We start from the raw sequence: 56965 nt of genomic DNA, 5'->3' as shown, positions 1-56965 counted from the left end.
TCTGTCATGGGGCAATCGGGTGCGATGTATTTTGGCATTAATCCGGTCCATGCGCTGGGATGGGCGGTAGGTGACACCAAAAGCCCTTATTCGCCTAGTCACCGCGGGTTTCTGAATATCGATCACATTGCAACAGGCACCCGGCTTGCATCTGTTTCGGACCGGGCGTTGATCGATTACCCGGCTTTTCGCATAAAACACCGCCTCGCATTGGACGCGGAGTTTCAGCGATTTCAGCAAAGCGCTGCAGCGACGGAGCACAAAGAATTTCAGGCTTTTTGCCGCGCCGAAGGTCTGGAACTGGCCCGGTTCGCCACGTTTGAAAGCATCAGCGAAATGCATGGCGGCAACTTTCGCAATTGGCCTATCCATTTAAGCCAACCTGAAAGAACAAAACCGACGCCCCGGAACGAATTCCATGCGTGGCTGCAATGGAGGGCCTATACTCAGCTCGAGGTCGCGCAAGCGACCGCAATTCGGTCCGGGATGGCTTTAGGTCTTTTCTTGGACCTTGCGGTTGGAGCGCGTCCCGACGGTGCCGAAGTTTGGATGCACCAGGATCTGATTGCACGCGGCGTCTCAATCGGGGCACCGCCAGATCAGCTCAGTCCTGCTGGGCAATCCTGGACATTAGCGGCCTACGCACCAAATAAGTTGTCGAAAAACCGCTACGAACCCGTGCGGACACTGCTGAGAAAACTGATGTCCCAGGCTGGGATTGTCCGGATTGACCATGTTCTTGGCCTGATGCGCAGCTTCTGGGTACCTGAGGATGGAAGCCCGGGTGGGTATATCTCGCAACCGTTCGACGTGTTGCTTGCGGTGGTGGCCATAGAGGCCTGGTGCAATCACTGCTGCGTTGTGGGCGAGGATCTGGGATTGGTGCCCGCCGGGTTCCGCGAGCGCCTGAATGAGTCCGGCCTCTACAGTTACGCGGTTTGGCAATTTGAAGGGACACGAGATGGCGCATTGAGGTCGGCGCAGGATTTGCGCCCTTTCAGTATGGCTTGTTTCAGTACACATGATACGCCGACGATCCAAGGCTTCTGGCGCGGGCGCGATATCGAATGGTGGCGCACCATCGGTTGGCTGTCCCGGGACAGGGCGATGGCATTGCACGCCGCGCGGGCCGTCCAGCGGAATTCACTGCGCCGTCATTGCGCCATCCCGCCGGAAGCAAGTTTGGAAGATATCCGCGGCGCGGTGCATTCAGAGCTGGGAAAGAGCCCGGCGGAACTGGTGACGGTGCAACTGGACGACTTGTTGGGCAGCGAGCAGGCCCAGAACCTACCCGGAACAATTGACGAGCACCCCAATTGGAGGCGTCCGGCACGCGTGTCTGTAGAGGAACTAGCTGCCGTTCAAAGTCTGAAAGACGTACGTAATTCGATGGAACCGGCGCGGGTAGTCCCCGCCACCGTTCAACAGAAGGAAACTGATCCATGCCTTTCGTAGTGTTTCCCTGCACCCCCTTTGCGGGTCAGAAACCCGGCACCTCGGGACTGCGCAAAAAGACGCGGGTATTTATGGAACCCGGATATCTGGAGAGCTATGTGCAGTCGATTTTCAATGCCATTGGCGGCGCGCAAGGCAAGACTTTTGTCATCGGTGGCGACGGCAGGTTTTTTAACGCCGAGACCATCCAGATCATCTTGCGCATGGCCGCAGCCAATGGCGCTGTTCGTGCGATTGTCGGACAGAATGGCCTGTTGTCAACGCCTGCCGCGTCCAATCTGATCCGCAAGCACGGGGCCGATGGCGGCTTTATTCTGTCCGCCAGTCACAACCCCGGCGGCATCGACGCCGATTTCGGGCTGAAATTCAACGGTGCCAATGGCGGCCCGGCCTCCGAGAGCCTGACGGAAGAGTTCTTTGCCCAGTCACGGAGCATGACCGAGTATCGCTCGCTTGAGTCCGGGGACATCGATCTGGGAGGGGTCGGCGTTTCAAGGCTCGAAGATATGGGCGTGGAGATCGTCGATCCGGTGGCCGATTACACAGAACTGATGCGTGATATTTTCGATTTCGGCCGGATCAGAGATTTGTTGTCCGGCGGGTTCACCCTTCGTTTTGACGCAATGCATGCGGTCACGGGACCCTATGCGACCGCCATACTTGAAGATGAACTGGGTGCCCCAAAGGGATCAGTCCTGAACGCTGTGCCATCGGTCGATTTTGGCAAAGGGCATCCCGACCCAAACCCGATCTGGGCCAAACCGCTTGTCGATCTGGTCCTATCTCCTGGTGGTCCGGACTTTGCTGCCGCGTCAGATGGGGATGGGGATCGCAACATGATCTTAGGGAAAGGGATCTATGTCACCCCGTCCGACAGTCTCGCCGTGCTGGCCGCCAACGCCCACCTCGTCCCGGGCTACGGCAAGGGGCTCGCCGGGATCGCTAGATCGATGCCCACCAGCGCAGCGGTCGATCGTGTTGCCGAAAAGTTGGGACTAGATTGTTATGAAACGCCAACAGGATGGAAGTTTTTCGGCAACTTGCTCGACGCGGGCTGCATCACGCTGTGCGGAGAGGAAAGTGCCGGTACTGGCTCGGATCACGTGCGCGAGAAGGACGGATTGTGGGCCGTTCTACTGTGGCTGAACATTCTTGCCGAACGTCGGGTCTCGGTCCGCGAAATCATGGAAGATCACTGGCGGACTTATGGCCGCAACTATTATTCGCGGCATGACTACGAGGCCGTTGACAACGCCAAAGCCGAGAAAATGATCGCCGATTTGACTGATCGGTTACCTGAACTTCCTGGCAGCAGCACCGGCAATCTTGTTGTCGCGACTGCGGACAATTTTTCCTACGAAGACCCGGTCGATGGTTCGATAAGCAAGAACCAAGGAGTGCGCATTACTTTCGAGAATGGCTGTCGAGGCGTGATCCGCCTTTCGGGTACAGGAACGGACGGTGCCACAGTTCGTATCTATTTGGAGCAGTTCACACCCGTTGGAGGAGATATGCATATGGATACCCAGTCAGCATTGCAAGAAATCACAGAAGCAATGGCTCGAATAACTAAAATCCCCGAAATCTGCGACCGCCAGACGCCAGACGTCATAACATAACAGCTACAAGGGTGCTGCCAGACTAAGTCCAACCAGTCTTAGTTTGACGCCAAATCCGCAAATTTACGTGGAACAATGCTGACGCCACTCAGCCAGAGCGGCGGAACAGGTCTGCTTGAAGATTACTCGGCTGCTAAATGATCTTTCCTGATTGAAGTAGTTGTAGACGGAAGAAAGGATGGAGGCGAATTTCTGTAAACTTCGCATAAGCTTGAATCGCTGCATGGCGCGTTCGCGTCGTCGGAAAGGAAGGTGTGAATTCTCGACGCGGTTGTTAAGCCACCTGCCCGTCATCTGCTTTTCCGTCGCATCGATATCTCTGGGCGCGGCTCGGCATGACGCGAAACGATCCGTTATAATTTCATCCACTACACCGTGTCTCTTCATCAATTTCTTGAGGAATCTCAGTGCTGCAACTTTGTTTCGGCGTTTGGTAACAACGGCTTCCAACACCTCGCCTTTGTGATCCACGGTACTCCAAAGGTAATGCCGCCTTCCATTGATTTTCACAAAGACCTCATCTGAATGCCATATAAATTTCGAGAATGCTCGCAATTACTGAACACGCTTTCTTCGGATCACTGACGCGAAAATTGGACCAAAACGGTTCCACCAATATCGGACAGTCTCGTGACTCACGTTGATCCCGCGTTCGTGCAGAAGGTCTTCAACATTCCGAAGCGAAAGCGGAAAACGGATTTAAAGCATCACCATAAAGCGGATGATCTCGGAGCTGGTTTTGAAGTACTTGAAGAAGGCAGGTTTGGCCATGGCCAAAAGCTACGCAACCGTCCCGCCCCGCTCAAGCAAAGCTCTTCTGACAAGACTCTTCTCATCTGTGAACGATGGTAGCTCAAAGCCAGCCTACATAACTGAGCTTTACAGATCCCGAGTTGTGCAACAATACAGCCCTTAGCGAAGGCTATACCAGATTTCCATTCGGGCTGGCGACATAAGCTGTTTAAGCGAATAATTTGCTGTGACCAAGGCCTTAAACGGGCGTTTGTTTCAATTTTGGAAAGCGGTCTAAATGGCCTCGAACTTAGTATCAGGGCCAAGAGCTGGCGAAGCACTTAATTCAGAATATCGGCGGTTGCTCCTATTAAGTTCAGCACTTCGTACGTCTCACGATTTACTTCGTATACGTAATCTCCGGCTCTCACGTAATAACCTTTGCGCCTTAGTCCCCAGCGGCCGGGATCATCGATGCGAACGTACCCATTATAGATGTAATCGCCACGTCGATATTTCTTAGCCTGCCCAGGCGGCACACAAGGGATCGCCTTTTTCGCCAAGCCAGGTGGACAATGTCCGGCTTTGGATTTCACTAGGATTGGCGCAGTTGCACCAGCTCGGCTAACCTGCCCAACGCTATGGCTCCACAAGCTGTGATTTGCGTTCGTAGATGATGCGCCCTGCGCCAACAGGGCCACCGCCAATACTCCAACGGCTATGTTCATTCCCTGCATCCTTCTTAGCTGTGCGGTCTACATATGCCCTTGAACGGGCATTGGCGAGTTCATCAGCAATGAGTGGCTTTCCACTACGAAGGTAGACCAGCGCTTCCACAGTAGCTGAGTAAAAAGCTTCTCATTTGAGCACGCACTTACGGCACCCCATCCGGCAGCTCTTAACCCGTCAATCAACCCATTCATTCCTTTGTCTTTATTTCGCGAACAACATTAACCGAACGTGAACAATGTATTCTCAGAGTGTTCAACCAAGCTAATGCATACTGATCGGGTTGGATCGAACGAAAGGTGTATCGTTTGATCGCTGACAAGGGGAAACGCATGATCAAGTCTGCCTTTGTGACTGAAAAGTCCAGCACAACAGCTGCGATGCAAACCTCCGGCAAAATCGCCGAAGAACGTTTGTCAACCACGACCAAATCGAGCAGTGGTCGCTTCCCTCCTATCGAAAGTGCATTAACACAGATCGTCAAAAACAAGCGGCTTTCCGAGGCACATAACAACGTCTGAAGGCAGTTCAGCAGACCCCCACACAATTCCCGATATCTGTCCAAAATATTGGAATTGAAAACTAAACCCCGCTCCATCTTGGAGCGGGGTTTCTTTTTCTGCGTGGTCGATGTTAAGGATGCGATGCTTGTAGCCTTCGTTGTTATGGCTCGGCCTCATATTATGCGGGCCAGCCATTTCTCGCCTTTGCGAAGCGTATGACTGGCCCGGCATTCAGTACTTCCGTGAGTGGTAAGTACTGCGTGTATAGTGAGGCGAATAAGCTGTTGCCTGTTCTTACAGACCCAGGAGCGACTTTACCTCCTGCTCAACGGCATCTGTGACGGGTTTGTTGGCTGCAGCTTCCAAGGCTTCCCGCTCGGTCAATTCCTGTTCTTCAACCAGATCAGCCAGTTCCCGCACTTCCTCAGTCGCTTCTTCGTATTCGACAGCGGCCTGTCTTTCATCGTTCAGGTCCTGTGCTTCTTCGACGGAACTCTCTAAATCTGCGCGCGCTTGATCAAGTTGTTCCTCAATCTCAGGATCAGCTCCACCTGCATCCTCCAGCGCCTGTTCAAGTTCTTCGACCCTCTCTTGGTTCTCCTGCACATCATCCAACGCAGTTCGCAGGTCTTCCTCGATTTCGGGTATAGTCCGCTCCGGCGGCTCCAGTCCGGCAAGATCTTCCAATTGCTCCGCAAGTTCCTCACGCAACGGTTCGCCAGCCAAAACGGTATCGCGATAGTAGGCAATTCGACCGACGCGAGAGTTGGGCGCTGCGTTCGCCAGTGCAGTTGCGCTGGCGTTAGCCGCGTTCAGGGCCCCCAACTCGGACGGATGGGCACCAAGAAGTGCTGCCATCCTGTTGCCTTTGGTCCGGACGGCCGGACGTATGGATTCTTCAACGATCACGGTTTTTGAAGGCTTCTTGTACGTCCGGGGCTTTTGCTTGCCGCCACCGGTCATTGACCCTTTCCTGGGGGTGGTAACCGTTCTCGATTTACTTTTTCGGCTGAAGATGTCCTTCAACGAGATACGATCGCCATTGCCGAATACAGATCGCGAAGCTTTGGACTTCGAGTTGCCGTTGTTGGATTTTCCTGCAGTCCGGCCAGCCCGACCTTTGTCAGCGCCCTTCTTTCCACCTTTGTTCCCGGCAGAGCTATGGTCGCCGCGGTCTCCTTTTTCAGAGTTGCCCTTACCGCCGCTGTTACCCTTTCCGCCGCCGTTTCCGTTGTCACCGCCCTTGCCGTTTCCTCCACCGTTGCCTTTTCCTTCTTTTGCAAAGGCAACATCCGGCACGGCGACGGTGGCTATGATGGCGGTTGAACCCAGCAACGCAATTGCCAGGGTCGATGCTTTAAGCAGTCCCAAACTGGTGGTTTTCATATCGACCTCCTCGGTGGAAATCAGCGGGTAGCAGTTTTCTGAAACAACTCGCTGTGTTCTATCGTCTCGATTCGCGCCCGAATCTCATATGCTTGTTCCCATTTAACTTGAGAGCGCTTGAACGCAGGGCTAACTACTTGTTCATCATCGGTTCATGTCGAAAGGCGTAGTCTATAGCCGCAAAATACGAGGACATTCATGCGTGCGAAGGTGATCTTGATGGTTGCGAGCTTGCTTGTTGCTTTGCCCGTTGGGCAGGCGACTGCGCAGACACGCGAGCTCAGGCAAGGTGAACTTCGCAAGGCCACTCTGAATGGTGACACCATTCGGTTGAAACGCGTTATCAAAGGTGTCGAGAAAGCCTATGGGGGCACTCCAGTTGATGCGCGGGCGTTTCAAGCTGATCAGATATACTTTCGCATCCTTGTCAAAAAGCCTGATGGAAAGATTGTCAGTGTCATTGTAGATGCGCAGACCGGAACGGTCGTTTCCAATCGATCCAGCGTGGGCCGCCAAATATCGAAAGCTGCCCGTTCTACCCCTGCCAAAGCAAACAACGGTCGCAATTCCAACGGCAACCGTGGTACCGCTGCGAGCCGCGGAAACAACGGCAACGGCGGTGGAAATGGCAACGCTGGCGGCAATGGCGGTGGAAACGGCAACGGTGGCGGCAATGGTGGTGGTAACGGCGGCGGCAATGGTGGCGGAAACGGCGGTGGTAACGGTGGCGGCAATTCTGGCGGGAACGGCAAAGGTAACGGTAAAAAATAGTGCTTAAACCAAAGCCATTGTGACTGTAGCATTTGAATATGAGAGTACTTCTGGCCGAAGATGAGCCGCAGCTAAGCGCGCAGATCAAAAAGCTTCTAAGCGCAGAAGGCCGCGTGGTAGATGTGACCGATAATGGGACGGACGCGCTTCACTTGGGGGCGACTGAACCATATGACATGATCATTCTCGATATTGGGTTGCCGGAACGCGACGGCATCTCTGTTCTGCGCGAATGGCGCGGTGCGGGGGTAAAAACGCCTGTGTTGATACTGACGGCCCGCGATGGGTGGAGCGAGCGCGTGGATGGCCTTGATGCCGGTGCCGATGACTACATGACCAAGCCGTTTCACATGCCCGAGTTGGCCGCACGTGTGCGCGCAATCCTGCGCAGGCAAAGCGGTCAGATGAACCCCGCGATCGAAATGGGCGATGTCACGCTCGATACGCGAAACGGGCGTGTCAGCGTCGGTGGTATTCCTGTTGATCTGACCGCGCAAGAGATCGCTGTCCTGACATACCTTGCGCATAATGTCGGGCGCATGGTGTCGCGTACTGAGCTGTCCGAACATATCTACGAATATGATGGTGACAGGGATTCGAACACCATTGCCGTTTTCATAACCCGGCTGCGTAAGAAACTCGGCCCTGACCTAATAACAACGGTCAGAGGACGCGGCTATATGATCGATACCGCCTGATGTTATCGCTGCGCCAACGCGCGTTGCTTGGCGGCCTCGCCACAGGTGCGCTTTCTGTCGGCGTTGGAACTTTGGTTGTTTTTTCCTACATCAATGCGCGCGTTCTTGAGCAGTTTGACGAGACGCTGCGCAATAGACATACGCAGCTGGTTGTCGGGTTGAGCGCGACGACGGACAGCCCCGAGGCTTTACGTGATCTCATGTTCGACCCGGCCTATGGAACGCCGTTTTCAGGCAGATACTGGCAGGTGACCGATGCAAACGGGGTTACATTCACATCGGCCTCACTCTTTGACGAAACTATTTCTGAACCTGCGCGTGTGAGTGATGAGACCCTCGTTTGGAACACCACAGGTCCGGACAGCGAGGCCGTTCGCAGCGCTTATCAGAAAATCACCTTCGAAGACGGAACAGAATGGAGCGTGACGGTCGCCGAAAGCAGGCTTGAACTGATCAGCGAACGTCGCGCCGCGCAGAACAACTTGCTTCCAGTATTTGGGCTGGTCGGTCTGATTGGAGTTGCGGGTTCGCTGCTGTTGATGTCAGCAATTGTCGGTCCTCTCAGGAAATTACGCGCAGATGTGGCGCATCGTTGGGACAAGGGGGATGATCTTAGGCCGAAAGACTATCCGGAAGAGGTTTCGCCACTTGTCGAAGACCTCAATCAACTTCTGCACAGAAATCGCGAGATTGTGGCCGGCTCGCGGCGGCAAGCGGCGGACCTGGCGCATGCGCTGAAAACACCGACAGCAATCCTCAGAAATGAACTGAAAAGCTTGTCGGAAACCGGAGCTGATACCACTCAGGCAGAAGAGGCATTGGGTCGGATCGATGCCCAGCTTGGCCGCTCTCTCGCACGTATGCGTGCGACCAATACTGGAGAATTGACACATTCAAAAACCGATCTTTCGAACTCGGTCGGGAGATTGTCCAGACTATTTTCGGTCATGGCAGAGCGCGAGGGGAAATCACTTACTTCAGATCACGACGCCGGTCTCTGGGTGCGAATGGACACTCAGGACGTAGAAGAAGTGATTGGTAACCTTCTCGACAACGCTCTCAAATGGTGCCAAACAACAGTTCAGATCACCGCAAAGCGTGTTGAAGAGGGCATTCAGATCTGCATTGAGGATGACGGGCCTGGTATTCCTGAAATTGCACGTGAAGGAGTGCTTCGTTCGGGAGGTCGTTTAGACACTTCTGTCAGTGGCACCGGTTTGGGTTTGGCAATAGCCGTTGATCTGCTGAATGCATATGGATGCAAACTGACACTAGATACATCCCAAAAACTCGGCGGCTTGGCTTGTCAAATTCTGATTTCAAAATAAACACAATTGCACATAGGCACACATCAGCCGTTGAGTTCAGTCAATCGAATTGCAATTTTTTTTCAGATTATGGGTTCGAACAGTCTTTGGCTTTGACCGTGCTGGGAATAGCGGCAGCATGAACCGCGACCGCGGCATGGCAGCTCGATGTAGCGTAACCGCTTTGAGCTGCAGCCTTCACTTTGCAAAGTCCGCTTTCTGCGCAATGCGGCCATTATTCCACGACGCAGCATTCGCTACAAAGGGCTCACAGCGGTCATTCGACAAGTTCAGATGAACGACCGCAGTGCGGACGAAGCCACCGCTGGCCGTAGTACTGCGCCTTTGTTCCGCACGAACGACCGCCTAGCGGACAAAGCTAACCGCATTTGAGATAACTTTTGCCCGTCTCAATCCATGATCTTCTTACAGATCCAGTGCTGGAATGATCCCACATTGTTGCTGTCAGACGAATTTTAACCAGTCTCAGTTTGCCGCGGAGACCGTGAACTTATCCAGAACAAAGTTCGCGCCACTCGGCGAGAGCGGCGGTGCGCGACAGCTTGAAGGTGTCTCGGCAGGCTAGAGATCTTTCCTGATTGAAGTGGTTGTAAACGGAGGAATAGACGGAGGCGAATTTCTGTAACCTTCGCATGCGCCTGAACCGTTGGTTGGCGCGTCCTCTTGGTCGGAACGGCAGGTGCGAGTTCTCGACGCGGTTGTTGAGCCATCTACCCGTCGGTTGTTTTTCGAGCGCGCCCAGCTCTCTGACCGCGACTTTGTATCCGGTGAAGCGATCCGTGACGACGGCTTCCGCATGGCCGTGTCGATTCATCAATTTCTTTAGAAATTTCAATGCTGCAGCTTTGTTTCGACGTTTGGTGACAACGGCTTCTAGCACCTCACCTTCTTCATCGATAGCCCACCAAAGATAATGCCGCTTGCCATTCACCTTCACAATAACCTCGTCAACCTACCACTTCCATTTGGAATATGCTTTCAATTGCTAAACACGCTTCCGCCTTATCTCAGCAGCAAATGTCGGGCCAAACCTGTTCCATCAATATCGGAGGGTTTCGTGGCTCACGTCGATCCCTCGCTCGTGCAGCAGATCTTCGACATTCCGAAGCGAGAGCGAGAAACGGTTGTACAGCATGACCGAAAGGCAGATGATCTCTGGACTGGTTTTAAAGTATTTGAAAGAGGCAGGTCTGGTCATGCGCAAAAGCTACGCAACACCCCCACCCCGCTCAAGCAAAGTTCTTCTTAAAAGACCATCAGAGCAATTCAATCTGACAAGACGTAAAAAAGGCTTGTAATACTATCTACCTATTGATAGGTAGATTGGATGAAGCACAAACCCCGACGGAGGTACTCAGATGAAGATTTATGATGTCGAAGGGTTCCCGAACCCTGCCCGTGTTCGTATTGCGCTGGCTGAGAAAGGCGCGTCAGACAAAGTTGAATTCATCCCTGTGGATGTGATGGGCGGCGAACATCGTACGCCTGAGTTCAAAGCCAAAAACCCCGATGCCGCGGTGCCTTGTTTGGAACTGGAAGATGGATCGCACATCGCTCAATGCAACGCGATCACTGAATATATCGACGCAACCTTCGATGGCCCATCATTGACCGGCGTGACTGCGCAAGAGCGCGCCCGAATCTCGATGATGAACCTGCGCGCGGAAAACGGTCTGTTGAATGCGGTCGGCACCTACTTCCACCATGCCACACCTGGCCTCGGCCCGGACCTGGAAACCTATCAATGCGCCGAATGGGGCAACAAACAGAAAGAGGTTGCCGGAAACACCATGGCCTATCTGGATGCGGTATTAGCCGAAAACGAATACTTGGCTGGAGACACATTCTCGGTGGCTGATATCACCGCCTTTGCAGGATTGGCGTTCGCCGATTTTGCCAAAGTGGAAATTCCTGAAACCCTGACCAACCTGCAAGCTTGGCGTGCTAAGATGGCGGCCCGTCCATCTATCGCCGGCTAAGCGAGAACTGCCATTTAAGTTGAAAGGACCCCTCCCATGGAACTCAACTCGGACTTCTCTTCGCGTGTCGTTGTTCACTCTGATCAGCTTGAGTGGCAGGCCTCGCCCATGAAGGGTGTGGACCGGCGCATGCTGGACCGAATTGGTGGCGAAGTCGCCCGCGCCACCACCATTGTGCGCTATGCACCAGGCAGCAAGTTTTCGGCCCACACCCATACAGGCGGTGAAGAGTTCATCGTTCTGGACGGCGTCTTTCAGGATGAGCATGGCGATTTCCCGGAAGGCACCTATGTGCGCAATCCGCCCACAACCGGGCACACGCCCGGCTCAGAACCCGGCTGCACGATCTTCGTCAAACTCTGGCAGTTCGACATGGAGGACCGCAATCAGTTCCGCAAAACCATGGCCGACGAACTGGCCGCACCCGTGAACGGGGTCGCCACCGCGACACTGCACAAGGATGACCGCGAGGTTGTCACTTACAGCCATGTTGATGCAGGCACCGAGATTACTTCGAATGCGCCGGGTGGTATCGAGCTGTTAATGATTGGCGGATCGCTGACCTCAGGCGGTGACGTTCTGAAAAAGAACGACTGGCTACGCCTGCCTGAGGGTGAAGCGCTGTCGGCTATGGCTGGCCCAGACGGGGCGAAGGTCTGGATGAAGACTGGCCACCTGCCCTTTGCACAGCCACCGGTGGTTTAATTCATGAGTAGCAAGAAACCTCTGGCGATTGTCGCCGGTGCGGGAGCTGGCCTTGGCCAGTCCCTTCTCGCGCGGTTTCAGGCAGGTGGCATGACGGCCATTGGTCTTGGACGGACGCAGCCGCAGGAAACGATCGCGCCGTTTCATCAGGTCGATCTGTCCGATCCGAGTGCGGTTGCGCCAGTGATTTCTGAATTGATCGCTACGCATGGCCCGCCGAAGATCGTGGTGCACAATACGGCTGAGCTGGTGATCGCGCCATTCCCCGAAACCGCATTGGAAGACTATCAGAGAACGTGGACATCAATGGTGCAATCTTTGGTCCTGCTGGGGCAATGTGTTCTGCAACCGATGGTGCGCGGCGGTGGTGGCGCGCTGATCGTTTCCGGGGCCACAGCGTCGCTACGCGGCGGCCCACGGTTTTCCGCTTTTGCGTCGGCTAAGTTCGCCCTGCGCGGGCTGACACAATCGCTGGCACGTGAATATCAACCGGCTGGCGTACATATCTCGCACGTCGTTTTGGACGGGATCATCGATACACACCGCTCGCGGGATTTGCACTCGCTGGATCCGTCGAAGATGATGAAACCGGACGAGATTGCCGAGGCCTACTGGCAGTTAGCCCATCAACCGCAATCCACCTGGACCCATGAGCTGGACCTGCGCCCGGCATCTGAGGGGTTCTGAGCGATGCAGACGCAAACTCTGATCATTGGCGCAGGCCTTTCTGGCCTCTGCCTTGCGCGACAGCTACAGGCACGAAACCATGACTACCTGCTGGTCGAAGCGCGGGGTCGTCCGGGCGGACGTATCTTGACGGAAAGGCTGGAGGGTGGGTACTTCGACATGGGTCCCGCCTGGTTCTGGCCCGGTCAGCCGCGTATTGCAGCGTTAATAAAGCGGCTCGGACTGGAGTGGTTCGAGCAATATTCAACAGGCGCTCTCAGCTTTGAAAACGAGATCGGCCAGGTCGAGCGCGATCGCGGGTTTGCCTCGATGCAAGGATCTTATCGCTTGAAAGGTGGTCTGGGCGCCCTCACTGATGCGCTTGCCGCTGAGATACCGCCGAAGCGGCTCATCTTATCCGCGCCTATCGTCGGGTTAGAGAAGTCTGCGTCTGGGATCACCGCGACCGCTCAAACTGGGCAGGTCATTCATGCTCAGGAAATCGTACTGGCCCTCCCTCCTCGCGTGGCGAGCAAGATCGCGTTCTCACCTGCTTTACCAGATGAAGCTTTAGCGGCAATGACTGGGATCGCGACTTGGATGGCCGGTCAGGCCAAAGTCATCGCTGTCTATGATACCCCGTTCTGGCGCACGGCCGGGCTGTCCGGTGACGCGATGAGCCGCAGGGGGCCGATGGTGGAAATACACGACGCCTCCCCTGCCGAGGGCGGACCTTACGCGTTGTTCGGCTTTATCGGCTTACCCCCGCGCACCCGTAGCAACGAAGAACGGCTGCGGCAGTTGCTCAAAGAGCAACTGTCCAGGCTGTTCGGCGCCGAAGCTGCGGAGCCAAAGACACTCTTTGTCAAAGATTGGGCCTTTGACCTGTTCACCTCTATCGAAGCGGATCAACAGCCGTTATACGCTCATCCGCAATACGGGCTGCCCCATGCGATGACCCGTCTGTGGGATGGCCGACTAATCTTTGGCGGGACCGAAGTTGCACCACAGTTCGGGGGCTATATCGAAGGCGCCCTGGAGTCTGCGGAAAACGCGCTGGCCCTGATCATGACGGAAAAGGTTTGAGCACGTATGACGAGTGATACCAAGACGGCCCTTCTGGATGTTGCCGAACACGCTGCGCGCGCGAGGGGGTTTGACGGGTTCAGCTATGCCGATCTGGCAGAGGCGGTGGGTATTCGCAAGGCGTCAATCCACTATCATTTCCCGACCAAAGCGGCGCTGTCGGCGGCACTCATGGGTCGCTATCATGAGACCCTGCAGGCAGAGTGCAACCGCATCCGGGTAGAACACAAAACCGGGGCCGAGCAATTGCTGGCCCTGATCGACCTCTACCGGGATGCACTCAATGACGGGAAAACCTTGTGCCTCTGCGTGTCGCTTATCAGCAGCCGTGATAGCCTTTCGGATGACGTGATCCAAAAGATCAAAAAATTCCGCGCCATGATGGTTACCCAAATCGAAGAGATCCTGAAGCTTGGCCAAGAGGACAAGTCAATCACCGGTATCACCGATCCGATCTCGGAGTCCCGTGCGATACTGGCCCTTTTGGAAGGCGCGCATCTGACCGCGCGCGCAGAAGAGAATGTGAATACCTTCGATGAGGCTTTGGGCGTTTTAAAGTCCCGCTGTTGACCTTCGCCCCGACACATCGGATCGTTGCCGCAAGCAATTCATTTGATATTCGGAGCTTCCATTATGCCCAAAGTCATTCTGATCACCGGCACGTCGACCGGCCTTGGTGTTCAAATCGCCGTACAAGCGGCCCAATCGGGCCATACTGTCTACGCTACTATGCGAAACCTCGCCAAGCGCGGCATCTTGGATGCGGCCGCCTCTGACGCTGGCGTCAATTTCAACGTGCTTGAGCTGGACGTGCAGAACAGCGCCAGCGTAAACGCCGCGGTCGATCAGATCATCGCGAACGAGGGGCGGATCGATAAGCTGATCAACAATGCGGGTGCTGGATTTGTTCGTACAACCGAACAAGCCAGCGAAGAAGACGTCGCTTGGGTCATGGATGTGAATTTCATGGGTGTCGTGCGCTGCACAAAAGCGGTGATGCCACACATGCGCGCAGCACGCTCGGGCCATGTCATCACAATCTCATCCGTAGGCGGCCTAGTGGGTCAGCCGTTCAACGAGATCTACTGCGCCGCAAAGTTCGCGGTTGAGGGGTACACTGAGGCTTTGGCCAGCTACGTCACGCCCAATTTCGGTATCCATTTCTCGACAGTTGAACCGGGCGGTATTCAATCCGAGTTTGCGACCAATGTGCTTAAACATGTCGAGGCCACGGGCGGGATGCTTGAGGATGAGTATCTACCTATTCTCCAGAAGTATATCGGCGGCGCTCAGGCGCGAATGGATGGCAGCGATATCTATCAAACTTCGGAACAAGTGGCATCAGTTGTCATGGGCGTGATTGAAGCCTCAGACCCGCCGATCCGCGTTCGCACTTCAAACTGGGGTGAGGCGGTTACTCGCCTGAAAACCGAAGCAGACCCGGATGGAAAAAAGCAACAAGCAGCCGTGATTGAGCAGTTCCTAAGCTGAGAGCTATTTGTGCGATGCTGCCCGGAAAGTGGCAGTCATGCTTCGGTTGCCGCAGGTTTCCATGCTACACCACCGGCGACGTCCGCTCTTTGAGATGACGCGAAACACCAACACGTATTTAGCATGTACTCATTTCCTGATCCGTTTCAGATCTGTCTTTGTAAGCAGAGTCGCGAAGCTTTGCGCGACCAGCGCAATGGCCGTGTTTTTTATGCAAGACTCTGGGTCTGAATGTCATCATGACGACACCAGAAGAACATGACAAAGAAACTGCTGTCGTTCAGGGGCTCACGCACCTCATAGCCAAAGTACTGCTGAGAATGGGACCGCTGCCGACGCGCATGACAACGAAGAGCTTCGACTTGTTGTCTGAGGCGATTTCCATGGTTCAGAACGATGCGCCAGAAGTATTCGAAGCGACTGAGAAGGCCAATCCCTACGCCGAGACCGTGCGACGACAGTATTTCGATTTGGCCGCGAGTCTGAGTGTGGAGCTGGAAGCAGCATTGATTACACCGCCGACAATAAAAGCGGACATTGATGCAGCAGCTTCCTAGGTCGGCTTCGTCAGCGAGGCTGCCTTTCGTATTCGTTTTACAGAACGGCCATCGCTCAACCAGAGATCGCTTGACATAAAACCGCTTCAGCAATGTTCGCGGTTTATTATGGCGCTGCAATTCGAGCGATGGTTGCAAAAATCGGTCAAACTGGGAACTCTGCTGGTTTCAGCGCCAAGCTTTATCGCAACTAACTTCATGGAGTCGCCTGGCGCTCTTTTTCTGGCCAGAATTCATCCACCACGACATATGCGATAATTACAAAGAAAGCGGCGCTGGCGACCTGCAATACGCGAGTGATGCTCTTGACGTCAGCCTCGTCTGAAAACGGCGCAACCGAACCGCCATATACAATCAGAGCTGTTGTAATAGCGGAACCGGCGGCGGCGGCGAGCGGGAATTCTGACTTTCCAAGTGCTCCGAGTGTTAGGCAAAAGAAAAAACACAGTAGAATGGGGGTTAGAATGACCGGAGCTATTACGTTTATTTCATAGCATATGATGGAGATTGCCGCCCCAAGTAGATTTGCCGTCAGCATTGCTTTTGCAACTGCTTTGCCTGCAGCAGGCATTGCCGCAAGTTGCTGGCTCAGCAGGGCGACAAAAAACAGAACCAACAAAGCAGAAGCGCCGGAAATAAAGAACGCCATAGCAAAGGGCACTGTGACAAGAGACATCCTGACTATTCGGCGATGTGAGTCGAAGTCCGGCGATGCTGCGGCTTTCTTTTGAGGTGCCGTTTGAGGTGCCGCGGGTATCAACACGAACATCAGCGTCGATACGAAGCCAGCAAACAGCAGGTTCAACGGGATCCAATACACAAGCACCAAAGCCAGATCCTGTGATTGCAGCACCAAATTCGGAATCATCAACGCCCCCATGAGAGCGATGACACCCGGCAATACTCCGGCACCGGAAACTGACCAAATGAAAGACAGGATTATTCCAATGGCCACCAGAATGAGAAACACAAGAGGATAAGGTGAGAAGATTGACGACAAAAGGAATGAAATGAACATCAATCCAATCGAGAAGACAAACAGCTTACCAAATGCTGCCATAGGTAGTGCCGCAGGTGCTTGAAGGAAAAGGGCAGTGAACACCGCCCCAACAACGGCAAGGGGCCACCCAAGAAATAGGCCCAATGCAAAGACACCCGTAACACCCAGCGCAAGCCGGGTGACAGAGCTCTGATCCTCAGTACGCATAGGAGAAGATTGAAACTACGCGGATGTAGGCGCGGCCTACGAGGTTCAGCAACGAGTTGTCGCTTAGATACATGATCACATCGGCCTGCCCGTTCAGTTGAAAGCGAAGATCGTCTTCGGCACTTCCAGCTTCATAGCCGGGTAAAACAATCCTGACCGGAAACCTTTCAGGCTCCCGCAAAAATCCCTTGGTGCTTGGCGGGCTCGCCAATTGCCCCGGCTCATCACCGCCACTCAAAGAAACAGCAGCACTAAAGCTCTCAATGACGCCCGGAACAATCTTACCTGGATGCATATCCAACACCACATCAACCGGAGACCCTATTGAAGCTCTTCCCAGATTGTTCTCGGTAAAATACGCCTCTATCCAGACGTCGGTTGCATCCAGAAACGTCAAAAGATCCTGACCGGATCGCGCATACGTTCCGGGGGCAATCAGCAGATTAGAAATGACACCTGTCGCCGGAGCACGCAGTTCGGTCCATTCAAGGTTCAGTTCCGCATCCGCCAAGGCCGCCAATGCGCGCTGGATTTTCGGGTTTTCAATCCCATCGTCACCAAGCCTTTGCTTCGCTTTTTCCAAATCAGCTTTTGCGTTCTCAAAGTTTGCCTCAGATTCTGCCAGTTGTCCTCGTGCATCATCGGCCTTTGAGACGGCAATCAACCCTTTCTTTTCAAGCGCAAATACACGTTCCGTCTGAATGCGCATCGTATCCAGATCGCTCTGCGCCCTTGCGAGTTTGGCTTGTGCCGCACTTACCTCTGCCGAAGACGCACCCACCTCTTGGGTCGCCGCTTCAAGATCAGCTTCCGCCTTTGAACGCTCGATTTCGTAGGGTCTGGAATCTATTCGAACCAGAACATCACCTGCCGAAACGACTTGGCCGTTTTCTACCAAAACTTCCGTTACCGTTCCGGTCACCTGAGGCACGATTTGGGTGGCCACAGCTTTTACTCTGGCGTTCCCGGTAAATGGCGTTTTTCGATCAGCGACCAGATACCAGACAAGAAAAATCAGAATGACAGCCAGGGTTGTCCATATCGTTTTCCTCATTTCGCCGCACCTTCAACAGTGCCCTCGGCTTCAGGTGAGGTATCAATCCAAACCTTGAACAGCTCATAGAAGACAGCAAAGAGAACCGGCCCCATAAAAACGCCGATCAAACCGTACGCCATCATACCTCCGAGAACACCGATGAGGATGACCAACATGGGAGTCTCAAGGCCTTTTGAGATGAACACAGGTCTTAGGAAACTGTCCATTATCATGACTGGAACGGCCAGTATGGTGAAGATCAAAGCAGTTCCGCCAGACATGGAGCTCCATGCGTAGATAATTACCGGTATAAGAACCAATCCGGGCCCGATTTGGATAATTGAGAGTATGAGGCAGACAAATGCCAGTGTGGCGGCCGAAGAAATCCCAAACAAAGCCAGCAGTATCCAAACGAAAACAGCCTGAATGGCTGCTACGCCAATCACGCCTTTTGTAACGTTCCGGATCGTTGCGCCTGCCAGTGTCACGAATTCACCGCCGCGTGGTGCAAAGACACGGTTGGCAAAGCGCTGAAGACCCTGGACCAAATTTGGCCCCGGGCTGAACAATGCCCCCATAATCAATACGGACAGAGCTAAGCCAAGAAGCCCGATACCAATGCCCAACACCTTTCCGAAGAGCGATTTGGTGATCTCAAGGATTTGCGCGCCGTATTTTGCAAGCGCGCCGTCAAGATTGCGCTCAAACATTCCCCAGACATCGGAGATTTTATTTCCAACCAACGGCAATTCCTTGAGGCCCTCGGGCGCAGGGGGGATTTTCAATTCACCCTTGTCTGCTTGTTCCGCGAATTCAGACCCTAGTTCTGCAGCACCAGACACCGCAGTTGCGACTGGCCCCAGGGTCAGAACAAGGCCCAACAGAACGATAATTGTTGTGGCAAGCTTCTTACGTCCTCCCAGCTTGGATTGCAGCCAATCAAATGCCGGGTAGAGCGCGACGCAGAGTATCGTTGCCCAGATAACCACACTTGCAAGCGGAGCCACCATGACCAGGGCGCTGTAGAGGAATAATCCGAGAAAGAGCAATCGTATCGCGAGGTCGACAATCTTCGCGTCCTGGGTCTTTTCCATTCCATCCCTCCACTATCTGTTTTCCAAACAATACACTCAAAAAACGTAATATGTATATTTTTTGAGTTTTCGGCGATCATCTATCAGTTTGAAGGTACGAGTGAATCCGAGGCACGGCTTCAGATGCGCGGTCGCACTGATACCTGCGCATGAACTCAAATTGCCTTAATTTGGGATAATCTATTTGTCCGTTTTTTCGTCGTCTTGGGACAAGATTGTATCTGCCACTGTGGTCGCCGCAGTCACGAAAACACCCAAGCCTACAATGATATACACCATTGTGAAGATTTTCCCCGCCGCAGTTTCAGGTGAGAAGTCACCGAACCCTACGGTCGAAATTGTCACTACGGAAAAGTAGATCGAGTCTAGCCAACTCCAACCTTCGACAAAGTGGTAGAAGACCGAGGCCCATAAAATCATTCCGACTGTGAAGGCAAGAAGGCCTTTCACTCTACCGTCCTTGAAAGCGACGCCTATCCCACGTGTTATTCTAGTTAGCGAATTCATTGTGTCCCCGTCGTTTGAAGAATTCACATATAACAGTAATTAGATGGATGTGGGAAATTGAAGCATTTTAACCGCGTCTAGTTTAATTGGGGCGTCCAGGCGCAGTCGTCAAAGCTAATGCAATGTGCTCGTTTATGAAACGTTAAACGCGTTTCAAGCCAGCTATTTTGAAACTGGATCAGCAGCACATCCTAAATTTAGTCCTTTAACCGTTTCTTGGCCGCCCGACCAATTCCGCAAGAGAAGTCGGCTAAATGGTCAAGGTCATTTAGGGTTCAGCAAAATAAGAAGCCACATATTCCATTAACATGATGCTTTAATGGTCTAGTCTGCCCAAGAAAGGAATCAGAACCTTAGGAGAAAAGCGTGCGGTTCATCACAAAAGGTGTAATGGTTTGTTGCGCTGTCGCGTTCGTCGCGGTTGTTGTGGCATGGCTTTTCCTGTCCTCTGCGTTGTTTTCTTCTGTCAGAACCACTTTTGTTGAAAACCTGATCTCGAAGAAACTTGATCAGGACGTGTTAATAGAAGATGAAGTGCGTCTAGGCCTTGGTCGGCAACTGCAGGTATCCGCAGCGGGATTGGTACTACCCGGCGCGATCAAGACCAAAGCGAATCTGGCGGCAATCGACAAACTTGAGTTCAATATTTCTGCCCGCGACCTTTGGAACAGCAAATTGTCGCTGAGTGAGCTTTCTCTCTCGGGTGTTCACCTCAACTTGATCACGGACAAAGACGGTGTCGGAAACTGGCAGTCCGCTTCCCAAACGGGCACTAAAGCCGGGGATCCGGCCAAACCTGCAAACCTGTCTGTGGCTGGAATTCTAACGGACCACGAAATTGACCTGACCGATGTCACCGTTTTTTACCAGAACGATCTAAACGGGCTTGGTCTGGATCTGCAGCTTCCTGAGCTGAATTTAAAGCGTGATACGGAAACCGACGTTGTGACCGCGGTTGGGGCTGGTTCACTAAATGGAGAGAAGTTTGATCTGAACGCGAGCATTCCCGCGGACGACCCGTTTCAGGTCGCGGTGAACTTCGAACAGATTGCGATTGCCGCCGAAGAAGTCCCTCAAGAGAACGGGCTACAAGTGAATACGACCATAGAGGTTGCCGAACTTGGTCAGCTTCTTGATATCCTGAAGCTCAACCGCGTTCTGGAGGGTTCAGGAAGCATTAGTGCAACATTCAAATCAATCGACGGCGTAGCCCGGATTGATGACCTAGCTGTATTGACTGAATTGGATGGTGGGCAAAGCCTTTCGCTGACGGGACAAATCGGAGAGTTGGGAAACCCAGAAGACGTATCCCTGACAACCCGCATTCGGTTGTACCCTGAAGATGCTGAACCCGCCCCAGCCGCGTCGCGGTATGATCTAAAACTAATAGCAGTTGACATGGTTATCGATAGCGTACCCGGGCAGGTCCCGCAGCGGCAAATGGTCATTGAAACCAACGGGTTCACATTGGATACCTCTGGTGAAGGGCCGCCCCCGATTAAGTTTTCCGAGCTTTCCAGAACACCCGAAGGCGCCTTGAGTGTTGGAAACATCAATTTGAGAATTGGGAACCCTGCTGATCCATTTATCATTTTGAACGGTTCGGTCGAAGACGCGTTGCAATTACAAGGCATATTGGCCGATGGGTTAATGGATATACCCGCAAGCAGCTTGATCTCACCAGAGCTTCTGGGACCGGATGATCAACTTGGTCGATTTTCTGGTAACTTTCATTTGAACGGCGACATCAATCAGCTTTCGCTGACAAATTTGGATGGCCAGACAAGCGAAACGGAACTTTGGAACCTTGAGGTGCATGGCTCTGTAAAAAATGTGCTCAAATTCGAGAACCTGGATTTGGCAATTCAAGTAGAAGTCCCCTCCGGAGCGGACCTATTAGAAGCCCTATCGCTTGAACGGGTGGAAACTGGACAGGCTAACTTTGAAATTGGCCTTGCCAGCGAAGGAACCGATTGGGATGCGAATGCCAAAGTCAAGGTTGCCGACTCTGTCCTGCAAATTGTGGCCGATCTTGATGATGCAACGAGTGATCCTGTACTGCAGGGTTCCATAGAGAGTGACTTGATAAAGATAGATCAGATCCGAACCATCGTTCAGGCCGCTGCACAATTGAGGAAAATAGGCGGTCTAGACCCCGACGAGGAAGACTTCATTGAAGAATCCGGCGACACTAGTCCTCTAACAGATGTAACGCTTAAACCTATTGGGCGTTCAATTCTCTTGTCCGGTGTGGATATGGATGTCGACGTTGACCTTCGGCACATAGAGGGTGCCAAAGGCATAAGCAGTTTGCAGAGTGAACTGACGCTCAACGAAAATGAACTCAAGGCCGGACCTTTGAATTTTGAATACGGAGGTGCTCATTTCGATGTCAGCGGACAAATGGATCTATCGAACGACGCGCATCTGCTCACGCTGACCGGCACAGCAGGCGGCTGGCAGCTGGATGAAATTCTTCACAACCTGAACTTCAAAAAGGGCGCAAGCGGTACCATCTATGCAGATTTTTCGGTGACCGGCGGAACCGATTCACCTAAGCATTTTGCCAACAGCATGAACGGCAATGCCACGGTCTCAATGCGTGACGGCTCGATCGAGACCCAGCTTTTGGATCTGGCAGGGCTAGGGATACTACCTTGGGTGTTTACCAAAGAGAAACAAAAGATTGCTCCGATCGTATGTTTGCGTGCACCGATTAGTATTTCAAATGGAAGTATTTCGACGAAACAAACCACATTGGAAACAGATCATGTCCAAGTTGTCGTCTTTGGCGGTGTTAATGTGGCGGGGAAGGTTTTGGACCTAAATCTGCAGCCCCGCAAGATTGGCGAACCGCTTTCGAAGAGTCCCTGGCCCGTGACCTTGAAGGGCCCACTAGCAAAGCCGAAGATCAAGGTCAAAGACGGTCCCAAGCGACTGAAACGATCGGATGGTGCGGACAAAATGCCGGCAAAAAGAAAACTTTGCGTTCCGGATATTCTACAACTGCAGTAGTGGCGAAGGCAGTCGATATAAGAACACAAATAAAGTTCAAAAGGAATGACATCGCTTTCTGGATGCGATCTTTGCTTTGGGTTTTCTCTCGAAATATTCCACACTTTAGGCGAATGGAAACTCTCTTAGAGTTCAGCCGACATGATGGAAGGACTTTGAGACGCAAATGGAAAAACGTGTGCACTATTGAAATGGCAGCTAAAGTAAAATCAATAGTGCTGTCAGACTAATTCGAACCAATCTCAGTTTGCCGCGAAAACCGCAAACCTATCCGGAACAAAGTTGACGCCACTCGCTAAGAGCGTCGGTGAGGATCAGCTTGAAGGTGTCTCGGCTGGCTAGTGATCTTTCCTGGTTGAAGTGGTTGTAGACTGAGGAATAGACGGAGGCGAAATTCTGTAAACTTCGCATGCGCCTGAAACGCAGCATCGCGCGTTCGCGTCGTCGAAACGGCAGGTGCGAATTCTCGACGCGGTTGTTGAGCCACCTGCCCGTCTGTTATTTTTCGAGCGCGCCCATTTCTCTGAGCGCAGCCTTGTAGGAAGCGAAGCGATCTGTGACGATCTCTTCGGCGCAACCGTGCCGCTTCAAAAATTTCTTGAGGAATTTCAGTGCTGCAGCTTTGTTTCGGTGTTTGGTAACAACTGCTTCCAGCACTTCACCTTCGTGATCAACGGCCCGCCAAAGGTAGTGTCTCTTGCCATTCACCTTCACGAAAACCTCATACACGTGCCACTTCCATTTGGAGAACACGCGCAGTTGCTGAACACGCTTTTTTCGGATCTCAACAGCAAACACCGGCCCGAACCTGTTCCACCAATATCTGACGGTCTCGTGGCTCACGTCGATGCCTCGCTCGTGCAACAGATCTTCGACATTCCGAAGCGAGAGCGGGAAACGGATGTACAACATCACCGCAAGGCGGATGATCTCTGGACTGGTTTTGAAGTATTTGAAAGCGGCCGGTTTGATCATCTTGAAACGCTACGCAACCACCCTGCCCCGCTCAAGCAAAGTTCTTCTGACAAGACCCGCAGAGGTTCAAGAGGCGATTTCCGAAGTGCTACAGGGGAAGTCTTACTTTCCGGTCGACACCACTATCGGTGTGCTCAAAGCTACCGCGCCCGAACTCGCTGCTTCAGCCAAGAAGATACTGAACTTTATGTTCCAGGTACTGCTAGGGTTAATTCCGGCAGCAGGCCTTATTGCCGCGGTTACCGGTTTTCTGTTGCGAGAATACTGGGGGCAGATTGGCGTTCGCGTGGTGGATATCGGCGTGGATGCGAGCACCCGTGTAGCAGAGCTTGTTCTGACGTTTCTTGTGCCTTTGGGGTTTCTGGGTCCACTTCACTTTGTAGAAAACTGGCGCGGGGCATTGAAGTCATGGGCAAACGGCCGCCCCAGACTTCGGATGCTAGGCAAGAAAATCAAACCCGTAAGAATTGGGAAAACTACGCTTGGAGTTATCATTGCCAACGAGCGAGTCCAATGGGTTGCCGTCGCGGCGATCGTTCTGGCAATCACTGTTCCACTAGACTTTTCTGGCGGCAGAATTCTTACGATCATCTTGGGCGCAGTCGTCGCGCTGGTAATGCTCGCAAACCTGTTTTTATTGGAAGATTACCTTCCCGAATTGTTGCGCCCATCTAAGCAAAACATCGGGAAAGCGCTGGTTATAGATGGAATGCTGTTCTTGGTCCTGTTGCTCGTATTGAGCGCTGAAGTCTTCCTGTTGGGACCAGATCTTCGCCAGGACGGGCTGCACGGGTTTCTTGCCCCAAAAGTCCTTGACCTTTCTGCACTGCCTATAATGGTGACCGACATAAACGAAAATTTCGGACCGCTGGAAGCGCTTTATCTAGGTGGAAATGCAGATCTGTACGTGCTGTTTGACCCTTGTGACAAGGTTGTGCGAATGATCACCGTTGGTTCATCCAGGGTCGAGCACATCCCCCAGGTTCAATGCTAGCCTAAGGCAAATGACGGCATTGTGCGCAAACAAACCGTTTTTGGGTCAGCCCAGCGAACGGCTAACTGACCGACAAAGCCATAAGCGAATTGATGATACAAAGCGTGAAAGCCCCTGCGGGATTGTGGGGGCTTTTGTCTGGCCAGTTTGCAACCACCTCAGAACCCAGTACTGCTTTTCGGACCAGAGCGGAATTCAAATGACTTTATCGGCATGATCCATGCGCATTTGAAGCAATTTTTTGACGAACCAGACCCTTCCAACACTTTTAGAACAAGGCGCCACGTAACAATGGCGTGTATTGCCTTTGGTTATTCTTTGTCTTTCGTGGTTTGCCTCAAAACCAAGCGCGTGGAGGTGCGAGCATGTTGTGCCGGCGGGTGCTGTCAGACGAATTCGAACCAGTCTCAGTTTGCCGCGGGAACCGTGAACCTATCCGGAACAAAGTTGACGCCACTCGGCAAGAGCGGCGCTGCGTGTCAACTTGAAGGTGTCTCGGCTGGTGAGCGATCGTTCCTGATTGAAGTGATTGTAGACGGAGGAATGAATGGAGGCGAATTTCTGTAAACTTCGCATGCGCCTGAAACGTTGCATCGCGCGTTCGCGTCGTCGGAAAGGCAGGTGCGAGTTCTCGACGCGGTTGTTGAGCCACCTGCCCGTCCTTTGTTTTTCGAGCGCACCCAGTTCTCTGAGCGCGGCTCTGTATGAGGCAAAGCGATCCGTGACGACGGTTTCCGCTTTGCCGTGTCGCTTCATTAACTTCTTGAGGAATTTCAGTGCTGCAGCTTTGTTTCGGCGTTTGGTGACAACGGCTTCCAGCACCTCGCCTTCGTGATCAACAGCCCGCCAAAGACAATGCCGCTTGCCATTTACCTTCACGAAAACTTCGTCCACGTGCCACTTCCATTTGGAGAACGCGCGCAGTTGCTGAACACGCTTCCGTCTGATCTCAGCAGCAAACATCGGCCCGAACCTGTTCCACCAATATCGGACAGTTTCGTGGCTCACGTCGATACCTCGCTCGTGCAACAGATCTTCGACATTCCGAAGCGAGAGCGGGAAACGGACGTACAGCATCACCGCAAGGCGGATGATCTCTGGGCTGGTTTTAAAGTACTTGAAAGAGGCAGGCTTGGTCATGGACAAAAGCTACGCAACCGCCCTGCCCCGCTCAAGCAATGTTAATCTGACAAGACCCTTGAAAGAGGCCAGATTGGTCATGGGCAAAAGCTACGCAACAACCCTAACTCGCTCAACCAAAGTTCTTCTGACAAGACCTTTTCAGTTTCATTGACTCCGATTTTTGGGATCAACGAAAGAGCGCACGCTAAAGAACTGACAGACAGTTTTTCCCCGCAAATCTCGAACTCCGTAGACAAGCAGTCCGATGCTGGCGTTCACGACTTGGCCTTTTGCTTGGTCGGCTGACCACATGTGGGACAGTGATCGACCTGTGATATTGTTTCGGCATGCACGCGGTTTCGGATATGATCGGCAGCTCGGCGCGAGAGACCCAATTGCTTGCGAACTGCGTTTATCTCTTTCTCATCGGCCTCGCAGATATCGCCGTCTTCCAAGGCCTTTCGAAATTCACGTTCCAGGCTGGCCCGTCGGCGGTGCAACTGGTCGTTCAGGCCGCTGGCAATGATCCCTGCAGGCAACGCAGCCATACCGATGCCAATCACGGTGATCGCAGCGCCGAAGATCTTACCGGCAACTGTCACGGGCGTCACGTCGCCATAACCAACGGTCGTCAGCGTTGCCATCGCCCACCACATCGCTGCGGGGATCGAACCGAAGGCATCCGGTTGCGCTTCGTGCTCGGCCAGCCAAGCACCACTGGCCGCAAAAATCAGCATCACCATCAGGATGAAGAAACCTGCAAAAAAGGCGCCAGCCTCTTCCTCAAACACAGCAAGCAGCATGCCGAGCGCGGGGGAATACCGCGTGAGTTTAAGCAGTCGCAACATGCGGAAGGTACGCAGCAGACGCAGGTCAACCGGGAAGATCAAGTAGAGCAGCGCAGGTAAAATCGCTAGTAAATCGATGATGGCGATCGGGGAGACGGCCCATGCAGCGCGCGTTTTGTAACTTGGATTTTCAGTGGCGACCCACAGCCTTGCCGCGTATTCGACCACGAAGACAAACAGAGAAAGACCCTCAAAGAGGTTCAGAGCCAGGCCCCAACGGAAATATATGGAGTCAACCGTTTCCAGGATAACGGCGGCCACGTTCAGCGTGATTAGGGCAATTAGAGCTATTTCAAGCAACCAGGGACCGGTGGCCGCCCGGTCCGGGCGCTCGAGCCACCAATAGACTTTTCTTTTTAGATAGCCTGAACTTGTAAGTGCCTCACTCATGTCGAAACTGCGTCCAGGCGCGCGTCAGGGGGATCGCGATTTGCGATAGCAAAGCTGTCCCCCAGATCAGATTGCCTAACAAAGAGGGGACATGTGGGACGACAAAGAAACAGATGATTGCCAGCACTATCCCGAATACACGCACGTCCCATCGCCCGAAATCCGACGCCAAACGATGTTCTATGACGTTTTGAAGCACCCAAAGCATGGCAATGTAACCGGCAAGACCGAAACAGCCTATGGCGGCATATTCGGTTGGATATGGCTCCCAAAATCCGACTTTGACCTCGGCAGCAAGAGCCACGCCGACCATGACGCCGCAAAGCATCAAAATCAGGTGCGCAAGCCACCAGATGACCAACGTCGACACCTTTTTGTCTTTTGGTTTGGCATTGCCGACAAAGTCGAAATAGATCCAACACATCACGAACATCGAAACGCCACCGATGACGAAGTTGACGAGTACGTCCGGTGATACTTTGTAAATTCCTTTTTCGGACAGGGTGACGACCAGTTTGAAGAACCCTTCGCCTAATACGATCAACGTTAAAAGAGCAAACCGTTCAGCCATATGGCCAAGACGCGGGACAAACCTCTCGAAACGCAGGACTGTGACACCGGGGATCATATACATTGCCTGCGTGGCCACCATCGCGACGGCAAACACCCAGTAAGCAAGAGGAGCAGGCAAAAAGGCTGCAATCGCAAAGATCACCGCAAAGACCGAGAAATTGCGGATCTGGGCCGTCGACATCGACTCGCCTGATGAATTGGCCCGCCGGGCTCGATAGTACAGCGCCGCGATCATGGCCCTGTTCGCAGCAAATCCTAACGCGAAGAAAACCCAACCCTTTCCGTCAATAGCCGGGATCGCCGCTGCCATGAACATCACCGTGCAGATCATCACGGCCATAATCAGCCGATGCCAAAAGTCGGTACTGACGTAGATCGAGTTGAATATGCTGAGTTCGCCCCAAGCGTACCAGAGCGTTATGAAGACTCCGGCGAACACAAGAAACCCATGCAGATCGAGATGATGCGACAGGTAATTGCCCAATAGAAAGATCGTCACGACGTGGATCAGGTCGTAGAACAGCTCGGCCCAGTGGACATGGTCGTGCGCGTGGTCGAGGTCTTGGTGATGTTGCGGCTTCCGCCAGATGGGGTGATCATGCAGTGCCATAAATTAGGAACTCTTCCAAGTTGAAGGGCTGTAGCGGCCGGCATGCGGCCACTCCGACTGAGTTTTTAATTTAAGAGGAAGGTTGTCGCGGAGACTTACGTCATGCAACCCCCACAATGGTTGTTCAGCGATGGCAGGCCGGGCGACACCTGTCCGATCGTGGTTTTTTTTGCGCCGGAAGTGCCTGGTATTCACTGGTGTCACGCGGCCCTGTCGTCTCGTAGATGCAGCAGGATGCGGGCGTAGTTTTCCTCGCCCTGCGCACCGGTCACGAGGTGACGTTGATCGAACACCATTGCAGGCACGCCCCGAACACCTTGGCTGATCCAGAATTGCTCTTTTTGGCGCAAGTGATTGGCCCGATCTTGGCTTTGCAACATGTCTAGCGCATCCACGCGGTTCAGCCCGATGCCTGCGGCCGCGTCGGCGAGAACCTGCATGTCCGAGACGTCCTCGCGACGGGTGAAGAAGGCCGCAAAAAGTGCCTGCTTCATCTCGTGGCCTTTTCCTAGTTCCGTTGCCCAGTCAATCAACTGATGCGCTCGGAAGGTGTTATACATCCGCATGTCATCAGCGTAGTTGAACTTGAACCCAAGTGCTGCGCCCATCTCGCTGAGGCGGGCACGCGCCTTGATCGATCCTTCCAAAGTGGTCCCGTATTTTGCCGCCAGATGTTCGCGTAGGTTCTCGCCACCCTCGGCCATCTGCGGGTTCAGCTCGAATGGATGCCAATGGATATCTAGTTCGGTCTGGGTGTCGCGCGCAGCTTTGGCAAGTTGGTGGTAGCCGATCACACACCAAGGGCAAACAACGTCTGACACGATATCGACGCGAATGGGCAGAGCAGCTTGCACGGTTCAGGTTCCTTTTACATCGCTGGAAAAGCGCGACGCGTTTTCCTTAGCAAAGGCGCTGGCATCTGCGTTGGTATCCCAGAATTGGGGGTTGGCCTTTGGGATGGTCAACGCCCGTTGCACGGCCGGCCGGGCGTCAATACGGTCGAACCAGGCGTTCAGATGCGACAGGTCCGACACATCTACCCTTGCCCAGACATATGCACGCGCCCATGGGAACAGCATCATGTCAGCTATGGTGTATTCGTCTGCAGCAATCCATTCGCGCCCGTCCAGACGAGAGTTCATCACCTCCATCAAGCGGCGGCTTTCGTCCACGTAGCGACGGATTGAAAAGGGCTCTTCATGGCCATTAGGCGCAGCGATGTGCTGGAAATACATCGCCTGTCCCATCATCGGTCCTACGTGCCCAACCTGAAACAGCATCCATTGCATGACCTCGGACCGTTTGACCGGGTCCGATGGCAGAAATTTTCCGTATTTCTCGGCCAGATACCACAGGATCGCGCCGGATTCGAAAATCGCGCGCCCTTCCGAACGGTCTTCGATGGTCGGGATCTTTCCGTTCGGGTTCAGCGCCAGATTATCCGGCGCTTTTTGTTCCTGTTTGGAAAAGTTGATGTGAGTCAGGTCGTATGGGACACCTGCCTCTTCCAGAAAGATGACCGGCTTGTAACCGTTCATCGTACCGGCGGTGTAGAGATGGATATCAGGCTGGGACATGTTCAACCTCGGCAAACGTGGTTTTCAGATGCGCGTCAAAACGAGCGAAATCGGTGTCGATTTCTGGGTTCTTCATTACATCAAATGCCGCAAAGGTCGGAAGCGGCTGCATCGCAAAGAACTTTGCGTTCAGGTGCATCGGGCGCAGCAAATCATCGACGCTACCACCGGCAAAGAACGGTTCGGCCTCATTGTTAAACGCTTCTTTCGGGGCGTTGAACGTCACTGAAAGCATGTAAGTCTTATCGCTCAGCGCGCCTCCCATCCCATAATTGGCCTTCGGTGCTTCTGCCGTCCGACCGTCACCGGTACTTAGCCGCCCATCCATTCCAGCGGTGTAAACTTCATCCATGTACTTCTTGAAAACCCACGGAACGCCCATCCAATTCACCGGAAACTGCATGATGACCGTATCGGCCCACATGTGCGCCTCAACCTCAGCATTCGCGTCATAGCCGTCGGCGACAGTTGCCACGCGTACCTCGTGACCCATTGCGGTAAGCATGTCGCGCGCGCGCTCCGTTAGGCTGGCGTTCAACTGCCCGGGGGCGAATTCGTAGGGCTGAGTACCGTTCACGATCAGGATTTTTCTCATGTCCATATCCTATTTGTGTAATCTTGAACCCTTGACTTTCTTCGGGCTCAGAGAGCATTTGATGGTACAGGTGTTGGAAATCAACTAGTATACTTTTGGTAACCTAGTTGCCTAAGCTAAAGGATGACGATGCGAGCGCGGATTGACGAAGATGCCAAAGGGCGCCGACTGGTCTCGGAGGCCTGTGTGGAGCCATGTGCAATAGAACGAGGTATGCGGATCATTGGCGGAAAATGGACCGGGTCTATCTTATGGCACCTCAAAGATGGTCCTGTGCGTTTCAACGATCTGTCGCGCATGATCGGCGGGGCAAGCAAGAAGATGATCACCGAGCGATTGCGTCAACTTGAGGAGCAGGGCTTGGTTGCGAGGCAAGTAATGGATACTGCCCCTATTTCCGTTCAATATTCCATTACCAAGTTTGGCAGAACGGCGCTTGGATTTCTCGATGAACTGCGAAAGTGGAGTGAGGAGTTACCCAACGGTTTGAATCGATAGCATCGGTGTGTGTTATTGTTTCTTCTGATCGCCGTTTGTCAAAATGCAACGACTCGATTTTGATGTGTACAGTTCCCTTCAGACGTCTTGGTTGCGTCAGAGATTTCTTCCGTCATAGATTATCTCAGGAAGGCGAAGTGCGTCCAACTCATCTATGCATCCCAGGTTAACTCGATAGTGGCCAGGGTTCAGCCGCGTCTCGACGAATGTATGAATTCCACAGCGATTGCAAAAATAGTGCCGCGCCGATTCTGTGCCAAATTGGTAGGTTGAGAGAGCGCCCTGCTCACTTCTGATTTTAATTTCTTCAGGCGGGATAACCGTTGCACTCATCACCATGCCTTTGCGGGAACATAGTGAACAATCGCATCGCATTGCATGATCGATGTCGGGTATCGAAAACGTGAATTTTATAGAACCGCAATGACAGCTGCCTTCGAATTTTTTCACCTTTCACTCCACCGGTTGAGTGCGGAAAGAGCGCCCACAAACGATCTGTAGTCACTCAAGGATTGTTCACACTTTTATTCGGCACAATTGGGTCCGTATCCGGAACTGTAGAGGTAAGACCAACTGCGTTCCGGCGGCTACCGTTGATGATTGCCTTGATCAGAGCAAGGCCGATCAGCGGCATTGCCAGCCTCCCGGTCTTCTGGACCGGAAGGCCTAAGGGTATCAGACACTTAAGCCGAATTCACTTCCAAGCTTGGAATTCGTTACCGCCTAAAGCATTCTTGGAAACGTATGTCACTACGGGAACCAACTGTCGACAACAGCCGAGTTGTCTTCAACCCATTGCTTTGCAAATGCTTCGGGGTCCTTTTTCTCGACCGCCAAGGCAAAGGACATTTCCGAGAGCATCTCGGTCTCCAACTTGACATTGCTTAGCATTGCGACGGCATCAGGCTGCGCGCTTTCCAAACTGGTCGCATAACTGACATGAAGATCGTCAGTATCCCAGGCAACGCTGGCGGTCGATTTCTCCAACCAGCCCGGGATCGAGTTGGGCGGCACGATAATCCACTTTGAACTTACGTGCGCTGGCTCGCTCAGAACGACAAGTTCGTGCACTTCGAACATGTAGTGCGGCTGATAACAATAGAATACGACATTCTCGTTCTGTCCGGCAGCAGCCCCCAGTTCTGCCAAGGCGTCGGCTTCATCCATGATCCTGAGGCTCATAGTCTTGTGATAGCCGTAGGAACGTGCACGGACTTGTTCGATGGAAGTGGAAGTCCAACCTTCAGCGCCGATCCAGACTTCACCTTTTCCGTCTCCGTTACTATCAAATTTCTGAGCCATTTCCGGATCGGAAAGCTGCTTGATATCCGTGATACCAGTGCGTTCCGCCGTGCCCTTTGTCACGCACATTCCTTGCGCCCCCTTGGGGCCACTGGACTTTACCTGAACCGTTTTTCGGCCGTCGACATATTCCCGTCGAAGGTAGTCGAGACTGGGCAGCCAGACCTCAGGATGCACATGCAGGGTTCCGGCATCCATAGCCGCAAACATGGCTGCATTGGTGCTGTCCTGCAGTTCGACGTCCAAGTCCAGCCGACTTTCCAAGGCAACCTTCAGAATATGTGCGGTAGCTTCCCCCGATGGCCAGTTCGGGACGCCAATGACCATGTCGGCCGCCGAGACTGTAGAAGCGGCAGTTACCGCGGACGCCACACTGATAGCTGCAAAAGATTTACGCGTTTTCATCTCGAAGTCCTTTCATCACTATCAAGCTTCATTCCGCAGCAGATGCCGGGGCGGTGGTCGGAACACCTTCGGCAATTCTTCGACTATCGTTGTAGATCGCCTTAATCAGTGCAAAGCCCATCAGAACCATCGCCAAACTGAATGGCAAAGCCGCAATAACCATCGCGGTTTGAATGGCTCCCAGACCCCCAATGACAAGCAGGGCTCCGACCACCAGTGCCAGGGCGACACCCCAGAAATAGATGTGCGGCTTGGCTTTCGGGCCGTCATCGCCTGCGGCGTTGATTGTATTTACGATCAAAACAGCGGAGTCTGCCGTGGTCACAAGATATGTCAAAAGAAGTACCACAACGATAACTGAGAACACCCATGTCAGATTGTCGTTGAGAATAACGGCCAGTGTCGCAAACAGCTGGTCTGAGATTCCTGCGCCCAGAATCGAGCCCCCAGCCTCACCTGTAAGTTCAAGGTGGATGGCCGTACCGCCAACAAAGGCGAACCAGATGAAACACATCATTGCCGGGACAAGCATTGCACCCAACACAAACTCGCGCACTGTGCGCCCACGCGAAACTCTGGCAAGAAACAGACCAACGAACGGGGTCACTGCGATCCACCAGGCCCAGTAGAACACCGTCCAGCCGCCTTGCCAGCCGGCAAGTGCGGCGCCCGTTTCGGTTCCATCATCTGACCAGACGGTAAAGCTGATTCCCGGCAGCGCCAGCAGGTAATCCCAGATACCGACGAACATGGCCGTCAGACTGAAGAATGTTGCACCGAAAATCAGGAAGAACGCCAACAAGAAAAAGCTCAGCCCCATATTGATATTGGACAGCCACTTGATCCCCTTGCCGACACCGGAGAGTGCGGACAAGGTCGAGGCACCCATGATAACCACAAGAGCGAAGATGATGGCGGCAAAGGACGCTTTTTGTGTTCCTCCCTCGCCGGTCACCAGCAACCAGTCACCGAAACCAATCCGATTAAGGCCGGCTACAAACTGCTCGACACCAAATCCAAGGGTCTGGGCAACGCCCAGGATAGTTGCCACCACGGCCACGATATCGATGACATGACCGATTGGGCCCGAAAGCGATTTGCCGAAAAGCGGGATGAGCGCGGTGCGCACCGTAAGTGGCAGGCCCCTTCGGTATGAGAAATACGCGAACCCCAGTCCGGCAATTGCATAGCATGCCCAGGCCGATAGCCCCCAATGCGCAAATGACCAGATATAGGCTGACCTTACGGTTTCAGCTGTCTGAGCGGGCACGTCTCCCATAATCACGTGGGGGTTGTTCTGAAAATGGTAAATCGGTTCAGCCGTCGCAAAAGTCAGCATCCCAATGCCGATCCCGGCGCTGAACATCATTGAAAACCATGAGAAATTCGAAAATTCAGGCCTTTCATCGTCCTGGCCCAGCCGAAGCCTGCCAGAAGCCGGCAATGCTGCGAGAACAAGGCAAAGTATCAGGAAAAACGCTACCGCGTAGATGTACCAAGAGTTAAAGCTTGCCAGAATGAAGCCATTCAATGCTCCTAGTGTCTCCGCGGCACTCTCCGGAAAGGCTACGGCCCACACGATGAGCAAACCCACGAGGATTTTCGCGGACACGGCAACGTTCTTTGAGAACCCTTCATAAAAGCCGCTCTCGGAAACTGGAATGTCCAATTCGCCTAAAGGTGGTTTCATACTTTCCTCCATTGTATGCTGATTTTGAACCGTCAGCGGACCGTGTCATGGGTTTGCTGGCGGGCTTTGGATATTGTGAATGCCAGCTAGGCCGTTTCTCCCATCAGGCGCTTATCGAGCGGGTAGGTCGAAATCGTTTCGAACCCGCTTTCAGTCACAACTCCCTGATCCTCCAGCTTGACCATGTGGTCGCCGCCGACCTCACCCACCAGCGCTTCGACACACAGCGTCAGCCCAGGTTCGAGAATGGCGTCGAAGGCGCCGTCCACCAGTCGGTCGGGATAGGCGATCAATGGCCATTCGTCGCACAGGCCCACACCATGCATCGGAGAGGAATATTTCAGCGCCTGATACTTGTCCTGCAGCACATGCAATGAGCGTGTCAGCTCCTCCATGTGGAGGCCGGGGCGCAGGAGCGCCGTGTTGTAGCGGATGTGCTCGACGGCCTCGGCGTAGCTCTCGCGCATATGCTTCGGCGCCAGTTCGTCACCGATCCACCATGTACGGCTGAGGTCCGCGCAAATGCCATATGGCCCGATCAGATCAGTGTCGAAGGCGAGGATCTCGTTCTCGGCGATGACCCGAGGTCCACATTCCTGAAACCACGGGTTCGTGCGTGGCCCCGAGGTGAGCAGCCGTGTCTCGATCCATTCGCCGCCACGCTTGATGTTCTCGGCATGGAGCACGGCCCAGACATCGTCCTCGGTCACCCCGCCCTTTGGAATTTCTGCGCGCGCGAACTCTTCCATGGCGGCCATCGAACGCTCGCAGGAATGTATGGCGCAGCGCATGGCGCGTAACTCGTGCTCGGTCTTGATGCCCCGTGTGCGTTCGGTGACTTCCTCGCCGTCGCGATACTCCAGCCCCGCTCGGCGGATCGCGTCCAGTCCCGCAGGCTGGATCTTGTCTATCCCGATCTGTGTATAGCCCGGCGCATGGGTGGCCAGCAGGTCCGCCACCTCGGCAGCGAAGGTGTCGGCCGCTGGCCCAATCCGGTCGCCACGGGCGAAGTAGAACATGTCAGCGCCAGATCGGCTCTCGCGGACAAGCGGATTATACTCGGCGAGGAACGGCGCATTCTTGTAGTCCCAAAGCACCATGTATCCGTCGGCACATAGCAGGCAGGCTCGGAACGGGTTGTGGGTGTTCCACAATTGCATGTTTGTCGTGTCGGTCGCATAGCGGATGTTCAGGGGATCGAACATCAGCAACCCCCCATAGCCGCGGGCCACAATAGCGTCGGTCAGGCGCTGATGCCGGGCCTTGCGCATCTCGGTCAGATCGGGCAACGCCAACCTCGCCTCGCGCCATTCAGCATGTGCAAGTGCGGTCGGCCCAATCTCGACCCGGTCGCCGTCATTTGCCGTCCCATCGCCAAGACGAACGCCCTGGCTAGGGTCAATCTTGCGCCGATGACTGTAATGGGTGTTCATACTATGGCTTCCTTTCAGGCGCTTGATGGCAAGCAAAAAAAGGCCGCGTCCTGACGTGCGCGGCCTTTCATTCAAGCTGCGTTGATAGCTTGATCTGCGAATTCCCCCATTGACGTATCCGGGGTGCGATCTTTTGCAGTGTTGTTGATCGGAACACCGAAGGCACAAGGGATCATTCTGCGCTCTGCTTCGCCGTAGGCACAGTTCAATTTCGTTGTGATCAGTGTTGTCTGAGTCGATTGCATTGCCGTTCTCCGAAGCTAGTGCGCAAGCACAACCTTTTCGTCACGAGGCAGTATCCCGAAGTGTCTTTTGTAGTGTTTGGAAAACAGGCCTTGTGTTGAGAACCCGCAGGCCGTGGCAACGTCGATCACGCGCATCTGAGTTTGCTGCAGCAATGCCCTCGCCCTCTCGAGCCTCAGAACCATCATGTAGGTCTTAGGACTCATCCCCAGATATCGACTAAACAGCCTTTCAAGTTGTCGTGTCGATATTCCGACCTGGCGAGCGACTACCGACGGTGAAACAGGCTCTTCCCAGGTTTCCTGCATATAGCTCAGCGCTTTGGATAGCTTTTCGTTCCGGTGTTTCGGACCATAAAGACTGGAGATACTCTGACGGCAATTTCCGTCACGCATAGACCCACAAAGGAGCTGGTCAGCAACCTGACTAGAGGCTTCCGGACCTGCTTTTTGGCGGATCAACGCAGAAAAAAGGTCCAGAGTGGCGGCACCTCCCCCGCAGGAGACGATATTTGAAGCCTCTTCAAAAATTGTGCAGGTAGGCTCCAGATCCAGATAGCCTTCCTCAAAGACAGGCTTCATTCTCCAGTGTGCGCTGATGGGCCCTTCGATCGCTATGCCGATCCGGGCGAGAAACAGTGCACCACCTCCTAGACCGCATAGTCGTGCTCCTAGTCTTGCGGCTTGCCGTAGCCAAGCCGCAGTCCTTCCAGACTTAGAATAGTTTTGGGAATTGAAGGCGCAGCAAACAACGATGCAATCTCCACGGTGCACATCAGGCAGGGCACTATCGACTGCTACTTTCAGCCCTGAAGAAGATTTTATGCTATCGCCCGTTTCGCTGGCTGTTTTCCACTGAAAGAAGGCCTTACCCATTGCTTCGTTGGCGGCGGCCAGAGAGTCGATGCCGGATCCCAGTTCCAATGCCGAGAACCCGGGCATCAATAAGAATACGAAGCGGTTCACCTCAACAAGTTCACTTAGAACCACATCTATGTCTTTCTCTGGCCGCCCCATGGTTTTTCTCCTGATCAAGAACGCATGTTTGCGCCGTTGGCGTCGTAGATTGGTCCTGCCAGAACCAGCGCGTCGTAGAAGTTGCCCAGAATTTCCACCTGAAGCGTCGTTCCCGGCAGTGCGAACTCGGCTGCGACGTAACCCATCGCCATCGACTTGCCGACATGGTGCGCATAGCCGCCCGAGCTGACGTAGCCGACCGGTTCACCATCTTTCAGGATCGCCTCGTCATGGGCCACGTCGATCCCCTCGACGTCGATGGTCATTGTCACCAACTTCTGCGAGACCCCTTCATCGCGGGCTTTCAGCGTTGCTTCTTTGCCGACGAAGTCCTTCTTCCAGTTGATGAAGACATCCATGCCGGATTCGACAGCGTCGAAGTCGGGACGGTATTCCATCGTCCAGACACCCCAGCCCTTCTCGAGTCGCATCGACAGCAACGCACGCGCGCCGTACCAGCGATAGCCCAGATCGGCGCCGGCCTCTTCGATGGCGTCTGCCAGGCGCATCAGGTATTGCGGTTTGCAATAGATTTCGTAGCCCAATTCGCCAGAGAAGCTGATCCGGTTGATGATCACCGGCACGCCGCCGACAAAGGTCTGGCGCAGGTCGCGGAACTTGAAGGCTTCGGCTGAAACATCGTCCCGCGTGATCCGGGCCAGCAGGTCTCGCGATTTCGGGCCAGACAATGCAATGCCGTGCCAGTCGTCTGAAACGTTGGCATAAGAAATGCCCGCAGGCAGGTCTTTTTCGAACCAGCGGCGGTGTGCCTCTTGCATCGCGCCCGAGCCGAACAGCATAAAGTGATCCTCGGCCAGGCAAGCAACCGTCAGGTCGCCGTAAAGCTTGCCCTTGGGCGTCAGCATCGGCGTCAGCGCCAGGCGTCCGGGCTTGGGAACGAACCCGGCAAGGATTTGGTTCAGGTATTCGCGAACACGCTCACCCTTGAACTCATGCTTGGCAAAGTTGGCAATCTCAATGCCACCTACGGCCTCGCGCACGGCCTTGATCTCCCGTCCGACATAATCGTGAGACCGGTTGCGCTCGAACGAGGGAACCTCATGCGCATCTTCCGGGCCGTCGGCATACCAGAGTACGTTTTCGAGGCCGAAACCCTGATCCATCACCGCACCTTTGGCGATCATGCGATCATAAAGCGCGGTGGTCTTCTGCTTGCGGCCCTTGGGCAGGGTTTCATTCGGGAAGGTCATCACGAACCGGCGTTCGTAGTTTTCCGACGACTTGACTGTACCCCAATCCGGTGTCGCGAACTCTCCAAAACGCGCCACGTCCATCGCCCAGACATCGATGGATGGCTCGCCGTCGATCATCCATTCCGCAAGGGTCAGGCCCACGCCGCCGCCCTGGCAGAAGCCCGCCATGACACCAACCGCCACCCAGTAGTTCTTCATGCCCGGAACAGGGCCGATCAGCGGGTTTCCATCAGGGCCAAAAGTGAACGGACCGTTGATCACATCCTTGATCCCGGCATTGGCCATGGCCGGAAGGCGTTCAAATGCGGTTTCCAGACGATCTGCCACGCGATCCAGATCCGGCGGCAGCAGTTCATGACCAAAATCCCAGGGCGTTCCGCCGACTTTCCACGGGGTCGCCTGGGCTTCATAAGTACCCAGCAACATGCCCTGCCCTTCCTGACGGCAGTACACGTTGGCCTCGAAGTCGATGCCGTGCGGTAGCTGCTGACCGAAGTTCACGACTTCGTCCATGCGCTCGGTGATCAGGTAGTGGTGCTCCATCGGCTGAACCGGCAGATGAAGGCCCGCCATATGGCCCACCTCACGCGCCCACAGACCGCCGCAGTTCACGACATGTTCTGCATTGATCGTGCCTTTGGGGGTGACAATGTCCCAGCTGCCATCGGGGCGCTGTGTCATATCGGTGGCGCCACAGTGGGTGAAATACTGGGCGCCATGCGCCTTGGCCGCCTTGGCAAAAGCGTAGGTCGTGCCGGACGGGTCCAGATGGCCGTCCTGTGCGTCCCACAGAACCGCGTGATAGTGGTCCGGATCGATCAGCGGATGACGCTCGGCCAGTTCCTTGGGCGAGATGAATTCCTGATCCAGCCCCATGTAGCGCGCTTTCGAACGCTCGCCCTTCAGGTAATCATACCATTCCTTGGTCGAGGCGGCATAAAAGCCACCAGTTTGATGTAGACCAACGGATTGCCCGGACAGTTCTTCGATCTCTTTATAAAGATTGATCGTGTATGATTGCAGGCGCGAGATATTCGGATCCGAGCTGATGGTGTGGATACCGCCGGCCGCGTGCCAGGATGAGCCGGATGTCAGCTCGTCACGTTCAAGCAGGACCGCATCCTTCCAACCGAACTTGGCCAGGTGGAACAGGATCGAGCAACCAACAACGCCGCCGCCAATAACAACGACTTTGGCGTGCGACGGCAGTTTCTTTCCGCCTGTGGACTCGTCGGTCTGAATAGTAGGCATATTTCGTTTTTCCTCAGGAATTCAGCTTTCACTCTGACTGCATTTGGGTGCGCGCTCCTCGTTTTGACCCAAAGCATCTATCTCGGTGAAAAGGGGTTCTCTTCTTTGCAGTGGATTGCTGGTAAGCGGAACGATCCCGGTTGTCGCGACCGTCCTGGCGAACCTGCAAGTGTCAGAAATCCGTGGCAGCACCGCCCTCGGCCTTGCGCTTGACGACAAAGGCGTCAAGCTCGTCCCTGATCGCCGGGTCCAAGGCCGGGGCCTCATAGGTGGCAAGGCGGTTTTTCCACTCTGCGTTGGCACGCCCAATCGCAATCGGCGATCCCGCCTCCTGCCAAGTCTCAAAGTTGCGCCAGTCACTCAGGATTGGCGAATAGAAGGCATCGCGGTAACGCGCCTGGGTGTGTTCAGTGCCAAAGAAGTGACCCGCTGGCCCGACCTCATTGATGGCTTCCAGCGCCAGGTTTTCCGGGCTGGTCGAAACAGGTTGAAGGAATTCCGTGACCATCTGCAGCAGGTCGATATCAAGCATCACCTTCTCATACGAGCAGCACAGCCCTCCTTCGAGCCACCCTGCCCCGTGCATGAGCATGTTGGCGCCGCCATTGATCGCACCCCAAAGCGAGAAGACCGCCTCATACGCCGCTTGCGAGTCAACCGTATTGGCCGCGCACACATTCGAAGAGCGATACGGTATGCCGTAGCGCCGCGCCAGCTGTCCACCGATATGCTGCGCCTTCATGTATTCCGGTGTGCCAAATGCTGGCGAGCCGGTCTTCATATCCACGTTGGACGTGAAGCCGCCATACATCACCGGCGCACCTGGCCGCACAATTTGGGTAAAGGCCACACCCGCCAGAGCTTCGGCGTTTTGCAGCGTGACGGCACCCGCAATCGTAACGGGCGCCATCGCCCCTGCCAGCGTGAAGGGTGTGATCACAACAGGCTGGCCCATCTCGGACAACGCCATCACGCCCTGCATCATCGGAATATCGAGCTGGAGAGGAGAGTTCGTGTTGATGATCGAGAACATACAGGCCTGATCACGCATCTGGTCGTGCGTCAGACCATGGGCAATCCGCGTCATCTCGATTGCATCGGAGACACGCTCCTCACCAAGTGAGTAGATGCAATAGGCCTTGTCGGTCAGCGTGATGTAATCCTGAATACAGTCAAGATGGCGGATAGATGCGTGAATATCGACAGGCTCCACCGGATACCCACCCGTCACGTGTAGAACGTTGTGCATCTGGGCCAATCGGAGGAAGTTGCGAAAATCTTCCTGATTGCCTGCGCGCCGGCCCCGATCCGTATCCGAACAATTCGGCGCGCTTGCCATCATGTTGAATACAATGTTGTTTCCGCCCATGGTCACGTTGTGCTGGGCGTTTCGCGCGTGGAGCGTGAATTCAGACGGCACGCTTGCAATGGCTTCGTTGATCAGATCAGGATCGAAGCGCACACGTTCTTCACCGTCCCGGACATCAGCCCCCGCTTTTTTCATCGCTGCACGCGCGTCGTCATGCAAGACATCCAGGCCGGTTTCTGAAAGCAGTTTCAGGGATGCCTGGTGAATGTGTTCAACCTGATCATCCGAAATCAGCTCAACGGCAGGATAGGAACGCTTAAGCTGCGCGAACGGGCGCTGCACGATTGCCGGGGCTGGTACCCCGCCATCACGGCGACGCCCACGGCGCCCGCGCGCTTTCTGGGCCAGTTGTTCAGTTGTCATCCGATAGTACCTTCATTGCCGGAGTTAAGCCTGAGAACGAGTGGATTGGGCGTTACGCCTCAAGTCATTTGCTGCTTACGGCGGCAGGCAAAGAAACCTGACCGCGATTCGTCGCTCAATCCTGCGTGGGCCCGCGAACGGAAAAGTCCGCTATTACTTGGAGGTACCAGTCGCTGTTTCATTTTTAATTTTCCAATATGCCGCACGAGATGCGGTATATTGGATAAATACCATATTTCAGTCAATAGGTTTTATAGGCCCTCTCAGACTGACGCTGTAGGTTCCTGATATTGAGTCGGCTGAGCCACAAGAAGGATGGCCTCCGTTTCTCCATCCGCCTCGTTGTTAATGCGATGATTGCAGTCACTGCGGTATCGCAATGTATCGCCCGCCTCAGCCCGAACAGTTCGTCCAGCGACCGTTACCGACAGTGAGCCGGACAGGCAGGTCAGGTGCTCGAAGGTTCCAGGCGCATGGGGCTTTGAATCAAGCTCTGCTCCGACCTTCATTAGAAGCCTGTGCCACTCTACGGGAAGAACAGTGCGTCGCGGGCTCAGCATATAAATCTCGCATTTACCGTCCGCACTTCGCTGCATCGGCGTGGAATAGTGATGAAGATGCTCGATTGGATCCTCGCCACCAGGCGTGCCCTCAAGCAAGCTAAGGTCAACGCCAAGTGCCTGAGAAAGGGCCCAGACTATGGAAAAGGTCGGGTTGGTGGCACCCCTCTCAATGGCGGATAGCATCGATCGGGACACCCCTGTACGCTCAGAGAGTCGCTCAAGGGTCAGGCCCAGCGATTTCCTGGCTTCCTTCATAATTTTCCCGATTTCAGGTGTAGGTAAAGGTGTGTTCATTCCGTAATTCCACTATATTAGATTTTTGTTTACGAACGATAGAGGTCTTGCTAAATCCACAATATTAGAAATCTTGGAAAATGCCATGCTCTACTCAAGTACTCGCGGGAACGCACCCGCTCGATCTCTCCGAGAGTTGCTAAGCCGTGGAACTGCCGAAGATGGCGGTCTTTACGTGCCTGAGGCCTGGCCCGAACTTACATCCAGCGAATTGGCCACGCTGAGCGGGCGGGCCTACGACCAGATTGCATCGGATGTTCTGGCACTGTTTGGCGGAGCTGAGTGGCAACAGTGCGACTTCACCGCAGGCATAAGAAAAGCGCTGGCCGGTTTCGAACGCAATGATGGCCCACCTCTGTCTCGCCTGGATGACCAGATGTGGAGCATGGAGCTTTTCCATGGCCCCACGCTCGCTTTCAAGGATTACGCCCTCGCCCCTTTGGCGGAAGCGATCGATCGGGAACTCACAATCACTGACAAGCGCGCGACCGTACTCTGCGCAACGTCGGGAGATACTGGCGCAGCCACCGCAAATGCCTTTGCGGGACGTTCGCGAGCCAATGCAGTAATTCTGTTTCCGGAGGGCCGCGTCTCTGATGTTCAACGCAAACAGATGACCTGCCTGGGAGCCGCAAACGTTCAGGCAATTTCCGTTCGAGGCGACTTTGATGACTGCCAAAGCCTAGTCAAAAACCTGTATCAAAGCGAAGTTGCCAAAGAATATAGCTATACGGCTGTGAATTCGATCAACCTGGCCCGGATCCTCCTTCAGACGTCCTACTACATTTACGCTTCGGTCAAAATCCACAACGATTACGGCCAACCCGTGAACTTTGCTGTCCCCAGCGGGAATTTTGGAAATGTCTTTGCGGGCTATATCGCGAAGCAAATGGGCGCTCCCATTGGGAAGTTGATCGTCACATCGAACGAAAATGATGCCCTCCCCCGGCTGTTCGAGACCGGTATGATGTCGAAGGCAGAGACAATACCGACGATCTCGCCAAGCATGGATATTCAGGTTTCCAGCAACTTTGAGCGTATGCTGTGGATCCTGAAAGGACGCGACGGGAACGCAACGCGCGACATGCAAAAGCAGCTCGCTGAGAAGTCTATTTACGAACTTTCGCAATCCGAACGTTCCCGACTGACCAAAGACTTCGACGCGTTAAAGTGCGGCAAACACGATGCCTTAAACACCATGCGCCAGATCCATAAGCAGTTCGGCAAGATCATTTGCCCACATTCGGCAACCGGCTACTTCGCGGCGGATCAGCTGAGGGCAACGCTTAACGGACCCATTGTTGTCGCTGAAACAGCCCATCCGGCAAAATTCCCGACGGCAGTTGAAGAAGCGCTTGGAACACTCCCAGAAACTCCGGCGCGGCTGGAAGACTTGTTAGCCCGCGAAGAAGAGTTCGCAACCGTCGATCCGACGGTTGAAGCGGTGCAAAGTGTGATTGATGGAATATTCGCAACACCATGAAGCTGACGTGTGTAACCCCGGAAGTTCTATCTCTTCTGAGTGAACCGCGTGACATCCTTCTGATCGGGATGTCGGGAATTGGAAAGACGCTCCTTTCGAGCTTTTTGAACCAATCCGGGGCGTGGCGCTATGTGTCGATAGACGCCCAAATCCAAGGGCAGTATTTGCGCAAGCAGATACTTGACGCATTCAATGCCGAGGTCAGCAAGGGAGCTATGCTTTCCAGGCTGCAGGAACTGGGCATTCTCAACTTGGACGACGAATTGTGCAAAGACACGCTTGCGCCATTGACTTCCTATTTGGGGATGCCTGGAGACCCAGACAGAGGCGGGATTGAATTCAACGAATATGTGAAACGGCAGAACTTTCATAGGCAGGCTGAACTTACCGCAGTCGAAGACCTTCTTAGCCTGGAATCCGATCAGCCAGTTCTGGCTGATTCAAGCGGGTCGTTCTGCGAATTGTTTGCGGCCGGTGATCCCACATTTTCTGCTTTGAAAGACAGGTTCCTCATCGTTTCGCTTAGGGAGAACGATGAACTCGTCCAGAACCTGATAGTCAGGTACGTTGAGAACCCAAAACCAATTTACTATCCTCCAGACCTGCTTTCTGAATATTGGAGCGAGTATTCAGAAATGGCCGGAGACCGAGACGGTGACATCGATCCAACGATGTTCGCGCTTTGGTCGTATCAGAAGCTAATTTCGGTCAGGCGAGATAAATTTGCGGCACTAGCTAGGCACAGCGACATATCTATTAGTGCCGCAGATTTGCGATACGCCTGAGTCTTCATCGACCAACGAGCCAGGCCATGTTGAGAACGATCATTCTTCGAACACTATTATGTCTTGCGTCAAGTTGACCTCCATCACAGATACCAGCTTGTTTCATGTCGGAAAGTAGATGTGAGCCCCTTTTGTGAACACGGCCTAATCGGAAACAACTTCTATCAGTTGATTGATTAGCCAGATGTGTAGAGGACTATTGGCGTCTCGAATATGACGAACTGCATGGAGTTTGAATATTCCCCCTGCGATCGGTAGGGGTCGGTGGGATATATCGAACCTCCGAATGTTGTTATTTGCGGCCCGCTTAGGCAATGTCATCACAAGGTCGGAGCTTTCCACAATCGAAAGAGCGGAAAAAAGTGAAGGCACAATCGTCTGAATGTTTCTTCTAAACCCTTGAAGTTGCAGAGCTTGGTCGACCAAGTTTCTAGTAGGACCATGCGGTGAAATGAGCAGGTGGTTCGCCCTGGCTATTCGTTCAAATGTCAAATCTTCCTCCAAAAGAGGATGACCCTTGCGACCTACCAGCACGTAATCTTCTGAAAAGAGCTCTTCTGAAACAAAGTGATTTTCACTTTTTGCCGGAAAGTCGAAATATCCTATCGCGAGATCAATGCGCCCCTGCGTCAGGGCCTCAAGAGCTTCGTCGTTGAATAATGAAAATGCGTGGATATTGATGCCCGGACTCACCTTGCGCAGCTTCGCAACCAGCGGCGGAATTACCCCGGTAAGCTCGTAGTCAAATGCACCTATCTTCAAGTCGGTGGAAGTAGAACTCGGTTCGAATTCATCGGCACCTTCTAATGTTTGTGAAATGAGTCGAACAATTCTGCGAACTTTCGGTTCCAATTCGTGCGCTAAAGCAGTTGGTTCTAGCCCATGCGCGCGCCTTAGAAACAGCGGGTCATCATAGAGTTTTCGAAGACGCTTTAAGGCATGGCTGACGGCAGGTTGGGTCAGCCCCATCTCGCGCGCGACGGCTGTGGCCTGCCTGTGGCGCATGGCCCCGAGAAACACCAGGAGTATGGTGGTGTCGACAAGTCTGAGATCAATTTGATTTATATCACTCATAGAATGAATTCATTATTCTGAAAGTGGCTGACCGTCTAGCCTTATCTGAATCGTATGCAAGGCGATTCCGGGAGGGATAGATGGCGGAAATCCAACTTCGCAACATTGGCAAGCGTTGGGGCAGCTTCATTGGGGTGGACAATTTCGACCTTACGATTGCGGACAAGGAGTTCTTAGTCCTTCTGGGCCCTTCGGGCTGCGGCAAAACCACAACCATGCGGATGATTGCAGGGCTCGAAGACGCCAGCGAAGGCGACATTTTGATCGACGGCCTGCGGGTTAATGAAATGGAACCAAAGGATCGCGATGTGGCAATGGTGTTCCAGAGTTACGCGCTTTACCCGAACATGAACGTTTATGAGAACATTCGCTTTCCGCTGAAAGTGCGCGGCGTCGATCCAAATATCCATGACGAAAAGGTGCGGCGAGCCAGCGCGATGGTTGAGTTGGATGACTTCCTACATCGGAAGCCTGCTGAACTATCGGGCGGACAGCGGCAGCGTGTGGCGTTGGCTCGGGCAATTGTACGTGAACCAAACGTTTTCCTGATGGACGAACCGCTTTCGAATCTGGATGCGAAGCTTCGGGTTTCGACGCGGGCGCAGATCAAAAACCTGAGCCACGAACTGGCGGTGACCACCATTTATGTAACCCACGACCAGATTGAGGCGATGACCTTGGCGGATCGGGTTGTGATCATGAAACAGGGTGTTGTGCAGCAAGTGGGTACACCTGTTGAGATCTACGACAGCCCCGCCAACGCTTTCGTCGCCAGCTTTATCGGCAACCCTGCAATGAACCTGATGGATGGCGATATGTCAGGTGGAACTTTCCGCGCACAACATGTCGACGTGCCGGGATTGAGTGCACCAGATGGCAAGGTCACCCTTGGCTTCCGGGCCGAGGACGCCAACGTCGTCGAAATCGGCGGCCAGATCAACGCTCCAATCTACACGATGGAACTCCTGGGTGACGCGACCATGGTTTCGGTTCGCATCGGCGGCGCGCTTGTCTCGGTAAAAGCAGACAAATCTTACCGCGCCGAGATCGGTGAAATTGTTTCGATCAACGTCGCCCCTGAACACTTCCATCTGTTTGATCAGAAATCTGGAGCACGCATCGGAAGCTGACACATAGCACATTCCGAAACAGCCGAGAAACCGGGTGCAAAGTTACAAGATGCGCCCAACATCAAAGGGAGAAAACACATGCTCATCAAAAAACTATTCGTTGCTGGAGCAATGGCAGGACTAATGGGGACGACTGCTTACGCGGCAGATTGCGGCCCGTCTGATCAGTCCATCCGTATACTTGCGAGTGATTTTCCCGCCATTCACGCTGTGGCGGGCACCGCAGAAGGAAATTGCGCTGAAGCAGCCTCAGAGTTTTCGCGCAATCATACGACCGAAGCCCGACAGATCATGAACGCAGCGCTCACTCCGGATCCTGCCGAATACACCAGCGTAATTGTAGCTAATTCAACACTGACACAATTGATGAATGATGGACTGGTCCGTCCGCTGAACGATCTAATCGAAAGCCACGGTCAGAATATTCCCGACAATCTAAAGATCGCCATTGACGGCAATGTCATGGCCATTGCTTTCATGGCTAATGCGCAGCACCTGTTCTCACGCTCCGACATTCTGGCGCAAGTGGGGATCGACAGCGCTCCGAGCACCTATGACGAGGTGATTGAAGCTGCAAAGGCGATCCGGGATGCCGGAATCATGGAATATCCCATCGTCATGAACCTGAAGACCGGCTGGAATGTAGGCGAGTCCTTTAATCTGGTCTTTCTTGCGCACGGTGGTGAGTTCTTCAAACCCGGCACCGCCGAACCAACTGTCAACAGCGAAGCTGGTATTGCTGCCTTGGAAACACTGAAAGCGATGGTGGAATACGCGCATCCAGACCATCTTACGCAAGCCTCGAACGAAACGCAGGGACTTTGGGAAGCTGGCGAGGCCGCACTTGGTATCATGTGGGGGTCTCGTGGAGCGCCAATCCTCGACGATGAAGGGTCAAGCGCGGAAGTTACATCGAATACAGTTCTATCCGCTGCGCCCTCAGTTGAACCGGGTGGCATCCCCGGAGCAACACTATGGTGGGATGGCTTCACAATCTCCACGAATGTATCTGACGCTGAAGCAGAAGCGACATTCGCTGCACTGGCAAGCGCGTTGACGCCGGAAATGGTCGCGGCCAACAACGACGACGCTGTTTGGTTGCTCGAAGGATTTACGCCTGGCCCAGCGGCAGCTGGTGTTGCGGCAACTGTTCAAGGCGGGGCGCAACCGTACCCGATGCTTCCTCAGATCGGATTGCTGCACGCTGCATTGGGTTCCGAGCTGTCGGACTTCCTAAAAGGTGACGAAAGCGCCGAGAAGGCGCTTGCCGATGTTGAGGCAGCATACAGGACAGCGGCGAAAGAAGCGGGCTTCCTTCAGTAACTCCCCTGATCGAGCGCGCGAGGGGGGTACTTGTAAGCCCCTCTCAACCTAACACCCACCGACGGGGACATTTGACATGAAGCATCGCACATTCTTCTGGTTCATCCTGCCAACTCTTTCAGCAATGATTTTGTTCATCGCTCTGCCAATTGTTTCTGTCTTTATCCAATCGCTTTTCGTTCAACACGAACAAGTTCTGGTTGTTTCGGAAAGTTGTGGACCATTTGGATGCAAGGAGTCCACCTCGGTCGATCTTGAGGCGACACAGAAACTTCGTGATGAAGCACCTTTAGGCAAGTTCAATGGATTGGGTACCTATACAAACCGCTCGCACCTGGCCTTTGCCGAAATTGGCGAGGCTTGGGCAAACACCGAGACAATGGGCGAGTTCTGGCGAGAGCTGGGTGACCTGCCATTTTATAATGCTCTCACCTTTACCCTTGCATACACGCTCATAGTAACGCCGATGGTCCTGATCCTCGGTATGGCCGTAGCGGTGGGTGTGAACACCCTGCCGCGCAAGCTCAAGGGCGCAGCGATCTTTGTCTCACTCTTGCCCTTCCTTGTCACACCGCTGGTCGGCTCGCTGATCCTGTTCTGGATGGTGGATGGCGACGGTGTCATCGGCGCAACCATTCAAAACATCTTTAATGACCCGAACCTCAGCTTGAAAGCTTCCACCGGTCTCATGTGGTTCATGCTTATGGTATATGGTGTCTGGCACACTTTGCCTTTCAGCTTCATCACATTTTATGCCGGGCTACAAACGGTTCCCGCGGACACAATGGAGGCCGCGCAGATCGACGGAGCCTCGAAGTGGCAACGCTTGGTCTACGTCGTAGTGCCACATCTGATGCCACTCGTGACCTTCGTGACACTGATGCTAATCATGGACAATTTGCGGGTGTTTGAACCGATCGTGAGTTTCTCTGCCGAGGCCCACGCCCGGTCACTGAGCTGGATTATCTTTAACGACCTGCGCGAAAGCGGCAACCCACTCTACGGTTCGGCCGGGGCAACGTCTTTGATCACAATCTTCTTGGTTGTCATCCTGATGATGCCGGTACTCGTTCGCACTTGGCGCGATTTCACGCGCAAATCTCACTGAGGACAAGATCATGGCGAGAAAAGCAGAAACACGCATGACCCCACTGAAACTGTTCTCCTTCACGATGGTAGGGTTATGGCTGCTTATCGCAGCGTTCCCCTTCCTTTGGACCTTCTGGGGAAGTTTCAAGGTGCAAGCCGATTTCCTGTCCAAAGCGGATTGGATGAACGCCGTGCGAGGGACCAACACACTCGAACAAACCGGCAGCACATTCACTGGACAAGGCTATTACGGCGCGTGGGTGACGGAAGATTTTTGGTTCAACTTTAAGAACACCAGCATTGTCGTGTTCTTTACAGTCGTCATTTCTCTGACGTTCGGCACGCTTGGAGGCTATGCGCTGGCGCGCTCGGGTTTTCGGTATGCATTTTGGATTCTCATGGCCGCACTCGTGTTTCGTGCCATGCCACATATAACATTGGTTTCGGGTTATCTGTTGTGGTTCTTCGAGTGGAATGTCTGGGGCATATTGCCGACCACAATCATAGTGTTGGTGGCAATAAATCAACCCTTTACCCTTTGGATGCTGCATTCGTTTTTCAAGAACATCCCTAAAGACATGGACGAGAGTGCCATGGTCGACGGTTGTACACGTTTTCAGGCCTTCAGACACGTGATTGTTCCCGTAATGTGGCCTGGTGTAATCACCACCGGTTTGTTCAGCTTTCTGCTGGCGTATAATGATTTCACCGTCGCCGTGATGCTTCTCAGCGAAGAGAACGAGACGATAATCCCCGCAATCAACAGCTTCATGGGGACCACTCAAGTCGAAGGCAAGGTAATGTATGCGGTTGCCGCCGTGGTATCCGCAACAGCACCGCTGTTCGTCCTGATCCTATTCTTCCAGCGCCAAATCGTAAGCGGTCTGACCGCTGGAGCAGTCAAAGGCTAATACTATGAACGACGCTAGTCCCGTCTCAGACATACACACGCGAAACAAGGCGATCTTGGAGCCTCTTCGAAATGCGATGGTCAATTTTGATCTAAGTAACGTTCGCTCGGCCATTGCCGATATCTTTACGGCAGATGCGGTCATACACATGCCGCACCCGTTTGGTGATTTTTGCGGCCCGACGGACTTTTTCGACGCCTGCTATGTGCCACTTTTCGAAGCAATGCCCGACCTTGAGCGTCGAGATTGGATTGTAATGGCAGGCCGGACCGAGCGGGGGGATGATTGGGTCGGATGCGGCGGCCACTACGTTGGCACCTTTGTAGGGCCGTGGTTGGACATTCCGCCAACCGGGCACCTGACACATATGCGTTTTCACGAGTTCTATCGGATTGTGAACGACAAAGTTGTCGAAATTCAAACCCTTTGGGACATTCCGGAAGTGATGATGCAAGCCCAGGCTTGGCCGATGGCGCCGTCATTGGGGCTAGAGTTTTGCATACCGGGCCCCGCCACAAACGACGGCATCATACCCGGACCGTGGGACGAAGTGAAGGCGAACGCATCCTGCGACCACATCGTTACAATGCTGAAGCATATGAAAAAACACCCGAGTCAGGGCGGCCCCGAAAAGATGGAAATGCCGCGTTTCTGGAGCGAACGCGTCAACTGGTACGGCCCGGCCGGAATTGGCACAGGCCGAGGCATCGCTGGTTTCCGCAATTGGCATCAGATCCCATTTCTGAATGGGATGCCGGATCGCGGCCGATACGTAGATGAAATAACCTATCACTTCTTCGGTGACGGCAACTATGCAGCCGTGACCGGGTGGCCGAATATGATCCAAACCGTGACCAACGATGGGTGGATGGGTATTGCACCCACGGGTAAACGCATCACCATGAAATCATTGGATTTCTGGCGCCTGGAAAACAATAAGATTCGGGAAAACTGGGTCATGGTTGACCTTCTGGATGCCTATCAACAACTCGGCGTGGACGTTTTTGCGCGATTGCGTGAATTCAACAAGGTGCGCGTTCCGGGTCGACTATCCTTCCCGATTGGAGACGCTTGATGCCGTCATACCAAGGACATTAGACATGAACGGTTTTGACCCAAAGTTTGTCGATTTGCCCGACTATATCATCAGCATCACGAAAGAACTGTGGGAAGACCGCCGCATCGCCAAACTGCACGACTATTACGCCCCAGATATTGTCGTTCGCTCGCCCGCGTCGGTTGTTGTAGGCAACAAGGACGTGATCGCAGCGACTATGGCGACGCTTTCAGAGTTTCCAGACCGCAAGTTGCTGGGCGAAGATGTGATTTGGTGTGGTACGCCAGAAGACGGAATGCTGTCATCTCACAGGCTTTTGTCGACGGCGACGCATACGCATCCCGGCGTTTACGGCGCACCCACGGACAAACAACTTCAATACAGGATCATCGCCGATTGCCACGTCATCAACAACCAGATCAACGACGAATGGCTTATTCGCGATCAAGGCGCAATTGTGCGACAATTGGGTCTGAACCCGAAAGAATACGCACGCGGTTTGATTGAACGAGAAGGCGGACCGAGCAAATGCGTCCAGCCCTACTCTCCAGCGAATGATATCAGTGGTCCGTATTCCGGGACAGGCAATAGCAATATCTGGGGCACGCGATTGGCGAACTTGCTTGAACGTTTGATGCACGCCGAATTCGAAGCAATCCCCGAAGAATATGAACGTGCCGCGCAGTTGGAGTATCCAGGTGGGGCAGCAGCTGTTAGCTTTGACGGTGCAGATCAATTTTGGATGGGATTGCGGGCCAGCTTCCCAACGGCTGAATTCAAGATACACCATATAATTGGTCGTGATGATCCCGCGATGCCACCTCGTGCCGCCGTTCGCTGGACGCTTCACGGAATACACGAAGGATATGGCGCATTTGGTGAGCCGACAGGTGCCGAGGTTTTCGTCCTGGGCGCAACCCACGCCGAATACGGTGAATTGGTTACAGGAAAACCAAAGCTTCGTCGTGAGTGGACCCTTTACGACGAAACAGCCATATGGAAACAGATCCTATTGCAACCGAAAGTAGGGTGTCATTGAGCGTTCAAGACAATGTTGAATGTCGCCAGTGCCTGCGGTGTCTTTGCAAATTCGTATATCTCCAAAGTAATAGTCGTATCACCGGCAACACATTTTGGGCCGGCGAAATCAAAAGTGCAAAAACGTCAAAAAATCTACGTTCGACGCCGCATCCCGATTAATGCTCTCGCTCCAAGAAACCCGAGTCGTCTCAGAATTGCGCCGGGTTTAGATCTGGTTTCTGAAATCCGTCATTGGGCGCAGTGCCACGAGATCACACTCTATTGCGCATTGCGACAATAGTGGACGGACTGTCACATGGCATGCTTTGCGACCACCGGATGTTCTGCGCCACGATAACACAGTACGAACATCGCAGTAGGGGTGTTATGTGAACCGCCTTATGGTTGAGCGCACCACCCATCACCGCTTGTCGCGAACCACCCCACAAGTCTTCTGCCCATTCGGCCCGCAGAGTTGCCGTGACTTTCATCCAAAGCGGGCATTCGAAGACTCTACACCCGCCGTTCGGGCAGAATGCGGAAAACGGCGGGATTGAGCCCAAACTTACTGATGCTGCACGAAACTCCAATGACAGCAATGCGCAGAAAGCAGACTTTGCAAAGTCCGGTTGACCACATTGTCCACCAAAGGCGACAGTTCTGCTTCGCGACTGGGCTATACATAGCCCTCAAAGCGTATTGTTTGCGGGACTTCAGTTGCACCGTTTTCCTGAGCGAGTAGGGCGCGTGCTGACGAAAAGGTAGCAAGCGCAAAAAGAACAAGAAGGGCCTTTATCATCGTAGCGCCTCGGATCCGGGTTTTGAACTTGGGCCGGGGTTCACAAATGATCGCCCCGGCCAGCGTCAGGGCAAACGAGGTAGTTCTTGCCCTGAAACATCGTACTTTCGCCTAATTTAGAAGATCACCGACGATGCCGACGGCATCGACCACGGTAGACAGGTCATTCGTAACTTCGAGGACTTCGTCATCGACCAGAATGTAGCGGTTTCCTTTGCCCGGCTCCCCAAGCTTCCATTTGGAAAGGTCCCCAATATCCTCGAACTCCAGGTCAGATGGGAGCTTGGCACCGCGCGTGTAGCGCTTGATCTGTCCAGGTGGTACAGCTTTTGGGCCTTTGCCGGGTTTGTCTTCTATCTGAATGCTGACATCACCGTTCTTGCCCCCCTTGTTCGGCTTTTTACCCTTGTTGTCTTTGGCATGGGCATCGCTGCCTCCAAGGATGAAAAACACAACTGCTAAGGCTGCAAGAATTCCGTATGCAATCTTCATAGATTGTTCCTTTGCTTCCCAACTTCATTCGACCGGCGTTGAAAATTCCGGCACGCGCTTGATCTCTCTTAGTTGCCCTTTGGCACACCCCTTAGTGACTGCCTTCACCCCGCATTAGAAAACGATCCGGGTTCTTAGACCGAACAGGGTAATCCGGTCCTGATCGGGATTTAGAAGCGGGTCGGAAATGAATTGTACCGATGGCGTGATCTGCAGTCCGGGTGAGATTGAAAAGCGGTAGAAAGCTTCAAGCGTGAACTGATCGCCATCTATGCCTCTTGCTTCGGCCCAGTTTAGGCCCAGACCGGCCAAATCGGTGTTGCGACCATAGTAACCGAGACCGGCAGAAATCGACCGTTCATAAAGCGCTGCGGTTCCCTTCGAGGCCCCTGCACGGAAGAACGGCATCCATTTATTGTCAACAAACCATGCGGCGGAAAACGCTGCGCCGTAATCTTCTGCTCGACTGCCATCGTCAGCCGCATCTGCATGCCAGAGGGTCAGATGGATATTGTCGAAGTAGATGCGATCAAAGCCGGACGTGTACCCAAGTTCGAGCGACTTGAAGAGATTGCCGTCGCTAAACACATCAAAGTTTGGATCGGACGGGTCGGCGTTTGCGTCTGATACGCTGGCAACGGCGTAGAGGTTCTCGCTCAGCTTTACCCCACCGGCAATACCAAGGCCTTGGTTGGGCGTGTTGATTGTCGGGTTGGTATTGAAAGACAGGTTTTGAAAACCACTGTAGGGGCTTACCAACCCGTAGATATCCACAAAGTCCGTTACATCAATCTGGCCGACTTGCAGCGCCCACGACCCATTCTCAGCCCTTTGGGTCCAGAACAAATTGGTCAGAAGCAAACCGTTGTCATTGAAGGCTGTTCCCGTGATTGAAAGGGCTCCGCCATCCAGCCCGAGAAATTGCGGAGCAACGTCAGTATAACTGTGCCTGTCTTCGATCTTGAATGTCAGAGACCCCCGTTCAGTTGCCTGCCAACTGCCGTAGAACCGCGCAATTCCGCTGGCTGCTTCGCCGGTTCCCAGATCAGCATCCGTGGTTTGGCCCAATGCCAGGTAGTCAATGTTGAACCGAAAACCACCCTCAGCCAGTCGGTCTTTCCACTGAAACCAACCCGGTGCGATGTTGCGTGGAAAATCGGAACGATATTGCGGATCGGTGAGCCCGTCTCCGGGCGCAAGATCGGCTTCGACTGAAGATGGCCCGGATAGTCCCTGAGCCGACGCTGCGCCAGCAAATGCAATGCTCAATGCGGCAACCAGAAGTCTTATCATTTTGACGCCTGTGCCCCACCGGTCTTGCGATTTCCTGCCGCGCGGATGCGATCAGCAGCACGCTGCTTCCATTCCAACCTGTCTGCCTCGGTTTCCAGAGTTTCGACACGTTCCGCCTCTAGCTGGAAAGTCGCATTCATAGGCATGAGGCCATCCACAACCATCATATTATGAACGGAAGGATCGATAGTCAGCGTGCCTGTCAGCCGAACGGGTTCGTGGAAATAGCTAGGCGCCCAGTCCCCGTTCAACCGCACACGGATCATCTGGTTAGGCGGAGGTGGAGGCATGTGGCTGCACATCCCTCTTTCTGGCACCAAATACGCCACAGGCCGGCCGTCCGGATCGCTTGGAGCAGGAATGGCAAAGCCCGCGAGTGTGATTGTTCTGCCGTCGAATTGCGGGTTTCCGCTCGTTCCAGCCTTTCTTCGACGTTCAGTCACAACCTCGCGCTGATCGAGTAACCAGTCGACGTCAATTCCGTCTGACACCAAGGCGTCTTCGGTCTCTGCTAAAAGCAATTGCCATTTCTGCCGTTCTTCGGCGCTGCCAACCTCCTGCTGCAACCTGCCGCGTATACGCACAACGAAAAGAACATCGTCGAACTGTTCGGGGCTGAGTTCACGATAGGGGTCATCAAAGACCTGCGCAGACGGATCTGGCAGATCTGCCCAGTCCAACGCGGTTCCAGGCGTCGCCGCAGCATCATAACCGCACAAAACCAACCCTGCGAATACTGCGGAGCAAAACCAATTTCGCATGAATGCTCTCCGGCTGCTTTATCTGGTCAATCCAGTGTGTTTTTGTAGATCACACCGTCCTTCATGATCAGGCGGATTGTTTCCGGGCTGTCCGGCCTCGGGTCCGCACCGAACCACTGATCGCCTGTTCCAACGACAGAGAAGTCTTCGAGGGGGTTGCCGTCTATCAGCAGGATGTCGGCATAGGCGCCTTCTTCGATCACACCCAGTTTGCCTTCCGGATAGGGGTTCATGAAATCACCGCTAAGTGCCGCGATCTCGCCACCTACCGAAGTTAGGGTTACCATCGACGCATAGGGGCCGAAGAAATGGTTATTCAGATGTTTCTCGTAGGCGATCTGGATGTTGCACGCTTCGACCGAGCCGACGCAATCGGTTTGGAAACCGCGCGGCGCCGGGCATTCCTTCATACTTGGAATGTAGGCTTCGAAGGTCGCCGAGGCCGATTTGGCCTTCCTCAAACTGTTGGGGTTGTTTTTCACGGAAGGAACATCAAGTAGGCCTGGATCAAATGCTGTGATGTTCGTCGTGATGTACGCTCCTTTTTCTTTCATCAAAGCAGAAATCTCGCAGTCAAAGTGAAATCCGTGTTCAATGGTTCTGACCCCTGCATTCAGGGCATTGATGATCGCTTCTTTGCGGTAGGAATGTGCCATGACATAGGTGCCGTACTCGTTGGCAACCTGAACAGCGGCCTCGATCTCTTCTTTCGAACCGGCGAGCAACTGCCATGGATCGAATGCCGAAATCACCCCACCTGATTGCATGAACTTCAATTGCGTGGCACCCATGCGCAGGTTGTTGCGGCCATACATGTAAATTTCGTCAACACCGTTGACCTGTTGGGCCATATTCAGAGTCCCAAAGTTGGTCACCCCACCCGGCGGAGATGTGAAGGATGCGAAATCGGCGTGACCACCACGTGTTCCGAGAAATGCCCCGGAAGGATAAAAGCGGGGGCCGACGATCTGGCCGGCGTCAATTGCGCGCCGCAGCCCGCCCCCAGCGCCCCCGGCATCGCGAACGGTCGTGAAGCCCTGCATCAGGTACATTTCGGCCATCCGGGTCCCGTGGATGGCGAAATCCTCCCAGGTCGAGTTGGTTTCCATCTCGGCAATCGATGGCCCCATGAGCATCAGGTGCGCGTGATTCTCTATAAAGCCCGGTGTCAGAGTGCGCCCACCGCCGTCGATAACCGTCGCGCTCGGCGCATCAATGGCATCGGTTGAGACGGACTTGATCAGATTGCCCTCGACCAGAACACTGGCATTTTCAATGCGTTGCTCATTCACACCGTCGAAGACATGCACGTTGGTAAACAGCGTTTGGGGTTCTTCTTGATCCTGAGCCTGCGCGGTCGCCGAAAAAGAAAGAACTGCCGCGACAATTGCCGTCGAGCAAAGAGACATTCGTAAGCCGGACATAAGTACTCCCTTCATATTCATGTTTTGCCAACTATAGTCTGGAATTCATTGGCTCGGTTGCCCCTTTTGAATTAAGATGTACGAATGTGACTGCAAAAATGGCCACTTCTTAAAGCTAATCCAACAAGGGTTATGAGCTTGCCTTTCAACTCCACCTCCCGAGAGCATAGCGAGGGCTTTGTTCGCCTCTCTTTAGCCGCTCCCTTTCTGCAATATCTCACCGAACGTAAGATCAATCCGCAACCAGCATTGGATCAGGTCGGCTTGAAAGCTGAACTGATGACTAACCCATCCGTGTTCGTTCACTCCGAGTTGGTTTACGGGTTGGTAAATGCTTTCTCGGAGGTGTCAGGGGATCGATACCTAGGACTGGATGTAGGGGTAGCGTTTGACCTGCAAGAGTGGTCGCCCTTCGCTCAAGCCTTGCAATCTACC

At 53.8% G+C, this 56965-nt stretch carries 52 protein-coding genes and 3 pseudogenes (1 of these 55 cut by a window edge); 25 read left to right on the top strand and 30 right to left on the bottom strand.

Annotated elements, in window-relative coordinates; translation table 11 throughout:
• Positions 1-1455 carry the 3' portion of a 4-alpha-glucanotransferase gene (gene malQ / locus ACRZ9U_RS07365; RefSeq protein WP_170403659.1) on the top strand. The gene continues 546 nt to the left of window position 1, outside the view, so only the last 1455 of its 2001 coding nucleotides appear in the window; its start codon lies off the left edge, out of view; the stop codon is at positions 1453-1455.
• The gene (locus tag ACRZ9U_RS07360; RefSeq protein WP_170403662.1) at positions 1443-3074 is read left to right on the top strand and encodes an alpha-D-glucose phosphate-specific phosphoglucomutase; all 1632 of its coding nucleotides are present in this window, start codon (positions 1443-1445) and stop codon (positions 3072-3074) included. The genes malQ and ACRZ9U_RS07360 overlap by 13 nt, the downstream gene beginning before the upstream one ends.
• A gap of 63 nt (positions 3075-3137) precedes the next feature.
• Here the strand turns inward: ACRZ9U_RS07360 and ACRZ9U_RS07355 are convergent.
• Positions 3138-3845 (bottom strand): annotated as a pseudogene (locus ACRZ9U_RS07355) (IS6 family transposase).
• Between the two features lie 1022 nt (positions 3846-4867).
• Here ACRZ9U_RS07355 and ACRZ9U_RS07350 point away from each other — a divergent pair.
• Complete coding sequence (locus tag ACRZ9U_RS07350; RefSeq protein ID WP_170403665.1) at positions 4868-5056, top strand: hypothetical protein; 189 nt, start codon at positions 4868-4870, stop codon at positions 5054-5056.
• 276 nt (positions 5057-5332) lie between these two features.
• Here ACRZ9U_RS07350 and ACRZ9U_RS07345 read toward each other — a convergent pair whose 3' ends face one another.
• Entirely contained in the window at positions 5333-6424 is a 1092-nt protein-coding gene (locus ACRZ9U_RS07345; protein ID WP_170402964.1) for a hypothetical protein, read from the bottom strand.
• 198 nt (positions 6425-6622) lie between these two features.
• Between ACRZ9U_RS07345 and ACRZ9U_RS07340 the strand changes: the two genes are divergently transcribed.
• Genes ACRZ9U_RS07340 through ACRZ9U_RS07330 form a run of 3 tightly spaced genes read left to right on the top strand, consistent with a single transcriptional unit; the run spans position 6623 to position 9221 of the window.
• A complete protein-coding gene (locus tag ACRZ9U_RS07340) occupies positions 6623-7195 on the top strand; it encodes a PepSY domain-containing protein (protein WP_480901525.1) in 573 nt (190 codons plus the stop codon).
• A 38-nt stretch (positions 7196-7233) separates the two neighbouring features.
• Positions 7234-7893: a response regulator transcription factor gene (locus tag ACRZ9U_RS07335; protein ID WP_170403671.1), complete on the top strand. Its 660-nt coding sequence runs from the start codon at positions 7234-7236 to the stop codon at positions 7891-7893.
• Positions 7893-9221, top strand: coding sequence for an ATP-binding protein (locus ACRZ9U_RS07330; RefSeq protein ID WP_170403674.1), 1329 nt, complete (start codon positions 7893-7895; stop codon positions 9219-9221). The genes ACRZ9U_RS07335 and ACRZ9U_RS07330 overlap by 1 nt, the downstream gene beginning before the upstream one ends.
• Positions 9222-9711: 490 nt before the next feature.
• Here ACRZ9U_RS07330 and ACRZ9U_RS07325 read toward each other — a convergent pair.
• Positions 9712-10419 (bottom strand): annotated as a pseudogene (locus ACRZ9U_RS07325) (IS6 family transposase).
• Between the two features lie 160 nt (positions 10420-10579).
• Here ACRZ9U_RS07325 and ACRZ9U_RS07320 point away from each other — a divergent pair.
• From ACRZ9U_RS07320 to ACRZ9U_RS07295, 6 genes are all read left to right on the top strand, one after another.
• Positions 10580-11200 (top strand): glutathione S-transferase family protein, encoded by a 621-nt coding sequence (locus ACRZ9U_RS07320; protein ID WP_170399737.1) that lies wholly within the window; start codon positions 10580-10582, stop codon positions 11198-11200.
• A 36-nt stretch (positions 11201-11236) separates the two neighbouring features.
• Positions 11237-11905, top strand: a complete 669-nt coding sequence (locus ACRZ9U_RS07315) for a cupin domain-containing protein (RefSeq protein ID WP_170399734.1) — start codon at positions 11237-11239, stop codon at positions 11903-11905.
• A gap of 3 nt (positions 11906-11908) precedes the next feature.
• Positions 11909-12592 carry an SDR family NAD(P)-dependent oxidoreductase gene (locus ACRZ9U_RS07310; RefSeq protein WP_170403677.1) on the top strand — a complete coding sequence of 228 codons (684 nt, stop codon included), beginning with the start codon at positions 11909-11911 and terminating at the stop codon, positions 12590-12592.
• 3 nt (positions 12593-12595) lie between these two features.
• Positions 12596-13657: an NAD(P)/FAD-dependent oxidoreductase gene (locus tag ACRZ9U_RS07305; RefSeq protein WP_170403680.1), complete on the top strand. Its 1062-nt coding sequence runs from the start codon at positions 12596-12598 to the stop codon at positions 13655-13657.
• A gap of 6 nt (positions 13658-13663) precedes the next feature.
• Positions 13664-14227 (top strand): TetR/AcrR family transcriptional regulator, encoded by a 564-nt coding sequence (locus tag ACRZ9U_RS07300; RefSeq protein WP_480901522.1) that lies wholly within the window; start codon positions 13664-13666, stop codon positions 14225-14227.
• A 63-nt stretch (positions 14228-14290) separates the two neighbouring features.
• The gene (locus ACRZ9U_RS07295; protein ID WP_170403686.1) at positions 14291-15148 is read left to right on the top strand and encodes an SDR family oxidoreductase; all 858 of its coding nucleotides are present in this window, start codon (positions 14291-14293) and stop codon (positions 15146-15148) included.
• A 3-nt stretch (positions 15149-15151) separates the two neighbouring features.
• Here ACRZ9U_RS07295 and ACRZ9U_RS07290 read toward each other — a convergent pair whose 3' ends face one another.
• Positions 15152-15256, bottom strand: a complete 105-nt coding sequence (locus ACRZ9U_RS07290; protein WP_480760263.1) for a CGNR zinc finger domain-containing protein — start codon at positions 15254-15256, stop codon at positions 15152-15154.
• A 131-nt stretch (positions 15257-15387) separates the two neighbouring features.
• Here ACRZ9U_RS07290 and ACRZ9U_RS07285 point away from each other — a divergent pair, with 131 nt between their 5' ends.
• The gene (locus ACRZ9U_RS07285; protein WP_480758758.1) at positions 15388-15705 is read left to right on the top strand and encodes a hypothetical protein; all 318 of its coding nucleotides are present in this window, start codon (positions 15388-15390) and stop codon (positions 15703-15705) included.
• Between the two features lie 196 nt (positions 15706-15901).
• Here ACRZ9U_RS07285 and ACRZ9U_RS07280 read toward each other — a convergent pair whose 3' ends face one another.
• From ACRZ9U_RS07280 to ACRZ9U_RS07265, 4 genes are all read right to left on the bottom strand, one after another.
• Positions 15902-16912 (bottom strand): DUF2955 domain-containing protein, encoded by a 1011-nt coding sequence (locus tag ACRZ9U_RS07280; protein WP_170746932.1) that lies wholly within the window; start codon positions 16910-16912, stop codon positions 15902-15904.
• The gene (locus ACRZ9U_RS07275) at positions 16902-17966 is read right to left on the bottom strand and encodes an HlyD family secretion protein (protein ID WP_170403695.1); all 1065 of its coding nucleotides are present in this window, start codon (positions 17964-17966) and stop codon (positions 16902-16904) included. Before ACRZ9U_RS07275 ends, ACRZ9U_RS07280 begins: the two co-directional genes overlap by 11 nt.
• Positions 17963-19042: an AI-2E family transporter gene (locus tag ACRZ9U_RS07270; RefSeq protein WP_170403697.1), complete on the bottom strand. Its 1080-nt coding sequence runs from the start codon at positions 19040-19042 to the stop codon at positions 17963-17965. Before ACRZ9U_RS07270 ends, ACRZ9U_RS07275 begins: the two co-directional genes overlap by 4 nt.
• A 180-nt stretch (positions 19043-19222) precedes the next feature.
• Positions 19223-19492, bottom strand: a complete 270-nt coding sequence (locus ACRZ9U_RS07265; RefSeq protein ID WP_480439390.1) for a potassium channel family protein — start codon at positions 19490-19492, stop codon at positions 19223-19225.
• 423 nt (positions 19493-19915) lie between these two features.
• On the opposite strand from ACRZ9U_RS07265, the gene ACRZ9U_RS07260 reads away from it, so the two are divergent.
• Positions 19916-22564: an AsmA family protein gene (locus tag ACRZ9U_RS07260; RefSeq protein WP_170403701.1), complete on the top strand. Its 2649-nt coding sequence runs from the start codon at positions 19916-19918 to the stop codon at positions 22562-22564.
• 267 nt (positions 22565-22831) lie between these two features.
• On the opposite strand, the pseudogene ACRZ9U_RS07255 reads toward ACRZ9U_RS07260, so the two are convergent.
• Positions 22832-23539: pseudogene (locus ACRZ9U_RS07255) on the bottom strand (IS6 family transposase).
• 1 nt (position 23540) lies between these two features.
• Here ACRZ9U_RS07255 and ACRZ9U_RS07250 point away from each other — a divergent pair.
• Positions 23541-24533 carry a hypothetical protein gene (locus ACRZ9U_RS07250; protein WP_480901518.1) on the top strand — a complete coding sequence of 331 codons (993 nt, stop codon included), beginning with the start codon at positions 23541-23543 and terminating at the stop codon, positions 24531-24533.
• A 432-nt stretch (positions 24534-24965) separates the two neighbouring features.
• Here the strand turns inward: ACRZ9U_RS07250 and ACRZ9U_RS07245 are convergent, their stop codons facing one another.
• From ACRZ9U_RS07245 to ACRZ9U_RS07220, 6 genes are all read right to left on the bottom strand, one after another.
• Positions 24966-25673 carry an IS6 family transposase gene (locus ACRZ9U_RS07245; protein ID WP_170403704.1) on the bottom strand — a complete coding sequence of 236 codons (708 nt, stop codon included), beginning with the start codon at positions 25671-25673 and terminating at the stop codon, positions 24966-24968.
• A gap of 257 nt (positions 25674-25930) precedes the next feature.
• On the bottom strand, positions 25931-26893 hold the full coding sequence (locus tag ACRZ9U_RS07240; protein WP_170567740.1) for an ion transporter: 963 nt from the start codon (positions 26891-26893) through the stop codon (positions 25931-25933).
• A complete protein-coding gene (locus ACRZ9U_RS07235) occupies positions 26886-28076 on the bottom strand; it encodes a low temperature requirement protein A (protein ID WP_120981189.1) in 1191 nt (396 codons plus the stop codon). Before ACRZ9U_RS07235 ends, ACRZ9U_RS07240 begins: the two co-directional genes overlap by 8 nt.
• A 200-nt stretch (positions 28077-28276) precedes the next feature.
• Positions 28277-28930 carry a DsbA family oxidoreductase gene (locus ACRZ9U_RS07230; protein ID WP_259462648.1) on the bottom strand — a complete coding sequence of 218 codons (654 nt, stop codon included), beginning with the start codon at positions 28928-28930 and terminating at the stop codon, positions 28277-28279.
• A 3-nt stretch (positions 28931-28933) separates the two neighbouring features.
• Entirely contained in the window at positions 28934-29653 is a 720-nt protein-coding gene (locus ACRZ9U_RS07225) for a glutathione S-transferase family protein (protein ID WP_480901515.1), read from the bottom strand.
• A complete protein-coding gene (locus ACRZ9U_RS07220; RefSeq protein ID WP_170510850.1) occupies positions 29640-30248 on the bottom strand; it encodes an NAD(P)H-dependent oxidoreductase in 609 nt (202 codons plus the stop codon). Before ACRZ9U_RS07220 ends, ACRZ9U_RS07225 begins: the two co-directional genes overlap by 14 nt.
• A gap of 213 nt (positions 30249-30461) precedes the next feature.
• On the opposite strand from ACRZ9U_RS07220, the gene ACRZ9U_RS07215 reads away from it, so the two are divergent.
• Entirely contained in the window at positions 30462-30746 is a 285-nt protein-coding gene (locus ACRZ9U_RS07215) for a winged helix-turn-helix transcriptional regulator (protein WP_259462647.1), read from the top strand.
• A 96-nt stretch (positions 30747-30842) separates the two neighbouring features.
• On the opposite strand, the gene ACRZ9U_RS07210 is transcribed toward ACRZ9U_RS07215, so the two are convergent.
• The 10 genes from ACRZ9U_RS07210 to ACRZ9U_RS07165 all read right to left on the bottom strand — a co-directional run bounded on the left by ACRZ9U_RS07210 (position 30843) and on the right by ACRZ9U_RS07165 (position 41850).
• On the bottom strand, positions 30843-31196 hold the full coding sequence (locus ACRZ9U_RS07210; protein ID WP_170567744.1) for a GFA family protein: 354 nt from the start codon (positions 31194-31196) through the stop codon (positions 30843-30845).
• A gap of 55 nt (positions 31197-31251) precedes the next feature.
• On the bottom strand, positions 31252-31380 hold the full coding sequence (locus tag ACRZ9U_RS07205; RefSeq protein WP_480901512.1) for a hypothetical protein: 129 nt from the start codon (positions 31378-31380) through the stop codon (positions 31252-31254).
• Between the two features lie 116 nt (positions 31381-31496).
• Positions 31497-32453 (bottom strand): ABC transporter substrate-binding protein, encoded by a 957-nt coding sequence (locus tag ACRZ9U_RS07200; protein WP_120981185.1) that lies wholly within the window; start codon positions 32451-32453, stop codon positions 31497-31499.
• Positions 32454-32481: 28 nt separating this feature from the next.
• Positions 32482-34143: a BCCT family transporter gene (locus ACRZ9U_RS07195; protein ID WP_120981184.1), complete on the bottom strand. Its 1662-nt coding sequence runs from the start codon at positions 34141-34143 to the stop codon at positions 32482-32484.
• A gap of 86 nt (positions 34144-34229) precedes the next feature.
• A complete protein-coding gene (dddP, locus tag ACRZ9U_RS07190) occupies positions 34230-35576 on the bottom strand; it encodes a dimethylsulfonioproprionate lyase DddP (RefSeq protein ID WP_170567746.1) in 1347 nt (448 codons plus the stop codon).
• A 71-nt stretch (positions 35577-35647) separates the two neighbouring features.
• A complete protein-coding gene (locus ACRZ9U_RS07185; RefSeq protein ID WP_170687689.1) occupies positions 35648-35821 on the bottom strand; it encodes a hypothetical protein in 174 nt (57 codons plus the stop codon).
• A 15-nt stretch (positions 35822-35836) separates the two neighbouring features.
• Positions 35837-36835 (bottom strand): GlxA family transcriptional regulator, encoded by a 999-nt coding sequence (locus ACRZ9U_RS07180; RefSeq protein ID WP_170567748.1) that lies wholly within the window; start codon positions 36833-36835, stop codon positions 35837-35839.
• A gap of 14 nt (positions 36836-36849) precedes the next feature.
• Positions 36850-39300: a GcvT family protein gene (locus tag ACRZ9U_RS07175; RefSeq protein WP_170567750.1), complete on the bottom strand. Its 2451-nt coding sequence runs from the start codon at positions 39298-39300 to the stop codon at positions 36850-36852.
• A gap of 172 nt (positions 39301-39472) precedes the next feature.
• Complete coding sequence (locus ACRZ9U_RS07170) at positions 39473-41032, bottom strand: trimethylamine methyltransferase family protein (protein ID WP_170567752.1); 1560 nt, start codon at positions 41030-41032, stop codon at positions 39473-39475.
• A gap of 263 nt (positions 41033-41295) precedes the next feature.
• On the bottom strand, positions 41296-41850 hold the full coding sequence (locus tag ACRZ9U_RS07165) for a helix-turn-helix domain-containing protein (protein WP_010442713.1): 555 nt from the start codon (positions 41848-41850) through the stop codon (positions 41296-41298).
• A gap of 124 nt (positions 41851-41974) precedes the next feature.
• On the opposite strand from ACRZ9U_RS07165, the gene thrC reads away from it, so the two are divergent.
• Both thrC and ACRZ9U_RS07155 read left to right on the top strand, forming a co-directional pair.
• The gene (gene thrC / locus ACRZ9U_RS07160) at positions 41975-43372 is read left to right on the top strand and encodes a threonine synthase (protein ID WP_480901507.1); all 1398 of its coding nucleotides are present in this window, start codon (positions 41975-41977) and stop codon (positions 43370-43372) included.
• Positions 43369-44157 (top strand): hypothetical protein, encoded by a 789-nt coding sequence (locus tag ACRZ9U_RS07155; protein WP_170733134.1) that lies wholly within the window; start codon positions 43369-43371, stop codon positions 44155-44157. The genes thrC and ACRZ9U_RS07155 overlap by 4 nt, the downstream gene beginning before the upstream one ends.
• A 144-nt stretch (positions 44158-44301) precedes the next feature.
• Here ACRZ9U_RS07155 and ACRZ9U_RS07150 read toward each other — a convergent pair whose 3' ends face one another.
• Positions 44302-45231, bottom strand: a complete 930-nt coding sequence (locus ACRZ9U_RS07150; RefSeq protein WP_170567758.1) for a LysR family transcriptional regulator — start codon at positions 45229-45231, stop codon at positions 44302-44304.
• Positions 45232-45311: 80 nt separating this feature from the next.
• Between ACRZ9U_RS07150 and ACRZ9U_RS07145 the strand changes: the two genes are divergently transcribed.
• The 6 genes from ACRZ9U_RS07145 to ACRZ9U_RS07120 all read left to right on the top strand — a co-directional run bounded on the left by ACRZ9U_RS07145 (position 45312) and on the right by ACRZ9U_RS07120 (position 51780).
• On the top strand, positions 45312-46361 hold the full coding sequence (locus ACRZ9U_RS07145) for an ABC transporter ATP-binding protein (protein ID WP_170567760.1): 1050 nt from the start codon (positions 45312-45314) through the stop codon (positions 46359-46361).
• Positions 46362-46439: 78 nt separating this feature from the next.
• Positions 46440-47684: an ABC transporter substrate-binding protein gene (locus ACRZ9U_RS07140; protein ID WP_029622133.1), complete on the top strand. Its 1245-nt coding sequence runs from the start codon at positions 46440-46442 to the stop codon at positions 47682-47684.
• A gap of 76 nt (positions 47685-47760) precedes the next feature.
• Positions 47761-48792, top strand: a complete 1032-nt coding sequence (locus ACRZ9U_RS07135; RefSeq protein ID WP_480901504.1) for a carbohydrate ABC transporter permease — start codon at positions 47761-47763, stop codon at positions 48790-48792.
• Positions 48793-48802: 10 nt separating this feature from the next.
• On the top strand, positions 48803-49684 hold the full coding sequence (locus ACRZ9U_RS07130) for a carbohydrate ABC transporter permease (protein WP_010442720.1): 882 nt from the start codon (positions 48803-48805) through the stop codon (positions 49682-49684).
• A 76-nt stretch (positions 49685-49760) separates the two neighbouring features.
• Entirely contained in the window at positions 49761-50759 is a 999-nt protein-coding gene (locus ACRZ9U_RS07125) for an ester cyclase (protein ID WP_170567774.1), read from the top strand.
• 25 nt (positions 50760-50784) lie between these two features.
• Positions 50785-51780: a nuclear transport factor 2 family protein gene (locus ACRZ9U_RS07120; RefSeq protein ID WP_170512638.1), complete on the top strand. Its 996-nt coding sequence runs from the start codon at positions 50785-50787 to the stop codon at positions 51778-51780.
• Between the two features lie 891 nt (positions 51781-52671).
• On the opposite strand, the gene ACRZ9U_RS07115 is transcribed toward ACRZ9U_RS07120, so the two are convergent.
• The 4 genes from ACRZ9U_RS07115 to ACRZ9U_RS07100 all read right to left on the bottom strand — a co-directional run bounded on the left by ACRZ9U_RS07115 (position 52672) and on the right by ACRZ9U_RS07100 (position 56545).
• Positions 52672-53052 carry a hypothetical protein gene (locus ACRZ9U_RS07115; protein ID WP_170337130.1) on the bottom strand — a complete coding sequence of 127 codons (381 nt, stop codon included), beginning with the start codon at positions 53050-53052 and terminating at the stop codon, positions 52672-52674.
• Between the two features lie 114 nt (positions 53053-53166).
• On the bottom strand, positions 53167-54345 hold the full coding sequence (locus tag ACRZ9U_RS07110; protein WP_170337128.1) for a carbohydrate porin: 1179 nt from the start codon (positions 54343-54345) through the stop codon (positions 53167-53169).
• Positions 54342-55106, bottom strand: coding sequence for a DUF3299 domain-containing protein (locus tag ACRZ9U_RS07105; RefSeq protein ID WP_170337125.1), 765 nt, complete (start codon positions 55104-55106; stop codon positions 54342-54344). Before ACRZ9U_RS07105 ends, ACRZ9U_RS07110 begins: the two co-directional genes overlap by 4 nt.
• A 26-nt stretch (positions 55107-55132) precedes the next feature.
• The gene (locus tag ACRZ9U_RS07100) at positions 55133-56545 is read right to left on the bottom strand and encodes an amidohydrolase family protein (RefSeq protein ID WP_234900806.1); all 1413 of its coding nucleotides are present in this window, start codon (positions 56543-56545) and stop codon (positions 55133-55135) included.
• Between the two features lie 117 nt (positions 56546-56662).
• Here ACRZ9U_RS07100 and ACRZ9U_RS07095 point away from each other — a divergent pair.
• On the top strand, positions 56663-56965 hold a 303-nt coding region (locus ACRZ9U_RS07095), incomplete at its 3' end, for a hypothetical protein (RefSeq protein WP_480901501.1).

The organism is Ruegeria sp. D7 (genome assembly GCF_056534355.1).
The sequence above is the reverse complement of the archived record's forward strand: the minus strand, read 5'-3'. Positions and strand labels throughout refer to the sequence as shown.

Bases quoted from the DNA above. Each gene is read 5' to 3' on its own strand.
- ACRZ9U_RS07195 (WP_120981184.1), bottom strand. From the start codon at position 34,143: ATGAAACCACCTTTAGGCGAATTGGACATTCCAGTTTCCGAGAGCGGC.
- ACRZ9U_RS07115 (WP_170337130.1), bottom strand. From the start codon at position 53,052: ATGAAGATTGCATACGGAATTCTTGCAGCCTTAGCAGTTGTGTTTTTC.
- ACRZ9U_RS07225 (WP_480901515.1), bottom strand. From the start codon at position 29,653: ATGTCCCAGCCTGATATCCATCTCTACACCGCCGGTACGATGAACGGT.
- ACRZ9U_RS07350 (WP_170403665.1), top strand. From the start codon at position 4,868: ATGATCAAGTCTGCCTTTGTGACTGAAAAGTCCAGCACAACAGCTGCG.
- ACRZ9U_RS07340 (WP_480901525.1), top strand. From the start codon at position 6,623: ATGCGTGCGAAGGTGATCTTGATGGTTGCGAGCTTGCTTGTTGCTTTG.
- ACRZ9U_RS07170 (WP_170567752.1), bottom strand. From the start codon at position 41,032: ATGACAACTGAACAACTGGCCCAGAAAGCGCGCGGGCGCCGTGGGCGT.
- ACRZ9U_RS07105 (WP_170337125.1), bottom strand. From the start codon at position 55,106: ATGCGAAATTGGTTTTGCTCCGCAGTATTCGCAGGGTTGGTTTTGTGC.
- ACRZ9U_RS07155 (WP_170733134.1), top strand. From the start codon at position 43,369: ATGAAGCTGACGTGTGTAACCCCGGAAGTTCTATCTCTTCTGAGTGAA.
- ACRZ9U_RS07135 (WP_480901504.1), top strand. From the start codon at position 47,761: ATGAAGCATCGCACATTCTTCTGGTTCATCCTGCCAACTCTTTCAGCA.
- ACRZ9U_RS07285 (WP_480758758.1), top strand. From the start codon at position 15,388: ATGACGACACCAGAAGAACATGACAAAGAAACTGCTGTCGTTCAGGGG.
- ACRZ9U_RS07145 (WP_170567760.1), top strand. From the start codon at position 45,312: ATGGCGGAAATCCAACTTCGCAACATTGGCAAGCGTTGGGGCAGCTTC.
- ACRZ9U_RS07275 (WP_170403695.1), bottom strand. From the start codon at position 17,966: ATGAGGAAAACGATATGGACAACCCTGGCTGTCATTCTGATTTTTCTT.
- ACRZ9U_RS07330 (WP_170403674.1), top strand. From the start codon at position 7,893: ATGTTATCGCTGCGCCAACGCGCGTTGCTTGGCGGCCTCGCCACAGGT.
- ACRZ9U_RS07205 (WP_480901512.1), bottom strand. From the start codon at position 31,380: ATGCCGCTGATCGGCCTTGCTCTGATCAAGGCAATCATCAACGGTAGC.
- ACRZ9U_RS07110 (WP_170337128.1), bottom strand. From the start codon at position 54,345: ATGATAAGACTTCTGGTTGCCGCATTGAGCATTGCATTTGCTGGCGCA.
- ACRZ9U_RS07240 (WP_170567740.1), bottom strand. From the start codon at position 26,893: ATGAGTGAGGCACTTACAAGTTCAGGCTATCTAAAAAGAAAAGTCTAT.
- ACRZ9U_RS07100 (WP_234900806.1), bottom strand. From the start codon at position 56,545: ATGAAGGGAGTACTTATGTCCGGCTTACGAATGTCTCTTTGCTCGACG.
- ACRZ9U_RS07125 (WP_170567774.1), top strand. From the start codon at position 49,761: ATGGTCAATTTTGATCTAAGTAACGTTCGCTCGGCCATTGCCGATATC.
- ACRZ9U_RS07180 (WP_170567748.1), bottom strand. From the start codon at position 36,835: ATGGGGCGGCCAGAGAAAGACATAGATGTGGTTCTAAGTGAACTTGTT.
- ACRZ9U_RS07300 (WP_480901522.1), top strand. From the start codon at position 13,664: ATGACGAGTGATACCAAGACGGCCCTTCTGGATGTTGCCGAACACGCT.
- ACRZ9U_RS07215 (WP_259462647.1), top strand. From the start codon at position 30,462: ATGCGGATCATTGGCGGAAAATGGACCGGGTCTATCTTATGGCACCTC.
- ACRZ9U_RS07320 (WP_170399737.1), top strand. From the start codon at position 10,580: ATGAAGATTTATGATGTCGAAGGGTTCCCGAACCCTGCCCGTGTTCGT.
- ACRZ9U_RS07315 (WP_170399734.1), top strand. From the start codon at position 11,237: ATGGAACTCAACTCGGACTTCTCTTCGCGTGTCGTTGTTCACTCTGAT.
- ACRZ9U_RS07140 (WP_029622133.1), top strand. From the start codon at position 46,440: ATGCTCATCAAAAAACTATTCGTTGCTGGAGCAATGGCAGGACTAATG.
- ACRZ9U_RS07310 (WP_170403677.1), top strand. From the start codon at position 11,909: ATGAGTAGCAAGAAACCTCTGGCGATTGTCGCCGGTGCGGGAGCTGGC.
- ACRZ9U_RS07150 (WP_170567758.1), bottom strand. From the start codon at position 45,231: ATGAGTGATATAAATCAAATTGATCTCAGACTTGTCGACACCACCATA.
- ACRZ9U_RS07360 (WP_170403662.1), top strand. From the start codon at position 1,443: ATGCCTTTCGTAGTGTTTCCCTGCACCCCCTTTGCGGGTCAGAAACCC.
- ACRZ9U_RS07345 (WP_170402964.1), bottom strand. From the start codon at position 6,424: ATGAAAACCACCAGTTTGGGACTGCTTAAAGCATCGACCCTGGCAATT.
- ACRZ9U_RS07120 (WP_170512638.1), top strand. From the start codon at position 50,785: ATGAACGGTTTTGACCCAAAGTTTGTCGATTTGCCCGACTATATCATC.
- ACRZ9U_RS07185 (WP_170687689.1), bottom strand. From the start codon at position 35,821: ATGCAATCGACTCAGACAACACTGATCACAACGAAATTGAACTGTGCC.
- dddP (WP_170567746.1), bottom strand. From the start codon at position 35,576: ATGAACACCCATTACAGTCATCGGCGCAAGATTGACCCTAGCCAGGGC.
- ACRZ9U_RS07220 (WP_170510850.1), bottom strand. From the start codon at position 30,248: ATGAGAAAAATCCTGATCGTGAACGGTACTCAGCCCTACGAATTCGCC.
- ACRZ9U_RS07295 (WP_170403686.1), top strand. From the start codon at position 14,291: ATGCCCAAAGTCATTCTGATCACCGGCACGTCGACCGGCCTTGGTGTT.
- ACRZ9U_RS07280 (WP_170746932.1), bottom strand. From the start codon at position 16,912: ATGCGTACTGAGGATCAGAGCTCTGTCACCCGGCTTGCGCTGGGTGTT.
- thrC (WP_480901507.1), top strand. From the start codon at position 41,975: ATGCTCTACTCAAGTACTCGCGGGAACGCACCCGCTCGATCTCTCCGA.
- ACRZ9U_RS07270 (WP_170403697.1), bottom strand. From the start codon at position 19,042: ATGGAAAAGACCCAGGACGCGAAGATTGTCGACCTCGCGATACGATTG.
- ACRZ9U_RS07130 (WP_010442720.1), top strand. From the start codon at position 48,803: ATGGCGAGAAAAGCAGAAACACGCATGACCCCACTGAAACTGTTCTCC.
- ACRZ9U_RS07305 (WP_170403680.1), top strand. From the start codon at position 12,596: ATGCAGACGCAAACTCTGATCATTGGCGCAGGCCTTTCTGGCCTCTGC.
- ACRZ9U_RS07235 (WP_120981189.1), bottom strand. From the start codon at position 28,076: ATGGCACTGCATGATCACCCCATCTGGCGGAAGCCGCAACATCACCAA.
- ACRZ9U_RS07165 (WP_010442713.1), bottom strand. From the start codon at position 41,850: ATGAAGGAAGCCAGGAAATCGCTGGGCCTGACCCTTGAGCGACTCTCT.
- ACRZ9U_RS07245 (WP_170403704.1), bottom strand. From the start codon at position 25,673: ATGACCAAGCCTGCCTCTTTCAAGTACTTTAAAACCAGCCCAGAGATC.
- ACRZ9U_RS07175 (WP_170567750.1), bottom strand. From the start codon at position 39,300: ATGCCTACTATTCAGACCGACGAGTCCACAGGCGGAAAGAAACTGCCG.
- ACRZ9U_RS07200 (WP_120981185.1), bottom strand. From the start codon at position 32,453: ATGAAAACGCGTAAATCTTTTGCAGCTATCAGTGTGGCGTCCGCGGTA.
- ACRZ9U_RS07335 (WP_170403671.1), top strand. From the start codon at position 7,234: ATGAGAGTACTTCTGGCCGAAGATGAGCCGCAGCTAAGCGCGCAGATC.